This is a genomic window from Phocaeicola barnesiae DSM 18169 = JCM 13652 (genome assembly GCF_000374585.1).
Lineage (GTDB): Bacteria > Bacteroidota > Bacteroidia > Bacteroidales > Bacteroidaceae > Phocaeicola > Phocaeicola barnesiae.
Window position 1 is genome coordinate 1 of record NZ_KB894647.1, and the last position, 57,671, is coordinate 57,671.

46 protein-coding genes, 5 pseudogenes and 1 riboswitch (1 of these 52 running past the window's edge) are annotated in these 57,671 nt (G+C 45.3%); of the genes and pseudogenes, 26 read left to right on the forward strand and 25 right to left on the reverse strand.

The window, feature by feature from the left end; translation table 11 throughout:
* Positions 1-255: pseudogene (locus tag C510_RS16170) on the forward strand (IS4 family transposase); the annotation flags it as partial.
* 11 nt (positions 256-266) lie between these two features.
* Here the strand turns inward: C510_RS16170 and C510_RS0106115 are convergent.
* From C510_RS0106115 to C510_RS16855, 3 genes are all read right to left on the reverse strand, one after another.
* The gene (locus tag C510_RS0106115) at positions 267-2,018 is read right to left on the reverse strand and encodes an FEKKY domain-containing protein (protein ID WP_051086627.1); all 1,752 of its coding nucleotides are present in this window, start codon (positions 2,016-2,018) and stop codon (positions 267-269) included.
* A gap of 321 nt (positions 2,019-2,339) precedes the next feature.
* Complete coding sequence (locus tag C510_RS0106120; RefSeq protein WP_018710458.1) at positions 2,340-2,627, reverse strand: hypothetical protein; 288 nt, start codon at positions 2,625-2,627, stop codon at positions 2,340-2,342.
* Positions 2,628-2,700: 73 nt separating this feature from the next.
* Positions 2,701-3,399 carry an immunoglobulin-like domain-containing protein gene (locus C510_RS16855; RefSeq protein ID WP_025892486.1) on the reverse strand — a complete coding sequence of 233 codons (699 nt, stop codon included), beginning with the start codon at positions 3,397-3,399 and terminating at the stop codon, positions 2,701-2,703.
* Positions 3,400-3,694: 295 nt separating this feature from the next.
* Here C510_RS16855 and C510_RS0106135 point away from each other — a divergent pair, with 295 nt between their 5' ends.
* The 6 genes and pseudogenes from C510_RS0106135 to C510_RS0106160 all read left to right on the forward strand — a co-directional run bounded on the left by C510_RS0106135 (position 3,695) and on the right by C510_RS0106160 (position 8,610).
* Positions 3,695-4,432 (forward strand): hypothetical protein, encoded by a 738-nt coding sequence (locus C510_RS0106135; protein ID WP_018710461.1) that lies wholly within the window; start codon positions 3,695-3,697, stop codon positions 4,430-4,432.
* 140 nt (positions 4,433-4,572) lie between these two features.
* Entirely contained in the window at positions 4,573-5,004 is a 432-nt protein-coding gene (locus C510_RS0106140) for a gluzincin family metallopeptidase (RefSeq protein ID WP_018710462.1), read from the forward strand.
* Complete coding sequence (locus C510_RS0106145) at positions 5,001-5,708, forward strand: DUF6624 domain-containing protein (protein WP_018710463.1); 708 nt, start codon at positions 5,001-5,003, stop codon at positions 5,706-5,708. The genes C510_RS0106140 and C510_RS0106145 overlap by 4 nt, the downstream gene beginning before the upstream one ends.
* A 477-nt stretch (positions 5,709-6,185) precedes the next feature.
* Positions 6,186-7,393 (forward strand): annotated as a pseudogene (locus tag C510_RS16180) (multidrug effflux MFS transporter).
* A gap of 108 nt (positions 7,394-7,501) precedes the next feature.
* A complete protein-coding gene (locus C510_RS0106155; protein WP_018710464.1) occupies positions 7,502-8,017 on the forward strand; it encodes a flavodoxin family protein in 516 nt (171 codons plus the stop codon).
* The gene (locus tag C510_RS0106160; RefSeq protein WP_025892480.1) at positions 8,002-8,610 is read left to right on the forward strand and encodes a hypothetical protein; all 609 of its coding nucleotides are present in this window, start codon (positions 8,002-8,004) and stop codon (positions 8,608-8,610) included. Before C510_RS0106155 ends, C510_RS0106160 begins: the two co-directional genes overlap by 16 nt.
* A gap of 20 nt (positions 8,611-8,630) precedes the next feature.
* Here C510_RS0106160 and C510_RS0106165 read toward each other — a convergent pair whose 3' ends face one another.
* From C510_RS0106165 to C510_RS0106180, 6 genes and pseudogenes are all read right to left on the reverse strand, one after another.
* Positions 8,631-8,981, reverse strand: a complete 351-nt coding sequence (locus C510_RS0106165) for a DUF2200 domain-containing protein (protein ID WP_018710466.1) — start codon at positions 8,979-8,981, stop codon at positions 8,631-8,633.
* Between the two features lie 6 nt (positions 8,982-8,987).
* On the reverse strand, positions 8,988-9,461 hold the full coding sequence (locus tag C510_RS17715) for a GNAT family N-acetyltransferase (RefSeq protein ID WP_244870458.1): 474 nt from the start codon (positions 9,459-9,461) through the stop codon (positions 8,988-8,990).
* Positions 9,438-9,881, reverse strand: a pseudogene (locus C510_RS17720) (GNAT family N-acetyltransferase); the annotation flags it as partial. The pseudogene C510_RS17720 and the gene C510_RS17715, both read right to left, overlap by 24 nt.
* Before the next feature lie 176 nt (positions 9,882-10,057).
* Positions 10,058-10,582 (reverse strand): GNAT family N-acetyltransferase, encoded by a 525-nt coding sequence (locus C510_RS17855; RefSeq protein ID WP_025892475.1) that lies wholly within the window; start codon positions 10,580-10,582, stop codon positions 10,058-10,060.
* Positions 10,583-10,585: 3 nt separating this feature from the next.
* A pseudogene (locus C510_RS17860) lies at positions 10,586-11,002 on the reverse strand (GNAT family N-acetyltransferase); the annotation flags it as partial.
* Positions 10,999-11,508 (reverse strand): GNAT family N-acetyltransferase, encoded by a 510-nt coding sequence (locus tag C510_RS0106180; RefSeq protein ID WP_018710469.1) that lies wholly within the window; start codon positions 11,506-11,508, stop codon positions 10,999-11,001. The gene C510_RS0106180 and the pseudogene C510_RS17860, both read right to left, overlap by 4 nt.
* 145 nt (positions 11,509-11,653) lie before the next feature.
* On the opposite strand from C510_RS0106180, the gene C510_RS16860 reads away from it, so the two are divergent.
* The 3 genes from C510_RS16860 to C510_RS0106195 all read left to right on the forward strand — a co-directional run bounded on the left by C510_RS16860 (position 11,654) and on the right by C510_RS0106195 (position 14,947).
* Positions 11,654-12,913 carry an alpha/beta hydrolase family protein gene (locus tag C510_RS16860; RefSeq protein ID WP_018710470.1) on the forward strand — a complete coding sequence of 420 codons (1,260 nt, stop codon included), beginning with the start codon at positions 11,654-11,656 and terminating at the stop codon, positions 12,911-12,913.
* 207 nt (positions 12,914-13,120) lie between these two features.
* Entirely contained in the window at positions 13,121-13,834 is a 714-nt protein-coding gene (locus tag C510_RS0106190; RefSeq protein WP_018710471.1) for a peroxiredoxin, read from the forward strand.
* A 360-nt stretch (positions 13,835-14,194) separates the two neighbouring features.
* Entirely contained in the window at positions 14,195-14,947 is a 753-nt protein-coding gene (locus C510_RS0106195) for a flavodoxin (protein WP_235300823.1), read from the forward strand.
* 81 nt (positions 14,948-15,028) lie between these two features.
* On the opposite strand, the gene C510_RS17645 is transcribed toward C510_RS0106195, so the two are convergent.
* A complete protein-coding gene (locus C510_RS17645) occupies positions 15,029-16,321 on the reverse strand; it encodes a hypothetical protein (RefSeq protein WP_218958502.1) in 1,293 nt (430 codons plus the stop codon).
* Positions 16,322-16,460: 139 nt separating this feature from the next.
* Entirely contained in the window at positions 16,461-17,033 is a 573-nt protein-coding gene (locus tag C510_RS0106205; RefSeq protein ID WP_018710474.1) for a plasmid pRiA4b ORF-3 family protein, read from the reverse strand.
* A 240-nt stretch (positions 17,034-17,273) separates the two neighbouring features.
* Between C510_RS0106205 and C510_RS0106210 the strand changes: the two genes are divergently transcribed.
* The 4 genes from C510_RS0106210 to C510_RS0106225 are packed head-to-tail and all read left to right on the forward strand — an operon-like array spanning position 17,274 to position 21,735.
* Positions 17,274-17,723, forward strand: coding sequence for a MarR family winged helix-turn-helix transcriptional regulator (locus tag C510_RS0106210; protein ID WP_018710475.1), 450 nt, complete (start codon positions 17,274-17,276; stop codon positions 17,721-17,723).
* Between the two features lie 7 nt (positions 17,724-17,730).
* Positions 17,731-19,020 carry a TolC family protein gene (locus tag C510_RS0106215; RefSeq protein WP_018710476.1) on the forward strand — a complete coding sequence of 430 codons (1,290 nt, stop codon included), beginning with the start codon at positions 17,731-17,733 and terminating at the stop codon, positions 19,018-19,020.
* Positions 19,021-19,063: 43 nt separating this feature from the next.
* Positions 19,064-20,134, forward strand: coding sequence for an HlyD family secretion protein (locus C510_RS0106220; protein WP_018710477.1), 1,071 nt, complete (start codon positions 19,064-19,066; stop codon positions 20,132-20,134).
* Entirely contained in the window at positions 20,131-21,735 is a 1,605-nt protein-coding gene (locus tag C510_RS0106225; RefSeq protein ID WP_018710478.1) for an MFS transporter, read from the forward strand. Before C510_RS0106220 ends, C510_RS0106225 begins: the two co-directional genes overlap by 4 nt.
* Positions 21,736-21,844: 109 nt before the next feature.
* Here C510_RS0106225 and C510_RS0106230 read toward each other — a convergent pair whose 3' ends face one another.
* From C510_RS0106230 to C510_RS0106255, 6 genes are all read right to left on the reverse strand, one after another.
* On the reverse strand, positions 21,845-22,612 hold the full coding sequence (locus C510_RS0106230; RefSeq protein WP_018710479.1) for an SDR family NAD(P)-dependent oxidoreductase: 768 nt from the start codon (positions 22,610-22,612) through the stop codon (positions 21,845-21,847).
* Positions 22,613-22,649: 37 nt separating this feature from the next.
* Positions 22,650-23,813: a carboxynorspermidine decarboxylase gene (gene nspC / locus C510_RS0106235; protein WP_018710480.1), complete on the reverse strand. Its 1,164-nt coding sequence runs from the start codon at positions 23,811-23,813 to the stop codon at positions 22,650-22,652.
* 19 nt (positions 23,814-23,832) lie between these two features.
* Positions 23,833-26,223, reverse strand: coding sequence for an ATP-dependent helicase (locus C510_RS0106240; protein WP_018710481.1), 2,391 nt, complete (start codon positions 26,221-26,223; stop codon positions 23,833-23,835).
* A 149-nt stretch (positions 26,224-26,372) separates the two neighbouring features.
* A complete protein-coding gene (locus C510_RS0106245; protein WP_025892466.1) occupies positions 26,373-27,737 on the reverse strand; it encodes a PFL family protein in 1,365 nt (454 codons plus the stop codon).
* Positions 27,738-27,769: 32 nt separating this feature from the next.
* Positions 27,770-28,042 carry an ACT domain-containing protein gene (locus C510_RS0106250; protein ID WP_018710483.1) on the reverse strand — a complete coding sequence of 91 codons (273 nt, stop codon included), beginning with the start codon at positions 28,040-28,042 and terminating at the stop codon, positions 27,770-27,772.
* 288 nt (positions 28,043-28,330) lie between these two features.
* Positions 28,331-29,296 (reverse strand): NAD-dependent epimerase/dehydratase family protein, encoded by a 966-nt coding sequence (locus tag C510_RS0106255; protein ID WP_018710484.1) that lies wholly within the window; start codon positions 29,294-29,296, stop codon positions 28,331-28,333.
* A 226-nt stretch (positions 29,297-29,522) separates the two neighbouring features.
* Between C510_RS0106255 and kbl the strand changes: the two genes are divergently transcribed.
* From kbl to C510_RS0106280, 3 genes and pseudogenes are all read left to right on the forward strand, one after another.
* Complete coding sequence (gene kbl / locus C510_RS0106260; RefSeq protein ID WP_018710485.1) at positions 29,523-30,713, forward strand: glycine C-acetyltransferase; 1,191 nt, start codon at positions 29,523-29,525, stop codon at positions 30,711-30,713.
* 555 nt (positions 30,714-31,268) lie between these two features.
* Positions 31,269-32,621: an alpha-L-fucosidase gene (locus C510_RS0106275; protein WP_018710488.1), complete on the forward strand. Its 1,353-nt coding sequence runs from the start codon at positions 31,269-31,271 to the stop codon at positions 32,619-32,621.
* Positions 32,622-32,644: 23 nt separating this feature from the next.
* A pseudogene (locus C510_RS0106280) lies at positions 32,645-33,703 on the forward strand (carbohydrate-binding family 9-like protein); the annotation flags it as partial.
* Between the two features lie 131 nt (positions 33,704-33,834).
* On the opposite strand, the gene mazG reads toward C510_RS0106280, so the two are convergent.
* Both mazG and C510_RS0106290 read right to left on the reverse strand, forming a co-directional pair.
* Positions 33,835-34,620 carry a nucleoside triphosphate pyrophosphohydrolase gene (mazG, locus tag C510_RS0106285; RefSeq protein ID WP_018710490.1) on the reverse strand — a complete coding sequence of 262 codons (786 nt, stop codon included), beginning with the start codon at positions 34,618-34,620 and terminating at the stop codon, positions 33,835-33,837.
* A gap of 69 nt (positions 34,621-34,689) precedes the next feature.
* Positions 34,690-35,970: a voltage-gated chloride channel family protein gene (locus tag C510_RS0106290; RefSeq protein WP_018710491.1), complete on the reverse strand. Its 1,281-nt coding sequence runs from the start codon at positions 35,968-35,970 to the stop codon at positions 34,690-34,692.
* Between the two features lie 109 nt (positions 35,971-36,079).
* Positions 36,080-36,148, reverse strand: a riboswitch (Fluoride riboswitch).
* 181 nt (positions 36,149-36,329) lie between these two features.
* Between C510_RS0106290 and C510_RS0106295 the strand changes: the two genes are divergently transcribed.
* Entirely contained in the window at positions 36,330-38,648 is a 2,319-nt protein-coding gene (locus tag C510_RS0106295; RefSeq protein WP_018710492.1) for a TonB-dependent receptor, read from the forward strand.
* Between the two features lie 136 nt (positions 38,649-38,784).
* On the opposite strand, the gene C510_RS16870 is transcribed toward C510_RS0106295, so the two are convergent.
* On the reverse strand, positions 38,785-39,696 hold the full coding sequence (locus tag C510_RS16870) for a helix-turn-helix domain-containing protein (RefSeq protein WP_018710493.1): 912 nt from the start codon (positions 39,694-39,696) through the stop codon (positions 38,785-38,787).
* A 289-nt stretch (positions 39,697-39,985) separates the two neighbouring features.
* Here C510_RS16870 and C510_RS0106305 point away from each other — a divergent pair, with 289 nt between their 5' ends.
* From C510_RS0106305 to C510_RS0106340, 8 genes are all read left to right on the forward strand, one after another.
* Positions 39,986-40,198: a helix-turn-helix domain-containing protein gene (locus C510_RS0106305; RefSeq protein WP_025892461.1), complete on the forward strand. Its 213-nt coding sequence runs from the start codon at positions 39,986-39,988 to the stop codon at positions 40,196-40,198.
* A 71-nt stretch (positions 40,199-40,269) separates the two neighbouring features.
* Entirely contained in the window at positions 40,270-42,123 is a 1,854-nt protein-coding gene (locus tag C510_RS0106310; protein ID WP_018710495.1) for a DNA adenine methylase, read from the forward strand.
* A gap of 4 nt (positions 42,124-42,127) precedes the next feature.
* Positions 42,128-43,309, forward strand: a complete 1,182-nt coding sequence (locus tag C510_RS16200; protein ID WP_018710496.1) for an HNH endonuclease — start codon at positions 42,128-42,130, stop codon at positions 43,307-43,309.
* Positions 43,306-44,517, forward strand: coding sequence for a DNA-methyltransferase (locus C510_RS0106320; protein ID WP_018710497.1), 1,212 nt, complete (start codon positions 43,306-43,308; stop codon positions 44,515-44,517). Before C510_RS16200 ends, C510_RS0106320 begins: the two co-directional genes overlap by 4 nt.
* Before the next feature lie 392 nt (positions 44,518-44,909).
* Positions 44,910-45,143: a DUF1016 N-terminal domain-containing protein gene (locus C510_RS17910; protein WP_261976268.1), complete on the forward strand. Its 234-nt coding sequence runs from the start codon at positions 44,910-44,912 to the stop codon at positions 45,141-45,143.
* Between the two features lie 482 nt (positions 45,144-45,625).
* The gene (locus C510_RS0106330) at positions 45,626-46,684 is read left to right on the forward strand and encodes an efflux RND transporter periplasmic adaptor subunit (protein ID WP_025892456.1); all 1,059 of its coding nucleotides are present in this window, start codon (positions 45,626-45,628) and stop codon (positions 46,682-46,684) included.
* Complete coding sequence (locus C510_RS0106335; RefSeq protein WP_018710500.1) at positions 46,684-49,851, forward strand: efflux RND transporter permease subunit; 3,168 nt, start codon at positions 46,684-46,686, stop codon at positions 49,849-49,851. Before C510_RS0106330 ends, C510_RS0106335 begins: the two co-directional genes overlap by 1 nt.
* A complete protein-coding gene (locus tag C510_RS0106340) occupies positions 49,848-51,161 on the forward strand; it encodes a TolC family protein (protein ID WP_018710501.1) in 1,314 nt (437 codons plus the stop codon). Before C510_RS0106335 ends, C510_RS0106340 begins: the two co-directional genes overlap by 4 nt.
* Before the next feature lie 71 nt (positions 51,162-51,232).
* On the opposite strand, the gene galK is transcribed toward C510_RS0106340, so the two are convergent.
* From galK to C510_RS0106365, 5 genes are all read right to left on the reverse strand, one after another.
* Complete coding sequence (gene galK, locus C510_RS0106345) at positions 51,233-52,387, reverse strand: galactokinase (RefSeq protein ID WP_018710502.1); 1,155 nt, start codon at positions 52,385-52,387, stop codon at positions 51,233-51,235.
* Positions 52,388-52,460: 73 nt separating this feature from the next.
* Complete coding sequence (locus C510_RS0106350) at positions 52,461-53,954, reverse strand: MFS transporter (RefSeq protein WP_022340306.1); 1,494 nt, start codon at positions 53,952-53,954, stop codon at positions 52,461-52,463.
* 56 nt (positions 53,955-54,010) lie between these two features.
* Positions 54,011-55,105 (reverse strand): aldose epimerase family protein, encoded by a 1,095-nt coding sequence (locus tag C510_RS0106355; protein ID WP_018710504.1) that lies wholly within the window; start codon positions 55,103-55,105, stop codon positions 54,011-54,013.
* Positions 55,106-55,200: 95 nt separating this feature from the next.
* Entirely contained in the window at positions 55,201-56,487 is a 1,287-nt protein-coding gene (locus tag C510_RS0106360; RefSeq protein ID WP_018710505.1) for a bifunctional folylpolyglutamate synthase/dihydrofolate synthase, read from the reverse strand.
* 221 nt (positions 56,488-56,708) lie between these two features.
* Positions 56,709-57,671: the 3' portion of a DUF5016 domain-containing protein gene (locus C510_RS0106365; RefSeq protein WP_018710506.1), read on the reverse strand. The gene runs 387 nt beyond the window's last position; only the last 963 of its 1,350 coding nucleotides appear in the window; the start codon falls outside the window, past its right edge; its stop codon occupies positions 56,709-56,711.

Here is a 57,671-nt window from a genome sequence, read left to right on the forward strand (position 1 = left end):
CAGTACAATATACTCAGTTATGTCAAACGCAATGAGTCATACGAAACTATCGGAGGACTCTTTGCTGAAATTTCAAAGAACTCTGTTGAACTTTCAGTAGCCGAAAAAATTTGGCTGCTGATCGTAGAAGTTATAAACGTCATTGCCGAGGTACTTAACTGTGATGCAATGGTTCTGACAGAACAAGTAATATCAAACGATAAACAAATCAAAGCAGTAAAGCAGGCTTTCGACAGGCTGACACCAGCCGCCTGAGGAGCTACACTTTACTTGCGAAACTTAAGAATAGTAGAAGAATCCAGTTTATATTGAACTACAAGTGTATCTTTACCTGCCTTCAATAAAGTAGGGACATTCATCACCTTTTTAAAAGTGTCCAATGCAGTTTTCCGAAATGACCGGTTGCTGCAAGAAATGATTTTCGGTTGCACAATATATCCGTTACTGTCCACTACATATTCAATGCGAAGCAGACACTCTTTTCCCTTGCTCAGCAACTTTACCGGATATTTGCTTTCCTTATGTAAAGTCTTGATAAACCATTTATAGTCACGAAATTCATCTAAAGATTTATCCAGACCAAATATTCCTTTCGGAGCCTCCTTGCGCCATGATGTACCAAATTTCTTATCCAGATAATCAAAAACCACCTGATTATAAGCTGTCAGCAGATGATTGGGAACACCCAGATAACAGTCCAGTGTGCCATCTTTCTTCAATGGATAAAAAGCGTCATAACTCACGCCGTACTTTTTCCAGAAAAAGTGTGTGCGGATTTTTTGTTCCTGTTCTTCCGGTATTACCAGGCGCAGCTTGGGATGTCTCTTGAGGATATTTTCTTTCGACAACTCCGGCGAACAGTCATATTTCAAAATATAATCATACCATAAAGGAAGCACCATACACAGCGTGTCATTATGCTGCGAAGGGAGAGTTATTACCGTATCACAAGGAGCCAGCCCCACATATTCCGCTTTCAGATGATAAGTTCCGGCCTCCAGCCCCTTTATCCGGAAGCAGCCGGTGGAATCTGTCAGCCATCCTTGAAACGGTTGTCCAGCCATGCTCAAATTGGAGCCAACCAGCACAGCATGTACCACATCATAAGGAGGACGTTGACGGACGGATTCACCATACACCCGACCCACAATCGTGTATTTTGCAGAATCACCCTTATTATGCGTTATATCTCCCCTCAAAGTTATAGTAAGATTCCGATATTCGCTCGTGTACTTTCCGTTGATGAAGAGCACCTCCCACGGATAAATGGATTTCAGCGTTTCTTTAAAAGCGAGGGCCAGCGGATGATTTTTGCCGTCTATTTTTTCCCGCGAAGAACGCAGATAAATGAAAGGTACGTCACAGTCTACGAAGTGACCGTCTTCCGTCATCTGAAAATCACTTATCGAAAAAATAATCCGTTCTCCCTGATATTCAGGAAACCGCTTCCAAGGAAACCGATGCACGATTTCCCCTTGTGCCTTCATCAGATTCAATCCGGCTCTCCGGTAATTATGATAAGTCTGCGTTTCCAGCACTTTACCGCTCCGAACGGTCAGCACCCGTTCTGTTTCCATGTTGCGGTCGAACCCGTCATGCACATATCTCACCACATCTCCTTTCCCGGCCCGAAGTTCCCCACTGAACCAACGGGCTTGAATTTCTCCAGCCCGACAATAGGCCGCAAAAATAGGCTGCAAGTCTTTCACCTCATACACCCGTGTAGATTCCTTCTTGCTGACCTCATCGTAGACATCCGCTTCTACTCGTTGCAGGCAAAGATACCCGTCACGTACCTCCCAGAAAGCGGTATAGCCGCTATAATTGCCCGTAGACCGACTGACATTTTCCGGAAGAAAATCATCCATCCGCATACAAAGCAGAGAGTCGTACCCTATCGGCTTTGCCATCAAAACCCATTCTTCTCCTTCCAGACGAATCACATCGCCCGATTGACCTGTGGCTTTGAGCGGCAGCACGGCGATCCACAGCAGGATACACAATACCATCTTTTTCATACGCACCTGATTGTAAGATAAATCTCGTCTTGAAAGATACAAAAAAGAAACGGTTTTTCAAACTTGCGGAAAAGGAAATCCCAATTAGCATAAACGAAACTTATGTATCAATGAAATAACACTTTATATGTATCGGTACAGATAAATTTATAAAGCGACCTCCAAGAAATGAAGCTATCACCTTAATCATAAACATCTTCAGTCCATATTGTATCACATATCATAAATACGACCTGTTTCCCAAAGGTATAAGAAGCATCTCTTTCAAATCTCATTTATACATAAGCTTGATTACGACATCTCAGAAAAAATAGAACAGTGTTAACATAGTAAGAATAACAAATACATAATCAGAAACAGACATAGACAAAGAACCATCATCTTCATTTTTATCTTGAAAGCCTGATTTTTATCACATTCTTCTTTTTCCACGATTTTCTCTCTGATACTATCAATCTCCTCTGCAGACAGTTGTGAATTTGTCTGCATTTTCCGGGCATCAAGAAGTTTCTTCCGTGTTTCATGCATTCTCTCACGGCCACGTTTACGCAGTTCACGGTTTTCCTTGTCCCTCCGTAACATGTCATTTATACATCCTAAAGTTCCCATATCCTAACCGATTTAATTATTGTGTAAGATTCCTGTTGCACTGATTATATCTATCTACTTTTATATCTTAATACTACATCTCTGAGACCAATTCAAACTCTGCATAAGCCGTCCCTGTATCATGATTGAATGATTTGTAAATACGGTATTTGCCGGGACGGTTCTTGTCCATATAGAAACGGATAGTCTGCGAGTGAGTAGCCCTCCCAGGAGAAAATAACCACAATACACTGTTGATAATCGGAGCGGTGGGTTGCAATTCCCATTCCCGATTGACCTCATTGTAATAAACCAGACTGTACTCCTCTCCACCCTCAAATTCACGCTCCGTATGATTTGTAATATAGAGCTTGACCTCATTTACCGATACCGGATAAGAATCATATTCCGTATACATAGAGAGTGAATCAGCATCAATCGGAAGGCCGGATGGAATATCCCGCACGATAGGTTTCAACACCATCGTTACAGGCTGTGACACGACAGATACACTATCCTCTGTTGTCTCATCATTCCGGTCAACAAGCGTATCATTCGTTTCCTCAAAAGCGCGGATAGCTTTGGAGTCAGTCTTTTCCGGAAGTTCATTTTGCCTTGACTTGTCAGTCCCTGTACAACTGGTGTTCCAAATATCTTCCTTACGCCAGATGCTGTCCAACCGGCTCTCATTTTTCCGCATTTCTTCGGAAGAATCAATATCTTTTCTTGATGATTGAGTAGAAAGAATCACTACAGTCATCAAGCAGAAAATGAATATCAGCCAACTTTTCATGGAATTTTACATTCTTGATTTCTAAATGTACAAAAAAACGTAGAAATATAAATATGAAAATACAACTATCTATCCTATATTTTGTATTTTTGTATATAAAGTTAAAAAAGAAAAGTATATACTGTTTGGACCGTTGTCTGAATATTGATTCTTCATCTCTTTTCTCAAATAGCACGTTCATATGGTATGAAGAACACCGAATAAAAAAGTATATTACTCTTTTTGTGGATTCCATAGACTCCATGAATAATGAAATAGAAGAAACAATGAAACATTCTATATATGTGAAGTTACTATGAGAACAATCATTTTCATCACAACATTACTATTGATGACAGGGCACATGGCAATGGCAGCAGAAATAAAGAACTACACACTCCACATCAGTAAAATAAATCAGGAAGCAGCCAATCTCCATATCACTTGTTCCTTCTCACTGGATTTCCAAAATGAAGACAGTATCTCCATGAATTTGGGTGGAGGTCAGGAATTCTCTATTGAAAATCTAAAGGTAGATGGTGATACACTTGAATATGAATATAATCGGGAAGCAAAGAATATCGTAATCCGCAAAAAAGCGAAACGTTCGGTTCATGTCACCATAAATTACAACTACACAAACCTGTCCGCTTTCTTCATTTATGGAGAAGGAGATACTGAACTATGGGAGACCAGCTTCGGCGAACACTTTTATCCATATATACCCAATAAATACATGAATGTCGCCATAAATGTGGAAACGCCGGATTCACTCTCTTTCCTTTGCTCCTATCCTTTGAAATCAAGCCACACTACCAATTACAGCGGCAAGTTGAAGCACATTTTATCCCAGTCTATCACACTGGCTTTCATGCGCAACAACGCTTACCAACAGACGGCTGCTTACCTTCCCGACAAAGTTTCTGTCTATCAGATAAAAGATATGCAATGCGGCAAAAAACGCTATGAAGAACTGCTTCAACTGACAAAAGCAAGTATCGTTTTTTTAGCAAAGTCTATGGCGAAGACTATATTTCCGATGCACGAAATGTAACTACATTTCCAATTTATCTGTTTCACAACGGAAAAGGATTCAGCAACAGATACAATATCGGTTTCATCTCAGCTTCTCAGAAGAAGTTCTCTTCATATCCTGACATCTATCCGCTAATACATGAAATCGGACATCGGTGGTTGGGCGAATGGACACTACTCATTGACGATGGAGAACCGGGTGCCTATTTCATGAAAGAATCATTGAATGAGTTCATGACGCTGCTATTTATCCGCCGTTTCTATGGCCGCCAATCATACGAAACACAACTCGATAAGTGTAGGTCAGAATATGAAAAAATCAAAGGAACATATCAGGACGTTCCGATAATCGATGTCGTAGAAAACAACAACAATACCGTTGTCTACAGAAAAGGACCACTGGTACTGGACCGCATTGCGAAGGAAATCGGTTACAACGAATGGATAGCAATCATATCCAGATTTTATCGGGAATACGCAGGAAAGTATCCTTTAAAATACACCGATTTTATCAACCTGGTCAACGAAAGCCATGCTGGAATTGGAGATAAACTCAATCTTTTGCTGACTTCAAAATCATTACAATTATGAGAACTTTAATGAAAAACGTAATTTTATTTGCATCAATTCTATTGGCATTCAACGCACCGCTGCAAGCACAAGACATTCAAGAAATTGATTCTCTCTTGACAAAAGCTTACAAGCAAGACCAAAAAGTAAGAGCCGAATCTTTAAACTTAATGAACAGACTAAACAATGTTGGAGCTGACAACATTTCGGCAGAAACAGTCGACTCTCTCATGATGCTGCAAGAACAGACTCAAATAATTGATAAAGAGAATCAGCTACTGATAGCGTCAATATTGAAGAACGGCCTGCCAAAAGGATTGTCTCCACAATCTTATAAAGCTATATGGTTGATTATAGACCATGCCGACTTGAAACTACAAAAAAAGTACCTGCCAATCATGGAAGAAGCAGCATGCAAAAAGCTAATCAGTGCCAATGATTTTGCAGTTCTGACTGACAGAATCTGCATGAAAGAAGGTAAACCACAAAAGTATGGAACACAATCCTACACTGTGACATCAGAAGGCAAACAGGTTATTTACATTTGGCCAGTAGAAGATGCCCGAAAGTTGAATACACTTCGAAATGAAATTGGGGCAGGTGATATTGAAACTTATGTTCAGATGCTCAAAACGACAGTAGGATGCGAAGTAATCTATGATCCTGAACTGACAGTCAGTCAAATGAAAAAGATGGGACTACTGAATCATAAAAGTTCCGAATAACAGTTTTCCATCAATCTAATCTCTTCTATCCAAATAACAGGATAAGTTACTAAAATAGTCTTATCTCATGACCTTCTTTAATAAAAGAACAGCCCTAACAAATGAAAACAAAATTATTTTCATAAATCTGTATAAGGAATATAGCTATTTGAAATTAAACGAATTAGAAGAATTTCCCTGTTTTTGGGTAATAGCTTGGCAACCGTCCTAATTTCTACGGTCTGCATCACTTTGCTTGTTGGGATAACTCTTAACGAATGTAAAGGTATAAAAAGCATAGGGAGAAACAGAACAACGCAATGAAAGAGTATGAAGAATGGATGGCAAAGTACCCTACAAAGTAGTTTTACTCCAGCTCGTACGCTTCTGTTAAGTTTTGAAAACAATTTCGAAAAATAGTCAGAGTCACCCTATAAAAGTTTCCGTATTCCCTAAAAATGTCAGTAACTTTGCCTCGCTTAAAAAGGTAAAAAGAATATGACAAAAGAAAATTCAAAAGTCTTCCTGTTAATTTTGCTGGGCATGTTCACCGCATTCGGTCCGTTCGTTACCGACATGTATCTACCCAGCCTGCCTTCGATGGGAGAATATTTCCATACCACTTCTTCAATGGTACAGTTAGGTCTCACTACCAGCATGATAGGTCTGGGTGTGGGACAGATTTTTTCGGTCCGTTGAGTGACCGTTACGGCCGTAGGTTACCGCTGCTTGTAGCCATGTGGCTGTTCATCGCCTCTACCCTCTTATGCCTGTTTGCTCAGAATATCGAACAGTTTGTGGCCTTCCGTTTGCTGCAAGGCATAGCCGGTGCGGGAGGTATCGTCATCTCCCGGTCGGTAGCCACCGACAAGTTTTCCGGACGGGAACTGGCCAAGATGCTGGCAGTCATCGGTGCCATCAACGGAGTAGCTCCGGTAGCGGCTCCCATTGCCGGCGGACTACTGACCGATGTCATCGGTTGGCACGGTATCTTCTGGATATTACTCGGACTGGGTGTCATTCTATTGGCCGGTAGCTATCGTTTCCGCGAATCACTGCCATCCGAACAACGGTCGGCCGAGAAATGGAAAGATACATTCCGCAGCTTCGGTACCGTATTGCACGACAAACGTTATGTATGTTATGTACTACAGATGGCATTTGCCCAAGGAGTGCTGTTCGCCAACATCGCCTCTTCTCCTTTTATCGTCCAACAGCATTACGGCTTCTCCGCATTCGCTTTCAGCATCTGTTTCGCGGTCAACGCCTTGTCAATCGGTATCGCAGCCGCCTTGTCGGTCAAATTCCACCGCCCGGAAAGCAGTACCTTGGCCGGATGTTGCGGCATGACAGTCCTCTCTGTCCTGCTATGCATAGCCCTGATGTCCGGGTGTAACTTCTGGATATACGAAGTCCTGATGCTGGTCCTGCTTTTCTGCATGGGTATGACATTCACCTCGAGTACGGCATTGGCCATGGAAAGCCAACGGGCCAACTCTGGAACCGCATCAGCCCTGCTGGGTGCCGTATGCTTTGCAGCCGGGGGTATCGTTTCCCCGTTGGTAGGTATCGGCAATATCCTGTCTTCTACGGGTATCGTGTTCGTAGTCTGTGCATGTTGTTCGATGGGCTGCATCCTTGTTGCCCTCGGCCGCAGACGGACACGGGTATATTTCGCCCTAAACAGCATGGTACAGAAACATTAAGACAACGGCCTGTCACCTTAAGAACCGGTTGAAAGATGTAAAAATACATCCGAACCGAACAAAGGCCATTGGGTAAACGTTCATAGATATAAACAGATAACCTAAACGATGAAACTGATTCTAAGCGACAGACCACTGAATATTCCTATCCAAGATAGAGACAAAATTCACTATATCGACCTGTCATCACTGAAAATAGCCAACTGTACAGGATGCTTCAGCTGCTGGACCAAGACACCGGGCCGATGCATCATCCGTGACGATGCCACTCAGGTGTATCCCCGCATTGCTGAAAGTGACACTGTACTCTACGTCAGCCGGCTGAAATACGGCAGCTATGACACTGTCATGAAAACCATGCTGGAACGTGCCATCCCTATCCAACAGGCTTTTATCCGCATCCACCACGGTGAAACCCACCATGTACAACGGGCCGTAGCCAGCAAAAAGGCGACCATCATCGCTTACGGTGCCGAGGACAAGGAAGAGTACAGCATCTTCCGCCAACTCGTTTCACGGAACGCTCATAACATGAATTTCGAGCATTACGAAATCTTATTCACCACCGAATCCATGGTAGACGACATGGTAAAATACGTTTTAGAAAAATGGGAAAAATCTTGATATTGAACGGTAGCCCCAAAGCTCCGAAATCAAACTCCAAGCGATACGCCGAAATCTTCACCCGGCACTGTCCGGACGAAACGGTTTATCAGAACATCACCAAAAGGAACCATCAGGAATTGTGTGCGGCGATGGAAGGGTATACCGATGTATTGTTCGTCTTCCCCCTGTATGCCGATTCCCTGCCTGTCGGTCTCCTGAATTTTCTGAAAACACTGGAAGCCAATCCACCAGCCAGTAAGCCGGTCATCTCTATTCTGATAAACTGCGGTTTTCTGGAATACGAACAGAACGAAGTGGCCATCCGTATCATGCACTTTTTCTGCCGTCGCAACGGTTTTACCATTGGTTCCGTATTGATGCTGGGTAGTGGAGAAGCTATTCTTGAAACTCCTTTCAAATACATAGCCCAACGAAATATCAAACGATTGGCGCACTCCATTACAAACAAAGACTACCGGATTCTACACGCTACCATGCCATTGCCTAAAAGCCTGTTCCGCCTGGCAGCCCAGAGTTACTGGACCCGTTATGGGAAAAAATTCGGAACGACCAAGGAGCAGATGCAGACAATGGAGATAGAAGGGAAATAAATCCCTTCTCCTAGCCTGCCCTATTTTCTCAGTATCTTGTCCATCGGTTTCCCTTTGGCCAATTCGTCTACCAGCTTGTCCAAATAACGGATTTCACGCATCAAAGGCTCTTGAATCTCTTCCACTTTCACTCCACAGACAGAGCCTTTGATTTTTATCCGGTCCGGATTCGGAGAAGGAGCATTCCGGAAGAAATCGCCGTATGTAAGCGGCCCATCCAGAAACTCCTGAAGCTGGACGGTTTCGTAACCGGTCAGCCAAGCAATGATTTCATCCACTTCGGCCTGTGTACGGCCTTTCCGCAGAGCTTTGTTCACCAGCAACGGGTAAACTTTCGCAAAAGGCATCTGATATACTTTTTCGTAGTCCATCTGAAATTAGTTTTCAAGTTTCATTTTCAATATCGGAAACGGGTTGCCTTGCTCGTCCGTTTCTGTCCGCTCAAAGGTACGAAAGCCTAAATGACGATAGAAGCCTTCCGCCTGCGGATTCTGTTCGTTTACATCTACATAACAGACACCATACTGCTCTATCGCTATCCGAACAAGCTGTTTCCCGAATCCGTTTCCAAAACAATCGGGCGCAACAAACAGCATTTCTATCTTCCGGTTCTCAACTCCCATGAAAGCCACCGGTCGACTGCCCTGATACATCACCAACAGCGTTTCAACCCCTTGAATGGCTTCACCGACAAACGGAATCAGACGCCGGATATCTTCTTCCGCCAGAAAATGGTGGCTGGCCCGGACCGATGCGTCCCATAATTCGACCAAAGCATTGACCAAGGCATCAGTCCGTTCAGACAAGGAATGGCAACAAAGGCGCGACAGCTTTCTCTGGAAATAAATCATGTCTTTCAACATTTTTCCGTCCTCCATAATCGGATGGTCATAATGACAGGTAAAGAAATCAGGGACAGTATGTGAGTATTTGAAGCCGCAGTTTTTGTAAAAAGAAACTGTCTGCCTACTTTCTCCGGTACCGACAAGCATAGTGTGACACACATCGGCATAATGCCGGCAAAGAAACTCTATCATTTGCCGTCCGTAACCTTTTCGTTGGTAAGCGGGTATCACTGCCAGATTCTTCAACTCATACACTCCATTCCCTTCATCCGTCACAACCGCTACTGCGATGGGATTCGCTTCGTCATTCATGACATACAAATCGCCTCGCTCCAGATAACGGTCAATCATCGATTCCTGCTCATCAGCAAGAAGAAGGAGAGGAAGATAATGCTTTTTATCAATAGTAATGAATTGTATACTCATAATAAACTCTTGTAGGTATCAAATTCGGTTGTCAACCTGTCTCATTTTCTTTTTCAGAAACCAAACGACAATGCCATTATAAAGCTTAAAATCATAAAGCAATCACTTTATTGTTTTTAGAAGCATTCACGCCTTGCTTTAAACGCAAAAATACGGGTTTTATTTTAAACTTCCGTCTATGACTTCATAAAGTCTTCTTTCAACAGTTCAAAGCTGTGGACATCCACGAAGCGACTGTTCTTGAAACAAGCCTTACGAAGAATACCTGCCTTACGGAACCCTACTTTTTCGAGTACCCGCATGGAAGCGATATTGCTTTCATACACATTGGCAAATACACGGACGACATCTGTTGCTGCCCAATAACGTCGTAAGGCTTCTCGGAGGGCTTCACTGGCAATACCTTGGTTCCAGAAGGGCTCTGCCAGCCAATAACCTGTTTCGGCATTGTAGCGTTCCACATCTGTTCCCCGCATAAAACCGATATTGCCGACTGCTTCACCGTTTATCTCGATACAATATTCACAAGATTCCTGTTGACTCATGGCATATTCGATAAAGGATTGTGCATCTTCTTCTGTATAAGGGTACGGAAGACGGTCTCGACAGTTATCCCAAATCTTCCTGTTGTTCAGATATTGAGCTAACGAGGAAACGTCCGATTCCTGCCAAGTACGAAGCCGGAAAGAGCATTTCTTCATCGGGACGCTGACTAATCCGTGATAATTGCGTGGAGCATCCAAAGGCGAAAATCCCAGACTTTGATAGAAAGGCACAGCGTATGTAGAAGAGTTCACCGTAACATTCCAATAAGGATGTTCCTGCATGGCAAAATCAAACAAGGCACGTCCGATACCTTTCCGGTGATAGTTCGGATGGATAAAAAACATCGAGAGATGATGGTCTTTCTCCCGTATGGCCAACATCCCTACCAATGTTCCGGCCTCATCAAATGCTCCCCAAAAAGTCAATTCCAGGATGCGGCTTTCATCGCCGATAAAACTCATGAATACACCTAGTCCTTCCTCATCATAATCGGCTTTTCCACAGGCTATAAACACATCCAATGCCAATGCAATAGCCAGCTTCTGTTCTGCCTGTTTCAGTTTTCTTATTTTCATATTCCAATTTGCTTTCTCATTCTATAATTGGTTAGTTTCAAACGGTTAGCTTGCGCACGTTGTTCCAGTTCCACAACATACCCCCGACTTTCAAAGAAAGGACGGGCCGTGATACTTACTTCCGAAGTAATGTTTTGGATATCGTGCTCCATGGCGTATGCTTCAATCCGTTGCAACAGGGCGGTGGCGATACCCTCTCCCTGATGGTCCTTATGAATGAACATAGAGTGCAGATAACCGTCATTACGGATGGAAGTAAAACCAACGATACGACCTTCGGCATCGCAGGCTGTGATGAAGTGCAAAGTTGCGAGCAGTTCTTCCCAATGCCCCGGTAAATTACCACACGAAGCCCAGTCAGCCACTTCTTCAGCCGTATAATCACGAATATTGACTGCCAACACCGTATTACGGAAAAGTTCTTTCAGTTCAGGAATATCGGTTGGGGTAGCGGGGCGGAAAAGCAATGTATTCCTTGACGTATCATTCTGTTCGTTCTTATTCATACAATGTGATTAGATTTTGGATAAAAAATCGACACTATACATACAAAATTGTACCTATCGGGATAAAGATAGCAAAGTTTTTTCAGCTTTTCGTACAAATGATTAATTTTACAGCGATTTGAACAACTGAAAAACACACTGAAGAATGAACAAACATCTGACGAGCAAACTACTTACCCTGCTGTTGCTACTCTTCTTTGTAGCCTGTAGCAATGAAGAAACCCCTTGGGAGGAACCTTCAACAGGAACTGAAACCGGACATCTGACCAATGTAATTACAGAAACAAGCTTTGACAAAGAAGATCTGGCTGCAATGGTAGTCAACTTTGTAGCCGGCCAAGGTATCAATCTACCGGTCGAATTTGTCACCTTACTGATGCGTGATGTAGATGTTGCCGCTATCGAATACTCCACCACCGGAGTGAACGGTGAGCCAATTACCGCATCGGGCGTCATAGCCATGCCCCAAGGGACAACTTCCTATGACCATCTGGTAAGTATCCAACACGGGACTCTCAATATGGAAGAGGCTCCATCGAAACAACTTTTCTATTACGAAATGCTGCCCGTTATCTGCGGACACGTCATCGTCATGGCCGATTACATCGGTTATGGTTCCAGTCAGACTCCCGACCGCCAGCATCCCTATTTGCATGACCGGTTGACCGGCACTGCCTGTGCGGATATGATAGAAGCTGCACGCGAATACCTGAAACAGAAGAATCTGACCGAGACCAATGATGACATTGAACTGATGGGTTACTCGCAAGGAGGACAAGCCTCCATGGCTACCTTATTTGAGCTGGAAAGAAGAGGACTGACAGAAAGTGTCCGGGCTGTGTACGCTGGAGGAGGTCCCTACGATTTGGAAAGCATCCTCCAAACCTTTCTCGCTTACAAAGACAACCCGATGCCCTACGAACGCACCGGATATGCCCCCTATCTGATTCGGGGCATGGTGTACGGAGAGCAATTGGAAGTCAGTGACGAGAACCTGTATGCTCCGGAAGTCATCGAACAGGGACTGAATGAGATGTTCTCTACCCGACCGCTTTTCGAATGGCACGAAGCATTGGGTACCGACATCACCCAAGTGATACATCCGGATTTCTTCGCCGCACCTACATTCAATGGAAACGCCGATGTGATTGCCGTCATCGAAGCATTACGAAAGAATTCATTAATCAACTCATCCATCGAGCCGCAGGTACCTGTATACCTGTATCATTCTCCGCAGGATGATTTTGTACCTTACTCCAACGCGGTAAATGCCCATAACCTCTGGAGTTCATCTACACTGACAGACTTGTCCATGCCGGGGCATGTCCTGGGAGGCATTGAATTCATGTTACGCTACATGGGATTATGGGAACTCGTCGGGCCAATGCTCGGAATGGGTTCATGACAGAGACATAACGGAAAATCATCAGTTTTAGGTATTTCCCAGACAAAAGTTGCTTCCTATTTTTACTGCAAGACCAACAAACGGCAGCCTGATAGATGCTCTCTATAAGCCGATAGATACAACCGTTTGTCAGTCAATGAATATTACCGTAGTTTTGCAGTGTAACAAAAACAAAACAATTAAGTTCAACTTTAAAAAACAAATATCATGGAAGCAACTCAAGTAAATGTAATGCCTAGAATCGGCGATAAGGCTCCGGTCTTCACAGCGAAAACAACTCAAGGTGTCATCAACTTCCCAACAGACTACAAGGGAAAGTGGAAAATCCTTTTCAGTCACCCGGCAGACTTTACTCCGGTATGTACTTCGGAATTCATGACCTTTGCCACCATGGCAGCAGATTTTGAAGCCCTCAACTGCCAATTGGTAGGCCTCTCGGTAGACGGACTTTACAGCCACATCGCCTGGCTCCGTACCATCAAGGATAAGATTGACTACAAAGGCATGAAAGATGTAGAAGTGAAATTTCCGCTCATCGAGGACATCACCATGGAAGTAGCGAAACTTTATGGTATGATTCAGCCGGGCGAAAGCCAGACATCTGCCGTACGTGCGGTATTCTTCATCGACCCGGAAGACAAGATCCGTACCATCCTTTACTACCCGCTCTCTTTGGGACGTAATTTCGATGAAATCAAGCGCGTCCTCATCGGCCTGCAGACTGCCGATAATTTCGGAGTAGCGTTGCCGGCAGATTGGCGTCCGGGTGATGAGGTAATTGTACCGACAGCTGGTTCCTGCGGTGTAGCGAAAGCCCGTATGGACGGAGAAGAAGGCGAAATGAAATGCTACGACTGGTTCTTCTGCACCAAGCAACTGAGTAAAGAGGAAGTAGAAAGCAAATTGGGGACAACTCTATAACATTTCAAACACTGCTTAACCGGTGATAAACCGAAGAACGGGATGTATGAATCGTGACATACATCCCGTTTTTTTATACTTATCACTCAACTACCTTGACACCTCCGTTTTACGAAAACGGCATTTTCCAAGCATAAAACAAACGTCAACAATCATTTATACAAAAAAACATTAAACGACAAATGATTATCCAACCAGAACATTATTTTTGTAGTTCATACAAAGAAACGAATTTCTCTTTATACGCCATTTAACCACACAAAAAACCATACGATAATGAAAAAAGGATTGATATTATTTGCTGTCCTTCTGGCATTGATAGGCTGCAATTCACACAAAAAAACTGAAACAGGAGAAGATATGAAAACACAGAAATGTCTGGTGATTTACTATTCACAGACTGGAGCTACCCAACAGGTAGCACAGGAATTCGCTCAGTTACTTCATGCTGACACCCTACGTATTGAAGTGGAACAACCTTACGATGGAACTTACCAGGAAACCATCGAACGTTGCCAGAAAGAGATGGCCAACAACGAAGTGCCTACCTTGAAGACACGCGACATCGACCTCACGAAATACGATACCGTCTTCTTAGGCTACCCCATCTGGTTCGGCACCTATGCCTTGCCGATAACTTCTTTGGTAAAGAACATAGATTTTGCAGGCAAAAAGATTGTACCGTTCTGTACTTTCGGCAGCGGTGGATTGAGCGCCAGTATGAATGATTTGAAAAAGGCACTTCCCCAAGCTGAGATACTCCCCGGTTACGGTGTACGAAATGCCCGCATAACCAAAGCACCGGCTGAAGTGAAACGTTTCCTCATCGAAAACGGTTATTTGGAAGGTAAGGTAGAACAACTGCCGGCATATTCTGCCCAACAGCCCGTGACTCCCGAAGAAGCAGCTATCTTCAATGCAGCCTGCGGCGATTACCAATACCCGCTCGGTACACCGGTGACCGTAGGCAAACGTACAACCTCTCAAGGAACAGACTACTGCTTCACCGCACAAAGCAAAGACGTTAAAGGCAACGATGTAAAAACAACCATTTACGTGACAGTCAGCAATGATCCGAACATCAAACCGGAATTTACCGAAGTAGTCAGATAAGACTCCACGGTTTCCATCCAAGCGCAAACAATAAGCCTCCTGCTCGATTACATGAATCAACCAAGCAGGAGGCTTCTATATTTATTCTACAATATCATCCTTTTCCAGAAACTCTTTCGTACTATATTTCATGCCAAGAGGCCCGTAATCTCCCAATGCGATGTGAGCAATCTGTTTTTCCGGATCCGTAATTTTCTCCAAAGGTTCGCCTTCTTCATCCGCATAATTCGTTGGAGTCATACGAGAGATAGAATACTCCCATGCTTCATTCGGCAGAATGTTCCGATACATGATAACGATGATATCACCTATCGGGTTACCGTCTACATCCAGCTTCTCTTTATCCCAGACGAACAAGTTACACAATGCTCCGGCACGGTTCATCTCGGCTACTCTTTCTTCGATTTCAGCAAGACGCGGATTCTGCTTCTGACAAACGATGAATGTAGACTTCTTATCTGGAGCAGAAAGTGCATTGACGTCGCAAAGCGAATAATAAGAACGGGTATTAGAAGCTGCACCCAGGCAAATGGACCAATAGCGAGCATTGGCATTGCGATAGTCTTCTACCCGCTGAGGGATGGTCACAGGCTTGAAACTGAATACAAGGACGGAATCAGTCTGCAAATGTGTCCGGCCATAAAGATAATTGGTCGCATTATTCGGATAATACTGCCCACGGGGAGCCAAGAGGAACGGTACTTCACGGTAATCGTCGGATTTCTGCGGCACAAAAGTACCTCCAAATCCATTGATATTGGAAGCCGTACGGAGCAGGGCCTTCACTTCCTCCAGAGTACGAATGTCATACCCCGTGATAGCCGGCATCTCTACGCCACCATATTCATCGGATTCGCCTTCTGCATCAGTCCCTAGATAATGACGGATACAGACAGCCAAGCGGTTTACCCCCTTATCAATCCGACAGATATTTTTGGAAGGCAACTTAGCTATCTGTGCCTCATCCATTGTTGCGGGTACAATGTAGACCGTAAACGTATTTTTCTTTGTCGATGTCACCACAAACGGGTTATCACAGCCTTCATCCGGTACGATATCATAGTCATCAATACCACCAATTGCCGTACCCGTTTCATCGTTATAAAGCGAGAAACTGAAATAACGGGCATAAGGGAACTGTCCTTTGATGCACAGAGCGACATCCGGGTTTTCATTTACGTTGTAAGTGTATTCCCAATAATTGGAATACAGGTCCGGATAAGCTCCCAACACTTCTCCGTTTCCTTTCATCGTTTCACTCCATTGTTCTTTAGGAGAAGGATTAACAATCGTCGATTGAGAGGTAGACTCATCTGTACAGCCCACCAACATAAATGACCAAACAGCCATCAAAAAAAAGAATGTTCTCTTCATTTTCATTTAGTTTTGTGTTTATTAATATTTATCTGAACGTATTGCCTCAACCCGCCGTTCAGAATAGCGGCGGGTATGAAACAACACCATACCAGTAATGATTTAAGTATCCTCATTCTGTCGTTTTCAGAACAATCGTTTAAAGCAGCGCCAAATCATCGTTCGTTACATCCAAGTTGAATAAATTGGGATCCCAATTCTCATCTTCGTCCATTCCCAACCATTCCCGGTATTCCATAGCTTCTTCACCATCAGGCTCTTCCCGGAAGACTTCTTTCATCTGCTCATAACCATATACGCCACCACAATCTTCCGGAGGACATGCTCCTTTTCCTGCCAGGCATCTAGGTTTCAGAATCTTTTCATCCAATACCGCTTCCAAAGTAATGGTATGATACCAGCTGTCACCGAAATCATACAGATACAACAGTTTCTTCGAAATGTCTTGACCGAAATAAGCTTTCAGTTTAAATTTGGCAGAATCTTGAGTCGGAACAGGATAATACCAATCTTTTTCATCCGGATTCGCAATTCTGATGTCCATATCGTACACCTTATCTACAAATTCAAACAGATGACAATCATCCCAATTGAAAGCACGCTGGATGACCTGGTGAAACCGCAAAAAAGTATAGATATCCGGAACCAATACACGACGCCATACGGGCGGTTTGGTAATACCTTTAATCTGAATTTTAAACTGATAAGTCATATATTCCCGTTTAATTAATTTGTCTGATGTTTTTTCATAGATGTGCGTGTAAAGATAGAAAATAATTATCAGACTCAATCATCATGTCACTTATTTCTATTACCCATTCTTCATTTTTTATTTTAAATACACCTCACACTGCATCCACCCCCAGACCAGGATAAATAGTCAAATATTTGACCATTTCAAAAGAAAGACTTAACTTTGCAACCCGAAAAGGATTCCCCCACACTAACTATTATGACTGAAAAACGAGAAAATGCTACGCCACGGGACTGCATCCTGCAACTGATACGTACCCGTATGGCTTCAAGACAAGCCATGCAGAAACTATTAAAAAACTCCAATGCCGGAATCACCTTCGAGATGCTTCAAGTAATGAGTTGCCTATGGAATGAACAGGGTATCAGTCAACAAACACTAGCAGAACGCACGGCCAAAGACAAAGCCTGCCTGACAAGTCTGATGTCAAACTTGGAACGCAAAGGATATGTATGCAGACGCGAAGACCCGAAAGACCGACGAAACAAACTAGTCTATCTGACCGATGAAGGTGAAGCGTTTCACCAATGGATAGCTCCTACCCTAACCGCTTATTATGAACGCTTGGAAGAAATACTAGGAACTGACAAACTGAAACAGACCGAGGAACTACTAAAAGAATTACAACATGCCATCGAAAGTTATTAAACGATTAATGATTACCTGCTGGTGTTTTTTCCTATATACCACGTTACATGCCCAACAAGACACTTTGCATCTCAGCCTGCAGCAGTTGTTTGAACGGGGAACAGAACAACACCTGCAACTGACAGCCGACCGACTGAAAGAAAAAATAGCTCATGAACGGACAAAAACAGCTCGTACTACCCGATTGCCTGAGTTAAATATCGGACTCAAAGGCGGATTCTTAGGACAACCTGTCATCTGGCAGAACGGTATGAGTAACCCTACCTATCCCGATTCTCCTGACTGGCAACAAAACTATACCATCGATTTCACCCAACCGATTTATCAAGGAGGAAAAATCAGATACAGCATCCGTCAGGCTGATTTGGAAGAAGAAATAGCCCGTCTACAGACAACGACCGACCAGGCAGACATTAAGCTGGTGTTACTGGAGCAATACCTTAACCTGTTCAGCCTTTACAAACAATACCTCGTTCTGAACAGAAAAATCAATGAATCAGAGCGACGACTAAAAGATATTCGGCAAATGAAAGCCGAAGGCATTATCACAAACAACGATGTGTTACGCAGCGAGATGCAACTGACCAATGACCGTCTGTCGAAAAACGAAACGGAGAACAATATCCGCATCGTATCACAACAGCTGAACCTACTGATCGGACTGGATGAACACCTGCTACTCATTCCAGACACAACTTTACTGAGCCAGGAGTGTCCCACCACAGAATATGAGGATTATGTTAACCGTGCTGTCCTGTCGGACCCGGCCTTGCTTCTGCTCCGGAAACAGACGGAACTGGCAGAAAACAACATCCGGCTGACACGTGCTGAGCAATTGCCCCGCCTGTCGCTTACCGCCTCCAATACCTTGGCACGCCCCGTTTCGCGTACCTTGACAGATATGTACAACAACAGCTGGAACATCGGTCTCTCTTTCTCCTACCCCCTTTCATCGCTCTACAGGAACCGGCACAAGATGAAAGAAGCCCGACAGAATGTGCTGCTGATGCGAAACGTCGAAGAACAGAAGCAACAGCATATCCGCATGAATGTACAGGCAGCCCTGCTGAAGCATCACGAAGCAACCGACCGCGTGGAAGCTTTGAGACTATCGGTGAAACAGGCGGAAGAGAACTACCGAATCATGCAGAACCGGTATATGAACCAACTGGCCATTCTGACGGACCTGCTCGATGCCGACAACCTGCGGCTGAATGCCGAACTGCAACTGACCACTGCCCGTACTCAAGTAATCTACACTTACTACGAATTACAACGAGCCATCGGAGCCTTATAAACAGAATCAGACAAATACCAACTTTAACCACTCTATTCCCATTATGTCCGAACACCAACTGAAATACAACCGGCTGAAACGCCGGAAACGCCGCAACATCATTCTCAACATCGTGTGTCTCCTGATTGCCGGTTCGGGTCTGACCTGGACTGCCCATTATTTCTGGCGCTACATCAATTATGAAATCACGAACGATGCTTTTGTCGACCAGTATATCGCTCCGGTAAACATACGTGTGGCCGGTTACATTCAGGAAGTGCGCTTTCGGGAACACCAATATGTGAATGCCGGCGATACGCTCGTCGTTCTCGACAACCGTGAATACCTCATCCGGCAGAAGGAAGCCCATGCAGCCTTACTCGATGCCCAAGGTTCCCGCGATGTTCTGGCTTCGGGCATACGTACCTCGCATACCCGTATCGCCGAGCAGGATGCCAACCTGGCCGAAGCACAAGCCAAGCTGTGGCAGGCCGAGCAGGATTTCCACCGTTACGAACGGTTACTGAAACAGGAATCCGTCCCCGAACAGCAATACGACCAGGCCAAAGCCAACTATGAAGCAGCCCGCGCCCGCTACGATGCCCTCCTGCGGCAGAAAGATGCTGCCCGCTCCCAGTACGATGAAACAAATAAGAAGCAGGTCAATGTAGAAGCAGGCATCCTGCGTGCCGAAGCGGCTCTCGACCTGGCAAACCTGAATCTGTCGTATACCGTAGTGACCGCCCCTTACAGTGGCTACATGGGACGACGGACACTGGAACCTGGACAATACGTGAGTGCCGGACAGACACTTTCATACATCGTCCGCCAATCCGGCAAATGGATAACCGCCAATTATCGGGAAACACAGATAGCCAACATCTACATCGGCCAACCTGTACGAATCAAAGTAGACGGACTGCCGGGAAAGATTCTTCACGGACATGTGACTGCCATATCCGAGGCTACCGGTTCGAAATATTCACTGGTCCCCACAGACAATTCAGCAGGTAACTTCGTAAAAGTACAGCAGCGCATTCCCGTCCGTATCGACCTGGATGATGTAGACGATGAAAGTATGAGCCGCCTGCGTGCCGGCATGATGGTGGTAACCGAAGCTTTGAGAAAGAAATGAAAACAGCCCGCGAACTTGATATCCCCGCACGTCCCTGGGTCCCCGACCTGCTGGCCATAGCGACTGTCTTTGTGGTTATGCTTCCCATCGCCATGCTGAACGGTACCTATACGGGTAGCATGGTAGAGGTATCGAATACCCTGGGCGTCTATACCGAAGACATCACCATCGGCTATTATGCCGCTTCGGCAGGCATGGCAGTGTCTTATCCCATCGTACCTAAGATTCTGGCTACATTCTCCAGTAAGTCATTGCTGCTGGTCGACCTCACCCTCCAGTTCTTCCTCAGCTGGTTCTGCGCACGGCAAGCCAACATCGACCTGCTCATTGCCGCCAGTTTCGTCATCGGTTTCCTGAAAGGATTCCTGATGCTCTGGATTATCCGCCGTATCAAGTTCATCTTCAGTCCTCAAGATGTCCGAAGTGAATTTTATGCCTATTTCTACCCGCTGGTATTCGGAGGAGGTCAGCTTTCAATGGTCATCACCGCCCTCCTGGCTTACCATTACGACTGGAAATACATGTACTATTTCATGATGCTTCTGCTGCTGATAGCCATTCTGGCAGTCATTCTGTTTTTCCGCCACGACCGACCTTCCAAACCAATTCCCTGGGGAGAACTTCACCCCCGCGAAATGCTGATTATCGCCACCGGAATACTGATGCTTATCTATGTCATCACCTACGGCAAGACACTCGACTGGATGGCCTCCAAACGTATCTGCATCTACATCGTCATTGCACCGTTGCTGATAGCCCTTTTCCTGTGGGAACAGTTCCACTCCCCCCATCCCTACGTAAGCCTGAAACCCCTGTTTCAGTGGAAGGCCATCGTAGGATATTTCTACATGGTTCTGGTGATGTTCTTCAGTACCTCAACCAGTCTGATGACCAGTTACCTGACCACCATCCTGCGTGTAGACAACACCCATAGTTACACACTGTATATCTGGCTGCTTCCTGGATATGCGGTAGGAGCCTTCATCTGCTTCTGGTGGTTCCGGTGGCAACGATGGCGCTTCCGTTTCCTCATAGCCGGAGGTATGGCTTGTTTTGCCCTCTTTTTCGGCGTCCTCTATTTCGGTATTTCACCCGACAGTACGTACGAGATGCTTTATCTGCCCATGTTCCTTCGTGGACTGGGCATGTTGACCCTCATCATTGCTTTTGCGCTGTTTGCGGTCGAAGACTTACCTCCGAAATACCTGCTGTCGAACGCCTTTTTCCTGATCACCTTCCGTTCGGTACTGACACCGGTAATAGCTTCGGCCTTCTACAGCAACACGCTTTACCGCCTACAACAGAAATACATGGTAGAACTTTCCGAGAACTTCAGCGCCACCGACCCGCTGGCAGCCGCGCGCTGGCAATCCACTTTGAGCAGCAGCCTGGCACAAGGGCACGGTATCGATGAGGCTACCCAACTGGCTACCAATACACTCTATACCGTTCTGCAACAACAAAGTACCCTACTGGCCTTGAAACACATCCTCGGCTGGCTCTTTGTAGTAACCCTGGTCATTGCCATCGTTTCACGGTTCATTCCGTTCCACAAGACGGTACGGGTACCGGTTATCCATACCGGCGAAGATATGGTATAATCCAATTCCTCGCAAGTATTCAGGAAACAAACAAAAAAAACGAACGCCCGTTTTCACCCAAACAAACGTTCATTTGGGTGAGAACGGGCGTTCGTTTTAGCTCAAACGTCTAATCGTTTTTCCGCCGGTGGCAAACCGTGCCTGTAGCCTGGTATGTAGGCATCACCAGTACTTCAGCTATCTGAATGTGTGCCGGAGCCGAAGCTGCATAATATACCACATCGGCTATGTCATCGCCGGTCAACGGCTTGATCCCTTCGTATACGGCATCCGCCTTGTCCTTATCTCCCCGGAAACGGATGACCGAGAAATTCGTCTCTACCATACCCGGCTTGATATTCGTGACACGTAGCGGAGTGTCCACCAAATCAATACGCAAGCCATCGGACAAAGCCTTCACGGCTGCCTTGGTAGCACAATAGACACTTCCACCTGCATAAGCAGCATCGCCTGCGATAGAACCGATATTGATGATATGTCCGCAACCACGTTCCACCATGCCCGGAACAATCATCCGCGTCATAGCCAGCAGAGCTTTGATGTTCGTGTCAATCACAATGTCCCATTCATCCAGTGAACCTTCGTGTTCCTTGTCCATACCGATAACCAGTCCCGCATTGTTTATCAGGACATCGATATTCCGCCATTTCCCTTCCAACGAATCGACAGCCTGACGCATCGCTTCACGGTCACGGACATCGAAAGGTAAGATAAGGACTTCCACACCTTGCGCCGTTAGCTCCTGTTTCAAGGCTTCCAGCTTCGCCGTGTTCCGTCCGTTCAAGATCAGGTTACTTCCCATAGCCGCAAACTTGCGGGCACATCCCTCACCGATGCCACTGGTAGCTCCGGTGATAAAAATCAGTTTTCCTTTCATATCCTATTCCATTTAAGGTAAATCTCACAACTATCAATCAGCACATCCGGTCACGGTAGTCTTCGTAACGGAAATCCTTGTACACCTCCAGGCGGCCATCGGTATGCAACAGAGCGATGGACGGATGGTGGATTCCGTTAAACATGTTTGTCTTGACCATCGTGTAATGAATCATATCCTCGAAGACAATCCGTTCGCCTACCTGCAGTTCGTGGTCGAACTTCCAGCTTCCCATATAGTCACCGCTCAAGCAACTGTTACCGCCCAAGCGATACACATGCTCCTCGGGAGCCGCCGTTTTCACTGCATCGGCCGGCAACGATTCCGCATTCCGGACTTTCGGCTGATAAGGCATTTCCAGACAGTCGGGCATGTGACAGGTAAAGCTTACATCAAGAATGGCGGTACGGATTCCCCGGCTCTCCACGACGTCTACCACCGAAGCAACCAGCGGTCCGGTCTGCCAGGTGAAGGCCGACCCAGGTTCCAGAATAATCTGCAGATGCGGATAACGGGCTTTCAACCCCTTCAACAAACCGATAAGGTGCTCTACATCGTAATCCTTACGGGTCATCAGGTGTCCGCCTCCCAAGTTCAACCATTTCAACTGCGGGAACCAGCGGGAGAATTTCTCTTCGATATGTACCAACGTACGCTCCAGCTCATAAGAACTGGACTCGCAATGGCAATGGCAATGGAATCCTTCAATGCCTTCGGGCAAGGTATCGGGAAGCAAATCGGCCGTAACTCCGAAACGGGTACCCGGCGCACACGGATTATACAGCTCCACCTCCACTTCCGAATACTCCGGATTCACCCGGATGCCACAGGATACAGGCTCTCCAAAAGCCTTCACCATCGGATAAAAGCGCTCAAACTGAGAAAGAGAATTGAAGGTAATGTGGCTGCTATATTTCAGAAAGGCCGGAAAATTCTGTGCTGTATAGGCAGGCGAATAAGTGTGTGCCCGACTACCGAATTCCTCGTATGCCAACCGTGCCTCGTACTCCGAGCTGGCAGTAGTATACTGAATGTATTCACGGAAAATCGGAAATGATTTCCACATGGCAAAAGCCTTGAAAGCCAGAATGATTTCTACACCGGCCCGGTCGGCCACTTGCTTGATAAGGCTCAGGTTCTTTCTGAGCAACTCCTCCTCCATGACATAACAAGGAGAAGGTACTTTCGTGATATCCAACATTTTTATCTAGGGTTACGTATTATCCAATCACTTTAAACCGGGCGAACTTGAGCAACAGATGCTTTTCGCCGGCATTCCGGAAACGGACGGTAGCTTTACAGTTATCTCCCGTACCTTCCAACTTTATCACTTCACCGATACCGAAACGTTCGTGTTCGATGGTCTGTCCCTCGGAAACTCCATGAGATGAAACCGCTGTACCGGTTCCTGCAGCCGATGGAGTAGCAGAAGGAATAGGACGCAGTTTGCGGGGCGGAGCCGGTTTGACAAACGGACGGGGTTCCTGCGGTATCTCTCCCCCATCGAACATGTCGGCTCCCCAGTTGTCGTCTTTTTCTTTCCGTTCATACGAACGCTTTACGGTAGCGGTCGATGTAAGGCCATCGCCAATCTCTCTCCGGAACCGAGTGGCTCCTTCGTCCACCCGACGGGAAATCCGCTCTTCCTGCGGAACATTCAAGTAACGGGCATCAATGTCTTTCAAAAAACGGCTCGGATTACTGAACTCCATCTTCCCGTACTTGAAACGGCTTTTGGCAAATGAGAGGTAACAATGGTCCTCGGCACGGGTAATGGCTACATAAAACAAACGACGTTCCTCTTCCAGTTCCTTGTAGGAATTGAAGGACATCGCACTCGGAAAGAGATTTTCTTCCAGACCAACCACAAATACATTCTTGAATTCCAGTCCCTTGGCAGAGTGAATCGTCATCAGCGTCACTTTCGGCACATCGGCCTCCTTATCACTGTCCTGGTCGGTCAGTAACGAAATCTCCGACAAATAATCAGTGAGCAGGACATGGGTATTTCCCTCTTCCTGACGGGTCATGCAGAAGTCATGGATACCGTTTATCAGTTCCTCGATATTCTCCTGCCGGCTCAGATTCTCAGGCGAACGGTCCTGATACAAATCATTGACGATACCCGATTTCCGAAGAATTTCACTACCCAGCTCGTAAGCATCCTTCAGTGGAACAGCTTCCACAAAACCGGCTATCAGCTCCCGGAAGCCCTGCAACTTGGTATGCGTTCCCTTGTTGATGGTCAGTCCGTAAGCCAAAGGTTCATTCAACACCTTCCACAGACTTACTTTTGCCTCGGTAGCCGCTGTCAGGATTTTATTCAGAGTCGTATCTCCGATACCTCGTGCCGGATAGTTGAGGACACGTTTGAATGCCTCTTCATCGTTCGGATTGACTGCCAAACGGAAGTAAGCCACTACGTCCTTGATTTCTTTCCGCTGATAGAACGAGAGTCCTCCGAAAATCCGGTATGGCAGGTTCCGTTTACGCAACGCCTCTTCGAAAATACGGCTCTGGGCGTTGGTACGATACAACACAGCACACTCGTTATACGGATAGCCGTCACGGGTATGCAGACGGACAATCTGATTGGCCACTATCTCTCCTTCTTCTACATCACTGTAAGCACTGAACACCTCAATAGGGTCGCCTTTCTCCTTCTTCGAATAGACTTCCTTACGAATCTGCTCACTGTTCTTCTCAATCAGGCTGTTCGCCGCATTGACAATCGTCTGCGTGGAGCGATAATTCTGCTCCAGTTTGAACAGACGGGCATCCTTGTAAAGTTGGGTGAACTTCAGGATATTATCTATCTTTGCTCCCCGGAACGAATAGATACTCTGTGCATCGTCACCTACCACGCACACACGACGGTTTATCTGGGTCAATTGCTGTACAATGGCATGCTGGGCATAATTGGTATCCTGATACTCATCCACCAGGATATAGTTGAAACGCCCGGCATACTTCTCGCAAACTTCGGGATGCTGTTGGAACAACAGGTATGTATAAACCAACAAGTCGTCAAAATCCATGGCGTCACTTTGCTTGCAGCGCTCCCAATAACGCAGATAGATATCGCGCATCAACGGAATCTTGGCAGCCTGGTCAGCAAGGAAAAACTCACCGTTGGCTGCATAGGCCTGCGGCAACACCAGCTGATTCTTGGCATTACTGATACGGCTCTGTATCATCCCCGGTTTGTATACCTTGTCATCCAGATTCATCTCCTTGATGATCCCCTTCAACAGATTCTTCGAATCAGAAGCGTCGTAGATGGTAAAATTGGAAGTAAATCCCAAAATCTCGGCCTCTGTACGCAGAATGCGTGCAAAGATGGAATGGAAAGTCCCCATCCACAGGTAACGGGCACGCTCCATACCCACCTGGCGGGCGATACGTTCCTTCATCTCCCGGGCAGCCTTATTCGTAAAGGTCAATGCCAGAATGGACCACGGCTCGAAGCCGTTGTCCAACAGATAGGCTATCTTGTAAGTCAGCACACGGGTCTTTCCCGAACCGGCCCCGGCTATCACCAGCGAAGGACCTTCGTTATACAGTACCGCAGCACGCTGACTCTCATTCAGTTCATCCAAATAAGTTGTCATCATGTTTCTTAACTATTGCGAGGACAAAGATACGATAAAAACACGGTATCAAAAAACAGCGGGTCATAAAGATAAGGCAGCAACAAAAACAGTCTCCTCATCCCTATGACCCGTTTTATCTGAAAGGCTTTAGATTCACCTTGGCTATATCAGTTCTTGAAGCTATGTATCGGAGCCGGAATACGTCCTGTACGATGTACAAACGCTTCACAATTGAAACTGTTTACCGGCATAATCGGAGCATGTCCCAACAGTCCACCGAATTCTACGCTTTCGCCTATGCCCTTTCCGATGACCGGAATGACACGCACGGCAGTAGTCTTCTGGTTGACCATACCAATAGCTGCCTCATCGGCAATGATACCTGAAATGGTTGCGGCAGAAGTATCGCCCGGAATGGCAATCATATCCAGTCCTACCGAACAGACACAAGTCATCGCTTCCAGTTTCTCAATAGACAACGCACCCGCCTCGACAGCATCAATCATTCCCTGATCCTCACTCACCGGTATGAAGGCACCGCTCAATCCGCCTACATAAGAAGAAGCCATGACTCCCCCCTTCTTCACCTGGTCGTTCAACAATGCCAACGCAGCGGTAGTACCCGGAGCCCCCGGATGTTCCAGACCGATTTCCCGCAAGACATCGGCCACACTGTCACCGACAGCCGGAGTCGGAGCCAATGACAAATCAATGATACCGAACGGAACGCCCAAACGACGGGAAGCCTCCTGAGCGACCAACTGACCCACACGGGTAATCTTGAACGCAGTACGCTTGATGGTTTCACACAACACTTCGAAACTTGCACCGCGAATGCTTTCCAATGCATATTTTACTACGCCCGGACCGCTGACCCCCACATTGATGATGGCATCGGCCTCGGATACTCCATGGAAAGCACCGGCCATGAACGGATTATCATCGGGAGCATTACACAATACTACCAGTTTGGCACATCCCAACGAATCGGCCTCCTTAGTCATTTCTGCCGTTTCTTTGATGATTTCACCCATCAGACGGACGGCATCCATGTTGATACCGGTCTTGGTAGAACCTACATTGATGGAACTGCACAGTCTTTCTGTACAAGCCATCGCTTTCGGGATAGAACGAATCAGCAATTCATCGCTATGTGACATTCCTTTTGAGACGATGGCAGAATAACCTCCAATGAAATTCACGCCCAGTTCTTTGGCTACCTTATCCAAAGTCTGTGCTATCTTGACATAATCATCAGGAGTCTTACAGGCGGAACCTCCGACCAATGCTATCGGAGTGATGGAGATACGTTTATTGACGATAGGAATACCGTATTCTTTGGATATATCCTCACCGGTCCTAACCAGATTACAGGCCAGACGCGTCACTTTATTATAGATATTCTGACACAACACATCCAAATTGCCGTCAGCACAATCCAATAAATTGATACCCATGGTAATGGTACGCACGTCCAGGTTCTCCTGTTCAATCATCTTATTGGTTTCAATAACCTCTGCTATATTAATCATAATTGAAAAACAATTTTAGTGGAGAACAAGATTTAGATACGGTGCATCATGTCGAAGATTTCCTCCCGCTGACACTTCACCTGAACACCCATTCCCTGCCCTAAATCGGTCAGCTCACTGTCTACAGTTTCAAAACTCTTTTCAATCTGTGTTACATCGACTATCATCATCATATTGAAATAGCCCTGCACAATGGTCTGAGTAATATCCAGGATATTCATGTTATTATCGGCCAGATAAGTGCACACCTTGGCAATGATACCTATCGTATCTTTGCCAACCACAGTAATAATCATCTTACTCATCTATCAGTTGTATTTAGTTCGCGACAAATGTACAAACTTTATTGGTTCCACGTATCTTAAACAGGATTTTTTTGTCACATTTATATCCATATGTCTATATTACGTTTCAAGTGAAATCATTTTGTCCAAACTATTCATACCAAAGGACATTTACAAAGAGCCTTTGCCTCGACTTTGAAGCGACAGCTATTTTCACAGACGCATCCATTGTTCCACAAAAAAACAGGGAATCAGGCCATACCTGCATACAGCCTGATTCCCTGACGGAAAATCCGATGACAAATAATATTATTTCTTAGCGTCGATCAAACGTTCTTTCAGTTTAGCCAACATATCACGGGTCATTGAATCCAAATCATATTCCGGTTTCCAGCCCCATTCTTCACGGGCGCAAGTATCGTCCAATGAATTCGGCCATGATTCAGCGATAGTCTGACGCAAAGGATCCACTTCGTATTCCATCTTGAAGTCCGGCACATACTTCTTGATGCTGTTATAAATAATTTCCGGATCAAAACTCATGGAAGCGATATTGAATGAGTTACGGTGTACAAACTTAGATGGGTCTGCTTCCATGATTTCGATAGCGGCACGCAAACCATCAGGCATATACATCATATCCATGAATGTACCTGCAGCAATCGGACATTTGAAGGTTTCACCCTTTACCGCTGAATAATAAATATCAACAGCATAATCGGTTGTACCACCACCCGGAGGTGTCACGTAAGAAATCAAACCCGGGAAGCGTACAGAACGTGTATCAACACCGAAACGGATATTATAATAATCACTCAACAACTCACCTGAAACCTTTGTAACACCATACATGGTTCTCGGGTTACGGATAGTATCCTGCGGAGTCTTGTCTTTCGGTGTATTATTGCCGAAAACACCGATTGAACTCGGAGTAAATACAGCACAATGCATTTCGCGGGCAACTTCCAGCACATTGAAAAGGCCGCCCATACCGATTTTCCAAGCCAACTGAGGTTTAGCCTCTGCTACAGCCGACAACAGGGCAGCCAAATTATATATTGTATCAATCTTGTAACGAGAAACAGTTTCTGCAATCTGCTGTTCATTGGTAATATCCACAATAGCAGAAGGACCAGATTCCAGCAATTCCCCTTTCGGTTCTGCTCCCGGAATATATCCAGCAACCACATTGTTTCCACCGTAAATACCTCTCAATTTCATTGTCAGTTCAGATCCGATCTGTCCGGTTGAACCGATAATCAATATATTCTTCATCTTACATTAGAACTTTAAGTTATTTGTCAACAAAGGTAGAAGAAAAAAATTGTTTCAATGTGATTTTCTTGTTTTTTTTCATTCATTTCTCAAAAAAAAATATGAACTTTGTTTCGCTCAAGTTGAAAAAATGAACTTATCCGCAGGAAGCAATTAAATTGTTTCTGTATTTATAGCTTTTTATTTAAAACGATTAAACAATTTCAACCTATTAAATAACATCAATATGTACGGAAAATTTAAGGATTTCTTAGCACAGGAACTGGACAATATCAAAGCTGCCGGTCTGTACAAGAACGAAAGAATCATTACCACTCCACAGCGTGCCGACATCAAAGTAAATGCCGGAAGCGATGTATTAAACTTTTGTGCCAACAATTACCTAGGCCTTTCTGACAACAAACGCCTGATTGAAGCTGCCAAAGCCGCCATGGACTCTCATGGCTACGGTATGTCATCCGTTCGCTTCATCTGCGGAACCCAAGATCTGCACAAGCAACTTGAAGCTGCCATTTCCGATTATTTCAAGACAGAAGACACCATCCTGTATGCAGCCTGCTTCGATGCCAACGGTGGTCTGTTTGAACCGCTCTTCACCGATGAAGATGCCATCATTTCAGATGCCTTGAACCACGCATCCATCATCGACGGTGTACGTCTGTGCAAGGCTAAACGTTACCGTTATGCCAATGCAGACATGGCTGACCTGGAACGTTGCCTGCAGGAAGCTCAAGCACAACGTCACCGTATCATCGCTACCGACGGTGTATTCTCAATGGATGGAAACGTTGCACCGATGGATAAGATCTGTGAACTGGCAGAAAAATACGATACCCTTGTTATGGTAGACGAATCTCACTCTGCAGGAGTTGTCGGCCCAACAGGACACGGCGTAGCAGAACAATACAACTGCTACGGACGTATCGATATCTTTACCGGAACATTGGGTAAAGCATTCGGTGGTGCCATGGGTGGTTTCACAACCGGTAAGAAAGAAATCATTGATATGCTCCGCCAGCGCTCACGTCCATACCTGTTCTCTAACTCTGTAGCTCCGGCTATTGTTGGTGCCAGTCTTGAAATGTTCAAGATGCTGAAAGAAAGCGATGCCCTGCACACCAAACTGATGGACAATGTCACTTATTTCCGCGACAAGATGTTGGCTGCCGGCTTCGATATCAAACCGACTCAATCAGCGATCTGCGCCGTAATGCTGTACGATGCTAAATTGTCACAAGACTTTGCCGCCAAGATGCAGGAAGAAGGCATTTATGTAACCGGATTCTACTACCCGGTTGTACCGAAAGGCCAAGCACGTATCCGTGTACAATTGTCTGCCGGCCATGAAAAGGAACACCTCGACAAAGCCATTGCCGCCTTCATCAAAGTTGGTAAGGAATTAGGCGTTATCAAATAAATGTTCAAGTAACAAAGGAATCACTTTTTTAGTATAGACAGAGGGTGCGTCAGCCATGATGCATCCTCTGTTCTTTTGATACCCCCTTCCTATAACCGGCTCTTCCCCCAACAGCTGAATCAAAGTGAAACAAGTCATATATCATTGAAATGCCAAACAGCAATCCGGTATTCATTTTCCAAGACTTTTCCAGCGCCCGTTACACCTCACTTCCGCATCCCTCACGCATTATATACAGGGTTTCTTTTGCCAGTCAAATCCTTTGACAAAGCTCCATTGAGTTCACAGGCTATAAGAGCAAGGCAACAGAAGCATCAAACCGTCTCTAACCGGAAAGATTCTATCGAAAGCAGCTGTTTTCTCAAATTTTATACTTACTTTTGTCATATCAGTGATTGTTTTACAACACAAAGTAAAACAAATGCTCCATGAAGGACATCTTTTACATTGATATTATCCAAGCCGTTATGTTCAACTGGCTATGCCAGGGTAAGATATATGATATGATAAACCGTAACTAGAGAAACGATTCATAAACCAACAAACCTAATTCACATGAAAAAAAATTTACTTGTATCTGCTTTAGTAAGTTCTTTCCTGTTATCACCACTGACAGCCGGAAGCCAGGAAACACAATCTGCTGCCACATCGGGAGACAAGGAAAAACGTATGGAATGGTTTGCAGATGCTAAGTTGGGCATCTTCATCCATTGGGGAATCTATTCCGTAAAAGGAGTATCAGAAAGCTGGTCTTTCTTCAACAATTATCTTCCTTACGAAGAATACATGAAACAGGAAGAAGGATTCACAGCCTCCAAATACGATCCGAAAGAATGGGTAGACTTGATCAAGGAAAGTGGTGCACGATACACCGTCATCACGACCAAACACCACGATGGAGTAGCTTTATGGGATACCAAAGCAGGCGATTTGAGTGTGGTCAAGCAAACGCCTGCCCAGAAAGACCTGCTGGATCCGTTCGTAAAGGAAGTACGCAAACATGACCTCAAGCTCGGTTTCTATTACTCCTTGTTAGACTGGTCGCATCCCGACTATCCGAACAAGACCCGCACAGAAGTCCGTTACAAAGATGACCCGGAGCGCTGGAGCCGCTTCTGCAAATTCAACTTCGCCCAGTTGAAAGAATTGAACGAAACCTGGAAACCGGACCTATACTGGTTCGACGGCGACTGGGAACAGAGTGCTGAGGCCTGGAATTCGAAAGGTATTGTCGATCTGTTACGCTCTACCAATCCGGGAGTCATCATCAATTCCCGCATTCAGGGTTACGGCGACTATGCGACTCCGGAACAAGGTGTCCCTGTGGTACGCCCGAAAGACAATTATTGGGAACTTTGCATGACCATGAACGATTCATGGGGCTACCAGCATACCGACAAGAACTACAAATCGCCGTACATCCTGCTCCGTACATTTGTAGATTGTCTGAGTATGGGCGGTAACCTGCTGCTGGACATCGGTCCGAAACCGGATGGAACCATTCCGGAAGAGCAAGTTGCCATTCTGAAAGAGTTCGGCCGTTGGACCACCAAGCACAAGGAAGCCATTTACGATACCCGTGCCGGTATTCCGAACGAACATTTCCAAGGTTATACCACATTGAGCAAAGCCAAAGACATTCTGTACCTTTATCTGCCTTATCGCCCGAACGGTCCGATAGAAGTCAAGGGGCTGATGAACAAAGTGAACCGTGTGTGGGTAGTAGGTAACGGTGCCATGCTGAATTACAAGGTATACAACAAGAACTACTGGAACGAAGTTCCGGGTAACCTGTATATCGATGTACCGGAACACGTTCAGGATGAACAGATTACCGTCATCGCCGTTTTGTTGGACGGTCCAATCAAGCTATACCGCGGTGAAGGTCAGGTAATTTCAAGCAACTAACCCATAATTTACAATATGAAAATATGAAAAAGCTCATATATACTTGCCTGCTGGCGATAACCGCCCTGCCGGCAGCCTCACAAAGTCTTTTCGAAAAATACGAACGGTTTCTGACCGAACCGAGAACCTATACCTGCTTCCGGACTACCGAAGCCTTGAATATAGACGGTAAGCTGGACGAAAGCTCTTGGCTGAAAGCAGTTCCTACCGAACCGTTTGTAGACATCAGTGGAGAAGGTTTCCCGACTCCCAAGTATGAAACTACAGCCAAGATGCTATGGGATGACGACTATCTGTATATCGGTGCCGTTCTGGAAGAAGACAACATCAAAGCCAAACTGACCCAACGGGATACCATCATCTATTACGACAATGATTTCGAAGTTTTCATCGATCCGGACAACAACGGACAAGGCTATTTCGAATTTGAGACCAACGCCCGTGGTGTGTTATTCGACCTGATACTCGACAAGCCCTACCGCACCGGCGGAAGCTTCCTCATTCCCTGGGACTGCAAGGACATCAAACTGGCCATCCACCACGAAGGCACATTGAACAATCCGACAGATAAGGATAAGTACTGGAGTGTGGAAATGGCAATTCCTCACCAGGCCATCACATGGAACTTCGAAAACCCGCTGAAAGCCGGAAACATCTGGCGTATCAATTTCTCCCGTGTGCAATGGCTGAAAGAAAAAGGACCGGAAGAAAACTGGGTATGGACGCCGACAGGAAAAGTAGACATGCACATGCCCGACCGCTGGGGCTATCTGTATCTGGCCGACAGTCCGGTAGGAAGCAGAATCAGAGTAGACTGGGCGCCAACCTGTCCCTCTTCCATCTATAAACTGATGTGGGCCATGTTCTATGCCCAGCTGGATGCGTATGCACAGAATCACAGCTACCAGCAAAACATTGACCAGTTCGCGATTACAGACAAGGAACGTGAAGGATTGCCAACGGGAACACAGATTGACCTCGAGGCTTCACCGAATCTATACCGCATTTCCGTAACCGACCCGAACACCCAGACCCGTTACCTGCTGAACAATGAAGGACGGTTCTGGAGTGAAAAAATAAGTCAGTAAGTCCATAAAGTCTGTATTCCCATCAGGTATATAGAACCACCTGAAAAGGAATGTCCCTTCTTCCGTTTCCTGTCATGGCAACCCGAAAGAAGGGACATTTCTTATATTCCTGAAACCGTCCGGCATCAAAGTCCTTTACGTTTGGCCTCGTTCCATATTTCATCCATTTCGGCCAATGTCATTTCATTCAGATTCTTTCCAGCCTTGATGGTATGCTCCTCCAGGTAATTGAACCGGCGGATGAACTTCTGGTTGGTCCGCTCCAGCGCATTGTCCGGATTAATCTTGTAAAGACGGGCCGCGTTGATAAGACTGAACAGAACATCACCGAATTCCGCTTCAGCCTTTTCCTTATCCATCTGCTCCACTTCAGCCTCGAATTCACCGATTTCTTCCTTCACTTTGGTCCAGACCTGCTGCCGTTCCTCCCAATCGAAACCTACGTTACGGGCCTTATCCTGGATTCGGTACGCCTTTATCAGAGAAGGAAGCGCCTGCGGTACCCCACTCAACACCGATTTGTTTCCATCCTTTTCCTTCAGCTTTATCTGTTCCCAGTTTTCCGAAACCTTTTCAGCCGTATCCGCCTTCACTTCGCCGAAAACATGCGGATGACGGAAAATCAGCTTGTCGCACAATTTGTCACACACATCCTTGATATCGAAATCGCCGGTTTCGCTACCGATCTTCGCGTAAAAGACCACATGCAGCAAGACGTCGCCAAGTTCCTTACAGATATCCTTCTTGTCATCTTTCATCAAGGCGTCACAAAGTTCGTACACCTCTTCTATGGTATTGGGGCGTAGGCTCTCGTTAGTCTGCTTTCTGTCCCACGGACATTTCACACGCAATTCGTCCAGTACATCGAGCAACCGTCCGAATGCCTCCATCTTTTCTTCTTTCGTATGCATAATTCGTTTCATTAAAGACCCTGCAAAAGTAATGAAAAACTATGAAAAGGTGATACACATTTCCGATTCTCACTCCAAAGTTGTCCCTTTCCGGGCTTTCCAGTAAGCCAGATGCTTGGGACTTCCCACCACCTGCGAAGTATAGATACCGGTATGACCGGAAAAAAGATAAGCGGCTACACAGGCAATACCCAGATAAATACCCGCTTCGATGCCGAAAAGCTCGATACCCATCAGCGTACAGGCTATCGGCGTATTGGTAGCTCCGGCAAAGACTGCCACAAAACCTAATCCGGCCAGGAAAGAGACAGGTAAAGGCAACAACGCCGACAATGCGCTGCCCAGCGTAGCACCGACAAAGAAAAGCGGCGTCACCTCTCCCCCTTTGAATCCTACCCCGATGGTAAACGTAGTGAGCAACAGTTTCAACAGGAAATCGTACCACATCTGCACCTCCGTAAAGGAGCTGACAATCACCGGAACACCCAGACCGATATACTTGGTCGTCCCCATCAGCCAGACACACAGGGCAATACAGATACCTCCCAGCAAGGGACGGAAAGGAGCGTATGGCACATATTTCTTGGCCAACCCGCTCCAGAAACCGATGGAACGTGAAAAAAGCATGGCGGTCAATCCGAACAGCAGACTTGCCAACAGCACCCAAAGCAACGTCTGAATATTCAGCCCCGGCACTTCGCTCATGGTGTAGACTGTATGCTCCACCCCCCAGGCATGACAGGCATAATGGGCAAAAAAGGCCGAAAGGAAAATAGGCAGTATCGCATCGTAACGCATACGTCCCACCACGATGACCTCCAGGGCGAAGACAGCCCCGGCCAAAGGAGTACCGAATACCGACGCAAAACCGGCACCGATACCTATCTGTACCATAATCTTGCGGTCGTACGGATGCATCTTGAAGAAACGGGACAGGAAATCGGCTATAGCCCCTCCCATCTGCACACCGGTACCTTCGCGTCCTGCCGAACCTCCGAAGAGATGTGTCAGTACCGTACCGATATAGACCAACGGAGCCATCTTGAAAGGAATGATATTGCGGGAAGTACGGATTTCTTCAATCAGAAAATTATTTCCGCGGGCAGCCGTACCTGCCAGGTAATGATACATCAGCCCGATGAACAGTCCGGCCAAAGGCAACAGACCGATGATCCAGACATGACTCTCCCGGTATTCCGTGGCCCAAGCCAGAGAATAAAGCAACAAGGCGGAAGCCGAACCAATCAGCCCACCGGTAACGGCCGTCAAGACCAGCCATTTCAAACAATACCCGAAAACGACTTCTTCGAAACGGGCCCAACGAAGACAATTCTTTAGTTTTTCTTTCATATATCCGATAACTTCTATAATTACTATTCAACAGTGAGCCTTCATGTTATCAGACAAAGACAAGGAGAAACAGCCACAAGCCTCCTGCCCGTTCTGCATACAGAACCGACTCACGACAGGAACTATCAGCTATTTTCTTAGCGGTTTATGACAGGGAAGTCCCATTCCCTTTTAGCAGCTGCAAAATTAAGCACTTCCTTCCAATTGAACAAAATTCACGACAATTTTCTACCGGACTTTCCATCGACAGGCCAACTGAAGTTTTTTTTCAAAAAAGTGTCCTTCTTCTGTTACAAAAACAGGAGGTGCATCGTCTAATCATACAAAAGAAGACATAAACCGAATAAAAGACAAAAGAAATGAAAACATTATGCACCCTGGTACTGATGTGCATCTGCCTGGAAAGCCTTGCACAAAACATCCAACTGAAAGGAACAGTCGGAAACGGCGACAAGCAGCCGATAGAATTTGCCAACGTTGTCCTACAGACCACAGACTCAATCCTGGTAACCGGAACGACCTCCAACCTGAAAGGGCATTTCGAGCTGAACGGAATCAATGCCGGGACCTACCGCCTGCTGATTTCCAGCATGGGTTACCGCACCCAGGAAATCTGGCTGAATGACTTGAGCCAGTCACGCGACCTGGGTAATATCCCATTGGAGGAAGAATCCTTTGCCATCGACAATGTAACGGTTACAGCCTCAACCCAACGGAGCGAAGTGGACCGGAAAATCGTCTATCCGTCGGCCCGTCAGCAGAAGGCCTCTGCCAACGGGGTAGACTTACTCCAGCAACTGATGCTTCCCCGCATCCAGGTAGACCCGGTAAACAATACCATCAAGATACCGGGCGACGGCGAAGTACAGATGCGCATCAACGGAGTGAAGGTAACCGCTCAGGAAATCCGTGCCTTGCGGCCGGATGAAATCGTCCGTGTGGAATACCACGACAACCCGGGCCTCCGTTACGGTAATGCAGAAATCGTTATCGATTACATTGTACGCCGTCCGGAAACAGGAGGAAGTTTTGGTATAGACATCATGCAGTCTCCTCATGTAGGCTGGGGCAACTATCAGGCAAGCATGAAAATCAACCACAAGAAATCGGAGTTCTCTGCCAACTTCTGGGGAGGTCCGCGCAATTTCTACGGAGTCTATCGGGATAACCTGGAAGATTTCAATCTGGAAAACGGTACCGAACTGCACCGTTACGAAAAAGGTGTCCCCTCACACTGGAAAATGATGCAGCAATGGCTGAATGTGGCCTACAACCTGCAGGACAACAACAAGTACCAGCTGAATATCTCGGTCAACTATTCCGGAAACAACAGTCCCATCCAGCGATACCACGGCCAGCTGATAAACCGCACAGACGAAACAGATTATGTAGACATGACTGACGAAACAAATTCCAACCGTCATACCCCCTCCATAGACATCTATTACCAGCGTAACCTGAAAAAAGACCAGGTTTTGATTTTCGATGTCGTAGGTACCTACAACAAGGAATTTTCTGACCGCATCTACCAGGAAAGCCGCGACAACGTGCTGCTGACGGATGTGCAGAACAAGGTGTACGGTAAGAAATACTCCCTCATCGGCGAAGGTATCTACGAAAAGAAACTGTCAAACGGCATGCGCTGGGGAGCCGGCATCCGTCATACCCATTCTTTCTCGAACAACGACTACCTCAACGGCCACAACTACCATACCCGGATGCAACAGGGTTCAACCTATCTTTACGGTGAAGTACGTGGGAAAGCGAAAAGGCTGGACTATATGCTGGGCATCGGCGGAACACGTTCGTTCTACCGGCAGGAAGGCAGTGTAGACCTTTACCAATACTACACGTTCAATCCGCGTCTGACCTTGAAATACACTTTCAACGACCGGAGCTACCTGCGTCTGCGTTCCTCCATCAGCAACGAAATGCCATCGCTCGGTAACCTGAGCGCCATCGACCAGGTCATCGACTCTCTCCAGATTCAGCGGGGAAACCCGAATCTGGAAGCCTATCTGCATTACAGCAATACCCTCGACGGCGAATGGTCGTCAGGAATCTTCTATACCTATTTCAGCGTAGCCTACAACTACAAGCCTCACGCCATCATGGACGAGAAATATGTGGAAGGAAACAAAATCATCCAGACCTGGGACAACCAGAAAAGCTGGCAACGCATCGCTCCGATGGTCCAGCTGCGTGTAGGTCCGGTAGCCGATATCCTCCAGTTCTCGGTGAGCGGCGGATTGAATCATTTCATCAGCCGTGGCAACACTTACCACCACAAGTACTCCAACTGGTGGCTCGACGCCAGTGTATCCGCCAGCTGGAAAAACTTCAACTTCATGTATCAGATTATGACCAACCAGAACTGGTTCAGCGGCGAGACATTGAAAGGAGGCGAAAATGCCCAGATTATCATGCTGAACTACAAGTGGAAAGACCTGCAGATAGGAGCCGGTATGTTCAACCCGTTCACCAACGACTACAAGACCCAGCAGGAAAACTGGAACCGCTATGCCTCCAGCCGGAAAACAAACTACATTCAGGAAAGTGCCCAGATGGCCTTCCTCACCTTAAGCTACAGCTTCTCGTTCGGGCGTCATTACAAGAGTGCCAACAAGAAAATCAGCAACCAGGATTCGGATTCCGGCATCATGCAGACAGGGAAATAGAATTCCTTCCCAAAAAACGTCTAGACGTTTCAATGAAAACGTCCGTTCGTTTGAATCAAAAGACGAGTTTGTTTTGATTCAAACGAACGGACATCTTATCCGAAACGAACGTTCGTTTTTGAATGGTTACAATCAGCTATCCCAACATGTATTTCCGAGGCGTACACCCCACCGCCGCCTTAAAATACTTACCGAAAAAAGAAGCGTTCGAGAAATTCAGCAAATCCCCTACCTGCTGCACGGTATACCTTCCGCTTTTCAGCAAAGCCTTGGCATCGAGGATGACATAATCCCGAATCCAGTCGGTAGCATGGCGGTCGCTCACTTCCAGAATGACCTGCGACAGGTATTTGGGAGTCAGGCAAAGCTTTCCGGCATAAAAACTCATGCTTCGCTGTTCGGCGTAATGAGCCTGTACCAGTTCCAAAAAAGCCTCGAACAACTGTTGCTGCCTGCTTTCCACCCGCTGCACCTGCTGCCGGTTATAATCGGTTATCCACTGATAGGCATTGTAGAACAACACTTGCAGATACCCCGTCGCCGCCTCCAGCTTAAAGGAATAGCCGGGCTGTTCCACCTTGGCACGCATCAGCCGATACAGGTTGATGCTCTCATCCATATCTGCCTGCGAAATATGCATCAACGAAGTAGATGTAAAGAATTTCAACATAGCCATGCTCATGGCCGCTTCCTTCCCTCCCACCAGCCGATGGTCGGACAAGCCGATGACAACCAGCTCCACATCGGCACTGATTTCCAGACACTCGCCGATGGAACCGGGCAGAACTACCAACACATCGTTTTCTGCCAGTGTATACTCTTTCAAGTTCAAACGGACGCGCATGAACCCACGCAGACAGAACATGGTCAAAGCAAAGGTAAGCTTGAACGGATAAGTAGCCGATACGAAATCGGACATCGGGTCTGTATCAAGACTGGTACCGATGTTGTCCACCAGCACCAAGTCATCATCAATCATCAGTGTCCGTCCAGTATCGGGCAGCATCAACAGATGCAGTTCCTTGAAAGGTATATCTTCTTTTTTCATGATTCTCTCTTAAGTGACATCGGTGCAAAGATAGTGTTTTAGAACAGAATATTGGCATATAATTTATAAATTCATGCACAAATCAGAAATACAGAACATTTTTGAAGTTAATAAGATTGCAGACGACTGACCATTCCTGACTTTATCATAACTCCCTGTATTGAAATGCCTGATTCAATCATCGGAAGAACAGAAACAAAAAAAAACAGATAAATGAATATTTTCAAGAAATGTTTCAAGATATCAAATGAAAGCAATATATTTGCGTTATATTCAATATCATGATTTTATGGAAGATATAAATCGACTTAAATTAGTTCTTGTTGAGAAGAAGAAGACAGGCAAGTGGCTGGCGGAACAATTAGGCAAAAATCCATCTACCATTTCCAAATGGTGCTCTAATGTCTCACAACCCGATTTAGCAACTCTTGTAAAAGTTGCAAATCTATTGGAAGTTGATGTGCAAGAACTGATAAATAAAACAACAATGTGTCATGTCTAAGAAAAATATAGACAAAAAAAACGAATTCATACACAATTTGAAAACATAACTGATTAATCTGGATAGACTATATGAGGTATTTAGGAAGTAAAGATTCTCTTGCGGATCAGATTGTAGATTTGCTCAGAAATAAAGGGTTATTGCAGAACGAACTTATATTTTGCGATGCCTTTTGCGGCATGGGTTCTATCGCTGATGCCGTAAAAAACATATATAAGAAAATCATTATTAACGATACCTTGAAATGTGCTTCCGTCTTTACCCATGCGAAGTTGATGGCAAATGGATGTACCTTTAAAAAGTTGGGCTTTGATCCATTTGATTTTCTGAACACTGATAAAGGATTTAAAGAAGGCTTTTTTTATCAGAACTATTCCCCGGGTGCTTCAGACCGAATGTATTTCTCAAAAGAAAATGCCGGGCGAATAGACTTCTTCAGGGAGAAAATAGAAGAATGGTACAAAACAGAAAAAATTACTGATAATGAATTTTCCTATCTGTTAGCGTGCCTACTGGAATCCGTTTCAGATGTATCAAATACAGCCGGCGTTTATGGTGCTTTTTTAAAACATTGGGACAAAAGAGCGCTCAAGCCTATTGTGTTTAGTAAGATAGATGCCTCACCTGGTATCGCAGAAGATGTGGAAGTCCTGAACTCGAAAATTGAAGACATTATATCAGCCGTCAATTGTGACATTTTATATCTTGATCCACCATACACTCAAAACCAATATGGAACGCAATATCATCTATTGGAAACATTGGTATTAAATGATAATCCGACAATAAGTAAGGTCACCGGTTCCCGCCCGACAACACCCATGCGCTCGCAATGGTCAAGGAACTACTATGCTCATGTATTATTTGACAAAATAATTGCTGAGACAAAGGCCAAATATATAATTTTCAGTTATAACAATGATGGTTTCATGTCGAAAGACTTCATAGAAACCACCATGAAACGCTATGGAATAGAAGACAGTTACGTCTGTGAGGTCATTGATTATAAAAAATACAATAACTTCAAATGCCAAGGAGCAAACGGACACTTTGAATATTTGTTCTTTATAGAGAAAAAGCCAGCTGAAAGAGTCATTATAGAATCACCGTTGAATTATACTGGGAACAAGTCTAAAATGGTAGGATTCATAAAAAGTCAGTTGCCTCAAAGAGAGATTGATACATTTGTCGACGCCTTTGGTGGAGGATTTAATGTCGGGATAAACATTGATGCGAAAAAAATCATCTACAACGATATCAATCCCTTTGTGGAAGGGCTCATACGCTCTTTCTATAGCGACCCTTGCTCTTACTTGCAGTACATAGAAAAGCAAATCAAAAAATATAATCTTTCACCTGACAATAAAGAAGGTTTCCTTAGATTACGTGATAAGTATAACAGTATTCCTGTCGCAAAACGTGACCCACGTATGCTATATACTCTTATACTTTATGGATTCCAACAACAGATAAGATTTAATACAAATTGGGGATTCAACAACCCAGCAGGTTCTCGCTGGTTCAATGAAAATCTCCTTTCAAAGTTCATCGCATTCACAAGAAGTTTGCAGACTAAGAATGTGGAGTTTATGAATTCAAATTTTGAATTTCTGGATATACAGTTCACTCCGCAGACCTTTATTTACGCAGATCCACCGTATCGTTCAACTTTAGGTGTATACAATGATGGGAAACGAGGATTCGAAGGATGGACTCTTGTCCATGAACAGAAATTATGCAAATTTCTGGATATAGCCAATGAACATAAAGCAAAATTCATGTTGTCATACGTTATAAAAGTAGGAGAATTTACGAATACAGAAATCATCGAATGGACAAACAAAAACAAGTACCACATGATAGATGTAGCAACGACTCAAGGAAGATATAATAACCGCCATGAAGTCTTGATTAAAAACTATTGATAATATGACAGCAATAATAACTTATCGCCCCGACGCTCAAAAGACTCCAGGTCTTTATGATAGAATTTTGACATATAAAATTCTTCGAGATATTTGTATTAGAGTCACCGGACAGGATGATTTTAATATAATTCGTGATACTTCGACTTATAATAAGGGAAGATTAATTACCATCGAGTATGGAGGCATAAAGAGTTTCGTATCTCTTTCAGAAGTGTCAGTAGAAGGCCGCAATCAAAGTGTACAGAGTATTCCTACTGCAATTAACCTGTATTATGCCGACAGCAATCCAAATAAAGCATTATACTATTACTTCATGCCTCATAAAGGGAACTATTTTACAGATTATCATCTATTTTATTTTCGTTTGTTAAAGACAGCTGGAGTCATTTTTCTGAATCTTCTTGACTATTATCCGGCAGGTATCAATGCATTTGAAAACGTTGATGAATTGATAGACGAAAGAAATGACAATCGAGAAACTAATAGCTCCAATAATTCTTCTTTCATTTCAAAAACATCCGACAAAGTACAGATTTACGCAAAAACTTATGGAGCAAGTAAATACGAATCTACTCTTTTAGCTATAGCGGTGGCAGCAATCACAGACAGGCCCATAGATCTTTACAATATTTGTGAACAAGACCTTACTCGTTTACCCCAATCATCCTTGAATACAATAAATGCTATAGGTAATATCCAAATTCACGATACATCTATTACTTTAGAAAAAAGGATATTCATTAACCAAGCCAAAAATAATGAATTTCGTTCACCCATATACCAACGTAATCTGTTGCAAAGACTTGGACGAAAGCATTGTGCCTTATGTGGATGCGAAATACCAGAAATTATCCAAGGTGCACATGTATGGGGTGTAGCTGAAATAGCCCGTGACGACCATTTTAGCGATGATATAAAGTTTAACCATGCGATAAGTGGCGAAAACGGTTTATGGCTGTGCCAAAATCATCACAAACTGTTTGACTCTCATTATCTATCATTCAACATGGATGGCCATATCCTTGTACCTAGTAACCTGCGCACTGAAGATGGTCAATTCATCCGTGCCATTACCCAAAATGAGTCTCTAGACAATCAGATTATGACGGAGAATTTCAAATGGTATCTATCACAACGTAATAGCATCCGCGATTATTCTCATTATCAGCGTTTAGTAATATGATGCTTACAGAATATAATACCGAATCATTCCCTGATTTCAGTCTGTATTGTGGAGATTCTACTAGTGTCATGTCACAACTCAACAATCAGTTTGATATGATATTTGCCGACCCTCCATATTTTCTTTCCACAGGTAATGGAAAAGTCAATATAAATGGCAAGTACATAAAGTTTGATAAAGGAGAATGGGATAAGGTGCGTTCTTCAGATGAAAAAGATAGATTTAATCTTTCGTGGTTAGCTGCGTGTAAAGACTGTCTGAAAGATAATGGTACCATTTGGGTATCTGGTACATATCATAATATATTCTCAGTAGCCGGTTGCATGGAAATTCTTGGCTACAAGATTTTGAATCTTATCGTTTGGCATAAACCTGATCCACCCCACTCGTTGACTGACAAGCGTTTTGATTTCTCAGCTGAGTATATCATTTGGGCAAGCAAGAATAAAACAGCAAACCATTATTTCAATAAAGAGTTGATGACTCTGATGAATAATGGTGAGCCAATGCAAGATGTATGGACAATGTCCGCTGCAGAGCAATGGGAAAAGATATATGGCAAACATCCTACACAAAAGCCCTTACAATTATTATATCGAATAATCATGGCATCCACCCTTCCTAGGGCAGCAATACTAGACCCTTTTGCAGGTAGTTGTACTACTGGTATTGCCGCAAATCTTACCGGGCGAACATTTGTCGGCGTAGACCAAAGCCCTGAGTTCCTTAACATTGGTATTAGACGCAGGCAAGCAATCTCAGATATACACATTGCAACAGATCTATTTGCAAAAATGGCAGCCAATCCTAATGAACCGACAGTCCTCGTCAATCATGCAAGAACTGATTTATACAACAAAATGATAGAGACAGGAATATGCTATTTAAGGGCAGGGGATTCAAAAGGTTCCCTTCTTGTAAAACCTGGATTTGAACGCATACAATATGTACTCTTGCACAATGGAGGTGTTAACTGTAAACTCTTTAAGTTGAAAGCTAAAGGACGTTTCCAGATATGGACAAAAGATTCACTGGAAAAATATGGCTTCAAGCCTACGCATGCATCATATTATGTAGTGTTACAGTTTGACAATCAAAATCAAATAGAAATGAAACGAGTTCCCAATCTATATGAAAACAAATATACATACATAGCTAAGATAAGACCCATAAGCGAGTTTCTTGGATATAATACATTTTCCGATTAATACCTGTTCATCATTTTCGGTAATATTCGTTCACTCTACTCTATGGCATAAAAAGAATTATATTTGATATCAATTCCACCTAAATACCAATTTGTAAGAACAAAATTTTTAATTATAAGTGTTTATTGTAAACAAATTGAACTATCCAATATTTTCGAATAGTTCAATTTGTTTAAGGCAAAAGGAGCAGTTTAGCTACTCAGAACATGTAGAAAAATGTAGCTGATGAAGTTGAAAAGGTAAAAACGGAACAGACTGTTACAGCAAAACGGCGATGCTGTTATTTCAGAGAAAAAATTTTCATACTAAAGAGTATCAGATTCAACCATCTGAAAACAATATAAATTGTTATGACTCACTAAGCAAACATAGATAAAGATTACGCCTCCTGGATTGAGGAACTCAGCCAGAGGTACAAACATAGCCAGATAAAGGCGGCAACCCATGTGAATAGTGAAATGCTGCAATTTTACTGGTCGTTGGGAAAGGATATTGTGACGCTTCATGCGGAGAGCCGTTGGGGAGAAAAATTCCTTGTAAATTTAAGCTCGAATCTGCGTGCCAAACTTCCGGGGGTAAAGGGACTTTCGAAACAAGTATTGGATACGCTAAAAGATTTTATTTGATTTATAATGAATGGTTTACAATTCACCCCCAAGTTGGGGGTGAATACAGAACAGTAATTTGGTACATTCCTAGGGAACACTACAAATATATCATAGGCAAAAAATCTATTTGATTTATAATAAACAGCTTACAATTCACCCACAAGTTGTGGGTGAATTACAGGATAGTGCCATTGGCGTATTCCTTTATACAAAGCTATAGAAACACTTCGGAAAGAAAGGCTTCCAGTTGATGAAAATCTTGAAAGGAAGAGAACAGGCTCAAAGAAATCAGGTATATGGGAAATTACATACTAGAGTCCAACCAGCGGGTTGGGAACATCATCAGTCATAAATAGCCCTTTAGAACAGAATATCAGAAATTTCCCAAACGAATCACACATATTCCCTACTTTTAGAACATTTTATGGGGTAATTAGGTGACAAAAAGGACAACAAAATATCAGACCTTTGCGCTCAAGAGAACAACTAAATCCACAAATATGAAAAGACTATTGCTACTTCCAGCCATCCTTTGCCTGACAAACGGATGCACCGAAAAACCTGCGGAGACATTCACCCGCAGTGTCATGCTGACTACTCCGGTCCGTACCGGTGCGGAACGTATCAAGCATTTTTCGGGCGTTGTACAAGAAAGACATGACATCAGCCTGGGATTCAAGACACCCGGACAAATCGAACAGATACTGGTAAAAGAAGGCGATCACGTAAGAAAAGGACAACTCATCGCCCGGTTGGACGATGCCGATTACCGGCTAGGGGTAGAAGCACTGGAGATACAATCCAAACAGCTGGAGGATGAAGTGAAGCGCCTGGAAGCCTTGTATCACAGCAAAAGTGTATCGGTCAACGACTATGAGAAAGCGGTAGCCGGATTACAGCAACTGAAAGTACAGCTGCAGGTCAACCGGAACAAGCTGGACTATACCCGACTGTATGCTCCGACAGACGGCTATGTACAAAGCGTGAACTTCGCTCCGGCTGAAATGGTGGATGCCGGAACACCGGTCATCAACCTGCTGGATGTACACCGGATAGAAGTGGAAACCGAACTGCCTGCCGACGTTTACCTGTTACGCTCCCGTTTCGGGAAAATCACCAGTCAGGCTACCTTTGAACAGGCAGAAGAAATGCCGATGCAGGTTGTAAGCATTACCCCGAAAGCCGACGGTAATCAGCTGTATCAGCTGAAACTGGCTTTCGACGGAAAACCTGACACACGGCTCAGCGCCGGAATGAACATCGGAATCACCATCCATATAGAAGGAACAGACAGCCTCGGAAGCACATTCTGCCTACCGCTTCATGCCGTTATCCGTCAGCAGGAGGAAACCTATGTGTGGATCCTGGAAGCCGACTCCACCGTCAGCAAACGTAAAGTCGTGTGTAGCGGAATAGACGGTACGGGAGACGCTATCATCAGTGCCGGTCTGAATGGCACTGAACAGGTAGTGAAAGCGGGCGTAAATGCCCTGCAGGAGAAAGAGAAGGTCCGTGTAATAGACACGGAAAGTAAAACGAATGTAGGAGGACTCATCTGATGAAACTTACCGAATTCTTTGTCAAACGGCCTACCCTGTTCTGGTCGCTCATGATAGGCATCCTGATAGCCGGAATACTGTCATTCCTGCAGATGCCGAAACTGGAGGACCCGGCCGTATCGGTCAAGCAGGCCATGGTCATCGTCCCTTATCCGGGTGCCAGTGCCCACGAAGTGGAACTGAAAGTAGCCCAGACCCTGGAAGAGGAACTCCGTGCCCTTCCCAACGTCAAGAAAATCAAGTCGGAATGTCAGAACGGCATGGCCACGTTCACCGTGGAATTCCAGATGACCGTCCTGCAGAAAGACCTGGAGCAGCATTTCGACCTGCTACGCCGGAAGGTGAACGACAGTCACTCCAAACTTCCCCAAGGGTGTTACGATCCGATTGTAGTGGATGATATGATGGACGTGTACGGCATCTTCTACGCTTTCAAAGGCGACGGATATTCCTATCCCGAACTGTATAAGTATGCCAAGCTGATACGCCGGGAACTGCTGGGAGTAAAAGGAGTGAAACGTATCCTCATCAGCGGCAACCGCGATGAAGTCATCAACATCACCCTGTCAAAAGAGAAAATAGCACGGAACGGCATCATCCCCACCCAAATCATGATGAGTCTGCAGAATGCCGGAAAGACGGTGAATGCAGGCAGCTATCTGAACGGGAGCGACCGGATACAGCTGCATGTCGGCAATGCCGTGACCGATGAAGCCGACATCCGTAACCTGCTTATCAGTACTCCACAAGGAAAGCAAATCCGCCTGGAAGATGTAGCGAAGATAGAACACACCTATTCCGAGCCGCAACGGAACGGCTTCTTCGTCGACGGAAAGCCGGCACTGGCCATCTGCCTTACCCTGGAAGAGAATGCCATTGTGCCCGACGTAGGAAAGGCTGTAGACAAACGGCTGGCAGAAATCATGCAACAGATTCCCGTCGGTATGGAAACGGAAAAGATATTCTTCCAACCCGATAAAGTGAATGAGGCCATCAGTTCGTTCATGGTCAACCTGGTAGAATCGGTCCTGATTGTCATCCTCGTGCTGGTATTCACCATGGGATTCCGCAGCGGAGTCATCATCGGCTTCGGACTGGTACTGACCATCGCCGTATCCTTCCCCATCCTGCTGATGTGCGGTACTACCCTGCAACGTATCTCCCTGGGGGCATTCATCGTAGCCATGGGAATGCTGGTAGACAACGCCATTGTCATCATGGACGGTATTCTGACCGACAAGAAACGAGGGCTCGGACCGAAAACCTACCTCTACCGCATCGGGAATCATACCGCCATGCCGCTGTTGGGAGCTACCATCATTGCCGTATCGACCTTCCTGGCAGTCTATCTCTCGCCCGACTCGGCCGGAGAATACGCCTGCGACCTGTTTCTGGTACTCTGCGTGAGTTTGCTGGCCAGCTGGGTACTGGCACTGACACAGGTGCCTATCTGTGCCAAATCGTGGCTACCCATCCATGAAAAGAAAGAGGACGGAAAGCAGGAAGTCCACAATTCTCCCGTTCACCGCTTCGTGCGCCGAAGCATCGGCTTCCTGATCGGACACAAGAAAACGACCCTCGTTACCGCAACTGCTGTTCTGGCACTCTGTATTTTCGGAATGACACGGGTGAAAAACCTCTTCTTCCCCGATTTCGACTACAAACAGTTCATCGTGGAATACTACCTGCCTGCACAGACCGACCCGAACCGCGTACGACAAGACCTCCAGGATATGTCGGTACTGCTCAAGCAGAATCCGGCCATCGAACGGGTAGCTGCCAGTATGGGAAGCGCTCCGGCCCATTACTGCCTGGTACGTCCCATGACATCGGGCGGGGACTGCTACGGAGAACTGATGGTGGACTGCAAGGATTACAAGACCGTAGTCGAACAGATTCCCGGAGTAAGGAAACTGTTGCGCGAACGTTATCCGGACGCTTACATACGCATCCGAAAATACAATTTCTCCATTGCTTCCTCACATACGGTAGAGGTTGAATTTTCGGGACCTGACCCGGCTGTCTTACGGGAATTGAGCAGACAGGCCGAAGACATTATGCGACGCTGTCCGTACGTAGATGCCTACTCAGTAGAGAATAACTGGAAACCCAAAGGCAAAGCACTGATAGCGGACTATGTACGTGAAGACGCATTACGTTCGGGTATCGAACGGAGTGATGTAGGAAATGCCCTACTGGCCGCTACCGACGGGATGCCGGTAGGAGTACTGAATGACCAGGACCGGACGGTTCTTATCAACCTGCTGGTACGTAACGAAGACGGCAGCCGTATCACTGATCTGAACGATATTCCCGTATGGAGTACCCTGAACCTGCGCATGAGCGACAATGACCTGAAAGGTATCATGACCGGATCGAAAGGTATGGACGAACTGCAGGACAACCTGTTCCGCAGCGTTCCGCTGGGCAATGTGGCACGTGACATCCGGCTGGACTGGGAAGAGAACTACGTTTACCGCCTCAACGGACAACGGGCTATCGAAGCGGAATGTGACCCTAATACTGACCTTTACGATGCTACACCGGCCAAAGTGGTCGCTTCCATCCGACCCGAAATAGAAACCATCCCCTTGCCTGCCGGTTACAACATGCGTTGGGTAGGGGAAGGCGAACTACAGGGAGACGCCATCGGGAATCTGTTGAAATATCTGCCTATCAGTATTTTCATCATCCTGGCTGTACTGCTATTGCTCTTCAACAGTTGGAGAAAGGTATCCCTTATCCTGCTCTGCTTCCCCTTTGTCTTCTGCGGTATCACACCGGCACTGCTCCTGTTCCGGCAACCGTTCACCTTTATGGCCATCATCGGTATGATGGGACTTATCGGCATGATGGTAAAGAATGCCATCGTACTGGTAGACGAAATCAACCGCCTGCAAACGGAAGAGCACTACCATCCGTATCATGCCGTGGTAGAGGCGACCGTCTCCCGTGTGCGTCCCGTCCTGATGGCTTCGCTTACCACCATCGTGGGAATGGTACCGCTGGTGAACGACCCCATGTACGGCTCCATGGCCATCACCATCATGGGCGGACTGACGGTAGGTACCCTCATCACATTAATTCTGTTACCGATATTCTATACGGCTTTGTTCCGTATACACAAACCGGAACCGAAGTCTAACCTTACACATTTACACTCATGAAACGCCATATCTTACTGGGTGCGCTGGCCCTAAGTTTTTCGGTACAGGCATCCGCACAAAAAGAACTGTTCCTTACCCAGACCGAATGCCGGGAACTGGCACTGCAGCGCAACGAAGAACTCCAGAAAGCCAACCATGCCCTGCAACAGGCAGAACTGGACAAAGACATCGCCTTCAGCTCTTACCTGCCGAAACTGGACGGTATGGTTTCGGGAACCTATATGTTCCCCGACATGGACATGATGGGCATGGAACTGCAGATGCACGGCATGTATCTGGCTGGTATCAGTATCATCCAACCGCTGTATGCCGGCGGGAAAATCACAGCCGGCAACAAACTGGCCCGTATCGGCAAGGAAAGTGCCGCCCAGAATCTGAGGAAAACCCGGATGGACGTAACCGTCGAAGCCGACAAGGCGTACTGGAACTACATTGCCGTAAGACAGAAGGTACGCATGCTGGAAGCTTATCAGATACAGATGGATACCTTGTACAGACAGGTGGAAACTGCGGTGAAGGCAGGAATGGGTACCGACAACGAACTGCTGCGTATCAATGCCAAACGAAGTGAAATCAGCTATCAGCTACAAAAGGCACGGAACGGAGCAGACCTCTGCCGGATGGCTTTGTGCCACACACTGGGCGAACCGTTCGATACTCAACCGATTCCGGTAGACACGCTCATTCAAGTGACAGCTCCTGCCCGACTGGATGAGAGCATCGCATTACGTCCTGAACTGAAACTGCTGGAACAACAGATAGCTGCCCGCCAACAACAGATTAAAATGGTACGTGGAGACATTTTACCGCAAATCGGACTTTCTGCCGGATATGCGTACTATGGAAACATCAAACTGAACGGCATGACAGCCGATCCGCAAGGAAACTACATTCCCTTTACCCAAAAACTGGATGATGGCATCGGACTGGTAATGGCTTCCGTCAGCATCCCGCTTTTCCATTGGGGAGAAGGTCTGAAGAAAGTAAAGAAAGCCAAACTGGATCTGCAGAACGCCCAACTCGACCTGCAACGCAATTCACGCCTGCTAAGCATCGAAGCCAGACAGGCAATCCAGAATCTGACCGACGGATACAACCTGGTACAGACTGCCGAACTGGGCAGCAGACAGGCCAACGAGAACCTGCGGGTCATGCGCGACCGATACACCAACGGACTCAGTACACTGACCGACCTGCTGGATGCCCAATCACAATGGCAACAGGCCGAAAGTAACCGCATCGAAGCACTGACCCAATATAAGACCTACGAAACAGAATACCTGCGCTGTACCGGACGGTTAGGCGAGTAAAGTAAAAATCCCCTTGCAGCATGGCTGGCAAGGGGATTCAAATCTATGTAGACTATGGAAACAACCTACAATTAGCAGAGTTTACGAGAACCGTCGCTGATTACAACATCGTAAACTTTCGGACTACGACCGAATTTTTCTTTATAACGGTCTTTCACTGTACTGATAAATGTTTCATACAACTCATTCTTTACCAAGTTGATGGTACATCCACCGAAACCGCCACCCATGATACGTGAACCAGTTACGCCGCAATCGAAGGCAATATCGTTCAAGAAATCAAGTTCTTCGCAGCTTACTTCGTACAATTTACTCATACCATGATGGGTTTCATACATCTTCTGGCCGACAGTTTCGTAGTCACCTTTTTCCAAAGCGTCGCAAACATCCAATACACGCTGGATTTCTTCGATTACATATTCCGCACGCTTATAATCTTCTTCAGAAACCTTGTCTTTTACTTCATTCAACATATCCATGCTGCAATCACGCAAGAATTCAACTTCCGGATGAGTAGCCTTGATAGCTGCAACTACAGCTTCGCAACTCTGGCGGCGTTTATTATAAGCAGAAGAAGCCAGTTCGTGTTTGACCACCGAATCCACCAAAACCAGACGATAGCCTTCCGGTTTGAATGGGAAATACTGATATTCCAATGAACGGCAATCCAAACGGATAAGATGTCCTTCTTTACCAAATACAGAAGCAAACTGATCCATGATACCACAGTTTACACCACAATAGTTGTGTTCTGTAGCCTGACCTACCTTAGCCAATTCGAATTTATCAATTTTATTGTCGCCAAAGAGATCGTTCAAAGCAAAAGCATAGGTAGACTCCAAAGCTGCAGATGAAGACATACCTGCACCCAGAGGCACATCACCGGCAAAAGCAGTATTGAAACCTTTTACGTCTACACCACGCTTAATCATTTCACGGCAAACACCGAAGATATAACGTGCCCAGCTTGCTTTCGGAGCATCTTCTTCATTCAAACCAAATTCTACGTAATCTTTCAAGTCTATAGAATACGCACAAACTTTATCTTTTCCATTCGGTTTGATTTCAGCAATCATTCCTTTGTCTACAGCACCCGGAAATACAAAACCACCGTTATAATCTGTATGTTCACCAATCAAATTAATACGTCCCGGGGAAGCATATACTGAGCCTGTTGTACCATCAAAGTGTTTAATGAAACGGCTTCTCACAAATTCTATATCCATAACATTTAAATTTAAAAGGTTAATATTAATATAAGGAATCCGGGCTTGAATCAAGCCCGGACAAAGGCAATTCTTAATCTACAGGAATATCTTTATTGACATTCTTACAGCCTACCAGGCCATAGAACAACAGATAAGCAAGCATGGCTACAATCAACCAGTAGCTGGCCATATAACCTACCGCATCAGAGATGACTTGCTGCAACAACGGGAAGATACCTCCACCCACAACCATCATCATAAAGATACCGGATGCCTGGGCTGTATATTTACCCAAACCTTCTACAGCCAGGTTGAAGATACCACCCCACATGACAGAAGTACAAAGACCGCAAAGCACCAGGAACAGACAGCTGACCGGTACCAACGGAGTTTTCATGGAATTCATTACATCTGTCGGAGTCAGACTCATGCCCTGCAATAAATCAGCATGTGCCATCAGGTTTTCTTCTGTCGGATTGTCAATGAACAAAGCTACCTGATCGGCAGGAACGCCGGCATTAGTCAGGATTTCAGAAGTCTTGGCAACCGGGTCGTATACGAAAGATGGAACATTGAATCCTACACTCTTCGGTGTGAATATAGCAATCGCAATGAAAAGAATAGCCAATGCAGAAGCAGTTATCAGCTGTGAACGAGTAGAAACCTTTCCACTGATAATACTACTAGTCAAACGACCAACCAACATCAGCAACCAGTAGATAGCAGCAATAGCACCACCGATAGCTGCTCCATTTGTCAGAATACCGGCACCTTTCTCGCTAGAGTCTGCCAAATAGAAGTTCAATGTACCAGGTATACCGATTTCAATACCTACATAAATAAAGATACCGATAACACCCAAAACCGTATGACGGAAACTCCAGGGACTGTGAGAGAATTTTTCCTTCGCTGCGCCTTCTCCTTTCTTTCTCATGTGAGGCTCAGGAATATTCACAAACGAAATAACAATGAAAGTGAATGCGAACACACCCATAGCGATAAACAGCAGAGGAGCTACATCTGACATGGCTGTTTTCGGAGTAACAGTACCAATCAGCACACCTACAAACAACGGGGTCAATGTACCAGACAAAGAGTTCAACGCACCACCAGTCTGAATCAGCTGATTACCTTTATTACCGCCACCACCTAACAGGTTCAACATCGGATTTACAACTGTATTCAGCATACAAACACTGAAACCGCAGACAAAAGCACCTAACAGATAGATGATAAAGTTCAGCTTGATAGCATATTCACCCAATGAGAATACGTCTACATCCGCTCCGAAAAGGCTGGAAAGATACTGAATCAGCAAACCGACGAAGCCGACAGCCATAGCAATCAAGGATGTCTTCTTATAACCGATTCTCACCAACATGTTACCGGCAGGAATACCCATAAAGAGATATGCCAGAAAGTTCATCATGTTACCCATCATACCCAATGTGTTGGCACCGGCATACTGGTTTTTCCAGATTGTACCGAACGGCGCGGCCAAATTGGTAACAAATGAAATCATCGCAAACAGAAAGAACATCGTAATGATTGCGATGACATTAGTTTTTTGTTTTTGTTGTTCCATGGTTTAAATAAAAGTGTATTAAGTTGTAAATTAAGTTAATTCAGCAGAAAGTCCGTTTATTTCTCTACCCCAAACTTATAGACTGTCACTTGATGATAGGTCTCACCCGGATTTAAGACAGCCGACGGGAAATGAGCCTTGTTAGGAGTATCCGGAAAATGTTGGGCTTCGAAACAGATGGCACTGCGAGCCGGGAAAGTAGCTCCATGCCAACCGGAGAAGCCGTTCAGCCAATTAGATGTGTAAAGCTGTACACCCGGTTCTGTAGTATACATCTCCAACGAACGTCCACTGACCGGTTCGACGCATTTCACCGCAAAACTCAACGCACCGACTTCGGGTTTGTTCAATACATAACAATGGTCATAACCGGCACCGTAAACCAATTGCTGGAAAGGTTCATTGATACGACTACCTACCACATGCGGTGTCCGGAAATCCATCGGTGTATCTGCCACTTTCAGAATTTCGCCCGTAGTGATGGATACTTCATCCATCGGAGTATAATAGTCTGCGTTGATAGTAAGGATATTGTTTTCGACACTTTGAGTCGGATTTGCCAATCCGGAAAGGCTGAAGAAAGCATGATGAGTAAGATTTACCAAAGTGCGTTTATCGGTAGTAGCCTTATATTCGATTATCAGTTCATTAGAATCAGACAGTGTGTAAACTACTTCTACATTCAGATTTCCCGGGAAGCCCTCTTCCCCGTCAACAGAAAGGTATTTCAACACTACTGAATTTTTAGCAGGTTGTTCGGCATCCCATACACGGGCATGAAAACCGGTAGGTCCGCCATGTAAAGAGTTAGGTCCGTTATTGATGGCCAACGTATATTCCTTACCATCCAATGTGAACCGGCCTTTACAGATTCTGTTTCCATACCGACCAATCAACGTGCTCAAGAAAGGTTCAGGACTATTGATTACCTTATCTATAGTATCATGTCCCTGAATCACATTACCTAAATTTCCATTCTTATCCGGAACCATGATTGCCAGAATGGCACCACCGTAATTTGTTACTGCTACCTCAGCCCCATTATTATTTGACAGAATAAATAAATCGGTCTCTTTACCTTGAACCGTTTTTTGGAAATCAGTGCGTTTCAATCCGCTCAGATTATCCTCGCGATAAAATGTGTTATTCATATATTAAAATCTTTCTATTTACACAAATGCAATTTCCTTGCAAATAAAAAGATTTTATTCAAGATTCCCAAACATTTTCTCAAAAAGAAATCGGATTATTTCATCGAACTTAAAAGGTCGGCTACAATAAAACTGCTTCCACCGACAAAAATCAAATCTTTATCGGTTGCTGCAGCTTTAGCGGCAGCAAGAGCAGAACTTACATCGGGATAAGCCTCCCCTTCCAGTCCAAACTTATTCGCCAACTCCTTCACCCGTCCGGCAGGAAGTGCACGCTGTACACTGGCTTGCGTGAAATAATACGAAGCCTTCCGAGGCAACATAGCCAGAACGCCACTGATATCCTTATCATTGACCATCCCCATCACAATGTGCAACCTATCATAGGTCTGTAAAGCCAGCTGTTCCACAATATATGAAATTCCTCCTACATTATGACCTGTGTCACAGATTACTGTAGGGCAAGAACCTACCTTCTGCCACCGTCCCATCAGTCCGGTCAATTCACAGACTCCGGCAAAACCTTCTCTTACGGCCTCATCCGTCAACGCATATCCCCGCACTTTCAACTGACGGATAGCAGAAAGCAATGTATTGGTATTTTTCAACTGACACAATCCACCCAATTCTCCTTTCAAATCAGCATAATCTACGGTCTGATACAAATATTGCCCGTCGGAAGTACGCGTATGCGAAAGTAACAGGTGCTCTTCTTCCGCAAAGATTATCGGAGCTCCTACTTCCTGTGCCTTGCGCAAGAATACCGGCTTTGTCTCCGCCGTAGTTTCGCCCACTACCACCGGAATATCCGACTTGATGATTCCCGCTTTTTCAGCAGCAATCTTCTCCAAGGTATCCCCCAAAAACTGTATATGGTCAAAACTGATGTTCGTTATGACACACAAATCCGGACGAATGATATTGGTACAATCCAGGCGTCCTCCTAATCCGACTTCAATCACGGCCACATCCACCTGACTATCGGCAAAATACCGGAAAGCCATTGCTGTAGTCAGTTCAAAAAAAGAAGGGTGCAAAGGTTCAAAGAAATGACGATGCTTCTCCACGAAATCTACCACATAAGATTCGGGTACCGGTTCGCCATTTACCCGGATACGCTCACGGAAATCCACCAGATGAGGAGACGTATACAGTCCGGTACGATATCCTGCACGCTGCAGAATAGCTGCCAACGTGTGTGAACAGGAACCTTTTCCATTGGTTCCGGCAACATGGATAGTATGGAAAGTACGATGAGGATGTCCGAAATATGCATCCAATGCATGTGTATTTTCCAATCCCTCTTTATAAGCATCTTTCCCTACATGCTGAAATAAGGGAGTGCTGGTAAATAAATAATGGAGCGTTTCTTGATAATTCATAAGCCAGCCTGTTTTTAAGGACTGCAAATATCATGAATTTCCAGAAAAAAGCGATGGATTTCGGCACTTTTCTTCTAAGAAAGAGTATACATTTTACTGACAGTTCATTTACGCCTCATCAAAATCCACTCAAGTCTTCCGAACATCCACATATAAATAAATCACCCCGATAACGGATCCGTCACGTTACCGGGGTAAAAATCATACACAATAAATACTGATTATTTCTTAACAGCATACATAACAGCATGAGCCGGATCGGTCATATCGACTGTTATGACATAAGTAGTACCTGATTCGAGAGTTACCCCCTCTTTCAACCAAACATTACCATCATCATTAGGACCAGGATTGACAATAAAGAAGTCGTTCTCCGAAGTTATACGGTCACTTTTATACTCATTTCCCCAGTTTTTTCCACCATAGAATTTGAAATTTACTCCATCAACAGTTATCTGTTCACCGGCCACAACCGTCAACTGATACTTCTTGGGTTCTATCGGAGACATACAAATAGCCCCATTACCACCATCCCAACTGGGAGCACCTATATAAGAAGGTTTACCGATGGATTCTGTTCCTAAAGTACCCGAACCTCCTACAATATATAATGCTCCTGTTCCATCGGTCTGCAAAGTAGCATCAGCCATTGCGGCATCCAATACTTCAACTTTAAAATATTCTTTCTGAGTATCAGCTGTAATACGATAATTACCACTAACTGGAATAAAAGTTAATGAACCGTCATCAGCTTTTGTAAAGAAGTCTGGATCAATCCAATAATTCTCATAATTCGGTACTCCTTCAAATACAACAGCCTCACCTTGTTCCATAGTTGTTTCTATCTTCAATGTACTAGCATCTACTTGAGTAAACTCCTGTCCGTTCATCTTCATTGAAATAAAAGGAGACCCTGCATAAGTTAATGTATTGAAAGTTACTTCGTAAGTTCCAGCCTCCAAGGCTGAGAATGGGATATAACTGTTTGTCCCTTCTGTAATTGTCCCATCACTAGAATATCCAAAAGTAATTTCATTCCCATTAGTGCCATATGCTGGAGCTTTGATATATGCATTCAGTTTTTGTGGGAACTCTGCTGTTACAGCATATTGGTTTTCACCTACACGAGGCATATCCAACTGCTGTCCATCTTCTGTAACAAGTACAAGATTTTCAAACTGTGG

Coding starts and splice junctions, on each gene's coding strand:
- C510_RS0106180 (WP_018710469.1), bottom strand. CDS start 11,508: ATGAATAAGAACGAACAGAATGATACGTCAAGGAATACATTGCTTTTC.
- mazG (WP_018710490.1), bottom strand. CDS start 34,620: ATGCATACGAAAGAAGAAAAGATGGAGGCATTCGGACGGTTGCTCGAT.
- C510_RS0106115 (WP_051086627.1), bottom strand. CDS start 2,018: ATGAAAAAGATGGTATTGTGTATCCTGCTGTGGATCGCCGTGCTGCCG.
- C510_RS0106245 (WP_025892466.1), bottom strand. CDS start 27,737: ATGATTAATATAGCAGAGGTTATTGAAACCAATAAGATGATTGAACAG.
- C510_RS17855 (WP_025892475.1), bottom strand. CDS start 10,582: ATGAAGAAATGCTCTTTCCGGCTTCGTACTTGGCAGGAATCGGACGTT.
- C510_RS16860 (WP_018710470.1), top strand. CDS start 11,654: ATGAACAAACATCTGACGAGCAAACTACTTACCCTGCTGTTGCTACTC.
- C510_RS0106160 (WP_025892480.1), top strand. CDS start 8,002: ATGGGAAAAATCTTGATATTGAACGGTAGCCCCAAAGCTCCGAAATCA.
- C510_RS0106220 (WP_018710477.1), top strand. CDS start 19,064: ATGTCCGAACACCAACTGAAATACAACCGGCTGAAACGCCGGAAACGC.
- C510_RS0106310 (WP_018710495.1), top strand. CDS start 40,270: ATGAGGTATTTAGGAAGTAAAGATTCTCTTGCGGATCAGATTGTAGAT.
- C510_RS17715 (WP_244870458.1), bottom strand. CDS start 9,461: ATGATTTATTTCCAGAGAAAGCTGTCGCGCCTTTGTTGCCATTCCTTG.
- C510_RS16200 (WP_018710496.1), top strand. CDS start 42,128: ATGACAGCAATAATAACTTATCGCCCCGACGCTCAAAAGACTCCAGGT.
- C510_RS0106295 (WP_018710492.1), top strand. CDS start 36,330: ATGAAAACATTATGCACCCTGGTACTGATGTGCATCTGCCTGGAAAGC.
- C510_RS0106320 (WP_018710497.1), top strand. CDS start 43,306: ATGATGCTTACAGAATATAATACCGAATCATTCCCTGATTTCAGTCTG.
- C510_RS0106305 (WP_025892461.1), top strand. CDS start 39,986: ATGGAAGATATAAATCGACTTAAATTAGTTCTTGTTGAGAAGAAGAAG.
- C510_RS0106275 (WP_018710488.1), top strand. CDS start 31,269: ATGAAAAAAAATTTACTTGTATCTGCTTTAGTAAGTTCTTTCCTGTTA.
- kbl (WP_018710485.1), top strand. CDS start 29,523: ATGTACGGAAAATTTAAGGATTTCTTAGCACAGGAACTGGACAATATC.
- C510_RS17645 (WP_218958502.1), bottom strand. CDS start 16,321: ATGAAGAGAACATTCTTTTTTTTGATGGCTGTTTGGTCATTTATGTTG.
- C510_RS0106230 (WP_018710479.1), bottom strand. CDS start 22,612: ATGAAAGGAAAACTGATTTTTATCACCGGAGCTACCAGTGGCATCGGT.
- nspC (WP_018710480.1), bottom strand. CDS start 23,813: ATGTTGGATATCACGAAAGTACCTTCTCCTTGTTATGTCATGGAGGAG.
- C510_RS0106360 (WP_018710505.1), bottom strand. CDS start 56,487: ATGAATTATCAAGAAACGCTCCATTATTTATTTACCAGCACTCCCTTA.
- C510_RS0106210 (WP_018710475.1), top strand. CDS start 17,274: ATGACTGAAAAACGAGAAAATGCTACGCCACGGGACTGCATCCTGCAA.
- C510_RS0106255 (WP_018710484.1), bottom strand. CDS start 29,296: ATGAAGAATATATTGATTATCGGTTCAACCGGACAGATCGGATCTGAA.
- C510_RS0106120 (WP_018710458.1), bottom strand. CDS start 2,627: ATGGGAACTTTAGGATGTATAAATGACATGTTACGGAGGGACAAGGAA.
- C510_RS0106330 (WP_025892456.1), top strand. CDS start 45,626: ATGAAAAGACTATTGCTACTTCCAGCCATCCTTTGCCTGACAAACGGA.
- C510_RS0106165 (WP_018710466.1), bottom strand. CDS start 8,981: ATGGACTACGAAAAAGTATATCAGATGCCTTTTGCGAAAGTTTACCCG.
- C510_RS0106145 (WP_018710463.1), top strand. CDS start 5,001: ATGAGAACTTTAATGAAAAACGTAATTTTATTTGCATCAATTCTATTG.
- C510_RS0106335 (WP_018710500.1), top strand. CDS start 46,684: ATGAAACTTACCGAATTCTTTGTCAAACGGCCTACCCTGTTCTGGTCG.
- C510_RS0106340 (WP_018710501.1), top strand. CDS start 49,848: ATGAAACGCCATATCTTACTGGGTGCGCTGGCCCTAAGTTTTTCGGTA.
- C510_RS0106195 (WP_235300823.1), top strand. CDS start 14,195: ATGAAAACACAGAAATGTCTGGTGATTTACTATTCACAGACTGGAGCT.
- C510_RS0106290 (WP_018710491.1), bottom strand. CDS start 35,970: ATGAAAGAAAAACTAAAGAATTGTCTTCGTTGGGCCCGTTTCGAAGAA.
- C510_RS0106135 (WP_018710461.1), top strand. CDS start 3,695: ATGAGAACAATCATTTTCATCACAACATTACTATTGATGACAGGGCAC.
- C510_RS0106190 (WP_018710471.1), top strand. CDS start 13,121: ATGGAAGCAACTCAAGTAAATGTAATGCCTAGAATCGGCGATAAGGCT.
- C510_RS0106240 (WP_018710481.1), bottom strand. CDS start 26,223: ATGACAACTTATTTGGATGAACTGAATGAGAGTCAGCGTGCTGCGGTA.
- C510_RS0106205 (WP_018710474.1), bottom strand. CDS start 17,033: ATGACTTATCAGTTTAAAATTCAGATTAAAGGTATTACCAAACCGCCC.
- C510_RS16855 (WP_025892486.1), bottom strand. CDS start 3,399: ATGAAAAGTTGGCTGATATTCATTTTCTGCTTGATGACTGTAGTGATT.
- galK (WP_018710502.1), bottom strand. CDS start 52,387: ATGGATATAGAATTTGTGAGAAGCCGTTTCATTAAACACTTTGATGGT.
- C510_RS0106250 (WP_018710483.1), bottom strand. CDS start 28,042: ATGAGTAAGATGATTATTACTGTGGTTGGCAAAGATACGATAGGTATC.
- C510_RS0106155 (WP_018710464.1), top strand. CDS start 7,502: ATGAAACTGATTCTAAGCGACAGACCACTGAATATTCCTATCCAAGAT.
- C510_RS0106355 (WP_018710504.1), bottom strand. CDS start 55,105: ATGAATAACACATTTTATCGCGAGGATAATCTGAGCGGATTGAAACGC.
- C510_RS0106350 (WP_022340306.1), bottom strand. CDS start 53,954: ATGGAACAACAAAAACAAAAAACTAATGTCATCGCAATCATTACGATG.
- C510_RS0106215 (WP_018710476.1), top strand. CDS start 17,731: ATGATTACCTGCTGGTGTTTTTTCCTATATACCACGTTACATGCCCAA.
- C510_RS16870 (WP_018710493.1), bottom strand. CDS start 39,696: ATGAAAAAAGAAGATATACCTTTCAAGGAACTGCATCTGTTGATGCTG.
- C510_RS0106225 (WP_018710478.1), top strand. CDS start 20,131: ATGAAAACAGCCCGCGAACTTGATATCCCCGCACGTCCCTGGGTCCCC.